The 54,818-nt window shown below is 71.6% G+C and carries 55 protein-coding genes, 1 tRNA gene and 1 pseudogene (1 of these 57 running past the window's edge); 22 read left to right on the top strand and 35 right to left on the bottom strand.

The window, feature by feature from the left end; all coding sequences use genetic code 11:
* The 4 genes from ACWC9R_RS24515 to ACWC9R_RS24500 all read right to left on the bottom strand — a co-directional run.
* Window positions 1-525, bottom strand: partial view of a PadR family transcriptional regulator gene (locus ACWC9R_RS24515; protein WP_450734521.1) — the 5' portion only. The gene continues 168 nt to the left of window position 1, outside the view; only the first 525 of its 693 coding nucleotides appear in the window; it begins with the start codon at window positions 523-525; its stop codon lies off the left edge, out of view.
* A 64-nt stretch (window positions 526-589) separates the two neighbouring features.
* The gene (locus ACWC9R_RS24510) at window positions 590-1,135 is read right to left on the bottom strand and encodes a DinB family protein (protein WP_450734519.1); all 546 of its coding nucleotides are present in this window, start codon (window positions 1,133-1,135) and stop codon (window positions 590-592) included.
* A 146-nt stretch (window positions 1,136-1,281) separates the two neighbouring features.
* On the bottom strand, window positions 1,282-2,739 hold the full coding sequence (locus ACWC9R_RS24505) for an aldehyde dehydrogenase family protein (protein ID WP_450734517.1): 1,458 nt from the start codon (window positions 2,737-2,739) through the stop codon (window positions 1,282-1,284).
* Window positions 2,740-2,823: 84 nt separating this feature from the next.
* Window positions 2,824-3,687: a helix-turn-helix domain-containing protein gene (locus ACWC9R_RS24500; protein WP_362611109.1), complete on the bottom strand. Its 864-nt coding sequence runs from the start codon at window positions 3,685-3,687 to the stop codon at window positions 2,824-2,826.
* Window positions 3,688-4,000: 313 nt separating this feature from the next.
* Here ACWC9R_RS24500 and ACWC9R_RS24495 point away from each other — a divergent pair, with 313 nt between their 5' ends.
* Window positions 4,001-4,483 (top strand): ATP-binding protein, encoded by a 483-nt coding sequence (locus tag ACWC9R_RS24495; RefSeq protein ID WP_362611107.1) that lies wholly within the window; start codon window positions 4,001-4,003, stop codon window positions 4,481-4,483.
* A 113-nt stretch (window positions 4,484-4,596) separates the two neighbouring features.
* On the opposite strand, the gene ACWC9R_RS24490 is transcribed toward ACWC9R_RS24495, so the two are convergent.
* The 5 genes from ACWC9R_RS24490 to rpmG all read right to left on the bottom strand — a co-directional run bounded on the left by ACWC9R_RS24490 (window position 4,597) and on the right by rpmG (window position 7,082).
* Window positions 4,597-4,836: a DUF397 domain-containing protein gene (locus ACWC9R_RS24490; protein WP_362611105.1), complete on the bottom strand. Its 240-nt coding sequence runs from the start codon at window positions 4,834-4,836 to the stop codon at window positions 4,597-4,599.
* Window positions 4,837-5,213: 377 nt separating this feature from the next.
* On the bottom strand, window positions 5,214-5,450 hold the full coding sequence (gene rpsR, locus ACWC9R_RS24485; protein WP_362611102.1) for a 30S ribosomal protein S18: 237 nt from the start codon (window positions 5,448-5,450) through the stop codon (window positions 5,214-5,216).
* A gap of 59 nt (window positions 5,451-5,509) precedes the next feature.
* Complete coding sequence (locus ACWC9R_RS24480) at window positions 5,510-6,658, bottom strand: CobW family GTP-binding protein (protein ID WP_450734515.1); 1,149 nt, start codon at window positions 6,656-6,658, stop codon at window positions 5,510-5,512.
* A complete protein-coding gene (locus tag ACWC9R_RS24475) occupies window positions 6,658-6,912 on the bottom strand; it encodes a type B 50S ribosomal protein L31 (RefSeq protein WP_450734514.1) in 255 nt (84 codons plus the stop codon). Before ACWC9R_RS24475 ends, ACWC9R_RS24480 begins: the two co-directional genes overlap by 1 nt.
* Window positions 6,913-6,917: 5 nt before the next feature.
* On the bottom strand, window positions 6,918-7,082 hold the full coding sequence (rpmG, locus tag ACWC9R_RS24470; protein WP_006604069.1) for a 50S ribosomal protein L33: 165 nt from the start codon (window positions 7,080-7,082) through the stop codon (window positions 6,918-6,920).
* Between the two features lie 73 nt (window positions 7,083-7,155).
* Between rpmG and rpmB the strand changes: the two genes are divergently transcribed.
* The 3 genes from rpmB to tatA all read left to right on the top strand — a co-directional run bounded on the left by rpmB (window position 7,156) and on the right by tatA (window position 8,017).
* The gene (gene rpmB, locus ACWC9R_RS24465) at window positions 7,156-7,392 is read left to right on the top strand and encodes a 50S ribosomal protein L28 (RefSeq protein ID WP_450734512.1); all 237 of its coding nucleotides are present in this window, start codon (window positions 7,156-7,158) and stop codon (window positions 7,390-7,392) included.
* Window positions 7,392-7,697, top strand: a complete 306-nt coding sequence (rpsN, locus tag ACWC9R_RS24460; RefSeq protein WP_030077087.1) for a 30S ribosomal protein S14 — start codon at window positions 7,392-7,394, stop codon at window positions 7,695-7,697. Before rpmB ends, rpsN begins: the two co-directional genes overlap by 1 nt.
* A 110-nt stretch (window positions 7,698-7,807) precedes the next feature.
* Window positions 7,808-8,017, top strand: a complete 210-nt coding sequence (gene tatA, locus ACWC9R_RS24455; RefSeq protein WP_450734510.1) for a Sec-independent protein translocase subunit TatA — start codon at window positions 7,808-7,810, stop codon at window positions 8,015-8,017.
* Between the two features lie 21 nt (window positions 8,018-8,038).
* Here tatA and ACWC9R_RS24450 read toward each other — a convergent pair whose 3' ends face one another.
* The 8 genes from ACWC9R_RS24450 to ACWC9R_RS24415 form a co-directional block, all read right to left on the bottom strand.
* Window positions 8,039-8,884, bottom strand: coding sequence for a nitrilase-related carbon-nitrogen hydrolase (locus ACWC9R_RS24450; RefSeq protein WP_362611089.1), 846 nt, complete (start codon window positions 8,882-8,884; stop codon window positions 8,039-8,041).
* A gap of 375 nt (window positions 8,885-9,259) precedes the next feature.
* On the bottom strand, window positions 9,260-9,898 hold the full coding sequence (locus ACWC9R_RS24445) for a chaplin family protein (protein WP_450734509.1): 639 nt from the start codon (window positions 9,896-9,898) through the stop codon (window positions 9,260-9,262).
* A 140-nt stretch (window positions 9,899-10,038) separates the two neighbouring features.
* The gene (locus ACWC9R_RS24440) at window positions 10,039-10,422 is read right to left on the bottom strand and encodes a rodlin (protein WP_450734507.1); all 384 of its coding nucleotides are present in this window, start codon (window positions 10,420-10,422) and stop codon (window positions 10,039-10,041) included.
* Window positions 10,423-10,895: 473 nt separating this feature from the next.
* Window positions 10,896-11,282 (bottom strand): rodlin, encoded by a 387-nt coding sequence (locus ACWC9R_RS24435; RefSeq protein WP_450734505.1) that lies wholly within the window; start codon window positions 11,280-11,282, stop codon window positions 10,896-10,898.
* A gap of 300 nt (window positions 11,283-11,582) precedes the next feature.
* Window positions 11,583-11,987 carry a hypothetical protein gene (locus ACWC9R_RS24430; protein WP_450734503.1) on the bottom strand — a complete coding sequence of 135 codons (405 nt, stop codon included), beginning with the start codon at window positions 11,985-11,987 and terminating at the stop codon, window positions 11,583-11,585.
* 153 nt (window positions 11,988-12,140) lie between these two features.
* Window positions 12,141-12,374, bottom strand: coding sequence for a chaplin (locus ACWC9R_RS24425; protein WP_159744056.1), 234 nt, complete (start codon window positions 12,372-12,374; stop codon window positions 12,141-12,143).
* Between the two features lie 365 nt (window positions 12,375-12,739).
* Window positions 12,740-13,126, bottom strand: coding sequence for a rodlin (locus ACWC9R_RS24420; protein ID WP_450734501.1), 387 nt, complete (start codon window positions 13,124-13,126; stop codon window positions 12,740-12,742).
* Between the two features lie 243 nt (window positions 13,127-13,369).
* Window positions 13,370-13,615, bottom strand: a complete 246-nt coding sequence (locus tag ACWC9R_RS24415; protein ID WP_362611073.1) for a chaplin — start codon at window positions 13,613-13,615, stop codon at window positions 13,370-13,372.
* 501 nt (window positions 13,616-14,116) lie between these two features.
* On the opposite strand from ACWC9R_RS24415, the gene ACWC9R_RS24410 reads away from it, so the two are divergent.
* Both ACWC9R_RS24410 and ACWC9R_RS24405 read left to right on the top strand, forming a co-directional pair.
* Window positions 14,117-15,790: a bifunctional 3'-5' exonuclease/DNA polymerase gene (locus ACWC9R_RS24410; RefSeq protein WP_450734499.1), complete on the top strand. Its 1,674-nt coding sequence runs from the start codon at window positions 14,117-14,119 to the stop codon at window positions 15,788-15,790.
* A 165-nt stretch (window positions 15,791-15,955) separates the two neighbouring features.
* Window positions 15,956-17,017 carry an alpha/beta hydrolase gene (locus ACWC9R_RS24405; protein WP_450734497.1) on the top strand — a complete coding sequence of 354 codons (1,062 nt, stop codon included), beginning with the start codon at window positions 15,956-15,958 and terminating at the stop codon, window positions 17,015-17,017.
* Between the two features lie 42 nt (window positions 17,018-17,059).
* Here ACWC9R_RS24405 and ACWC9R_RS24400 read toward each other — a convergent pair whose 3' ends face one another.
* Window positions 17,060-17,689 carry a TetR/AcrR family transcriptional regulator gene (locus ACWC9R_RS24400; RefSeq protein WP_450734496.1) on the bottom strand — a complete coding sequence of 210 codons (630 nt, stop codon included), beginning with the start codon at window positions 17,687-17,689 and terminating at the stop codon, window positions 17,060-17,062.
* Between the two features lie 133 nt (window positions 17,690-17,822).
* On the opposite strand from ACWC9R_RS24400, the gene ACWC9R_RS24395 reads away from it, so the two are divergent.
* On the top strand, window positions 17,823-18,521 hold the full coding sequence (locus tag ACWC9R_RS24395; RefSeq protein WP_450734494.1) for a spheroidene monooxygenase: 699 nt from the start codon (window positions 17,823-17,825) through the stop codon (window positions 18,519-18,521).
* 987 nt (window positions 18,522-19,508) lie between these two features.
* Complete coding sequence (locus ACWC9R_RS24390; protein WP_450734557.1) at window positions 19,509-19,943, top strand: RidA family protein; 435 nt, start codon at window positions 19,509-19,511, stop codon at window positions 19,941-19,943.
* Window positions 19,944-20,555: 612 nt separating this feature from the next.
* Here the strand turns inward: ACWC9R_RS24390 and ACWC9R_RS24385 are convergent.
* Both ACWC9R_RS24385 and ACWC9R_RS24380 read right to left on the bottom strand, forming a co-directional pair.
* On the bottom strand, window positions 20,556-21,872 hold the full coding sequence (locus ACWC9R_RS24385) for an acyltransferase family protein (RefSeq protein ID WP_450734492.1): 1,317 nt from the start codon (window positions 21,870-21,872) through the stop codon (window positions 20,556-20,558).
* Window positions 21,873-22,174: 302 nt separating this feature from the next.
* Window positions 22,175-23,059 carry a glycerophosphodiester phosphodiesterase gene (locus ACWC9R_RS24380; protein ID WP_450734490.1) on the bottom strand — a complete coding sequence of 295 codons (885 nt, stop codon included), beginning with the start codon at window positions 23,057-23,059 and terminating at the stop codon, window positions 22,175-22,177.
* Between the two features lie 1,082 nt (window positions 23,060-24,141).
* Between ACWC9R_RS24380 and ACWC9R_RS24375 the strand changes: the two genes are divergently transcribed.
* From ACWC9R_RS24375 to ACWC9R_RS24355, 5 genes are all read left to right on the top strand, one after another.
* Entirely contained in the window at window positions 24,142-24,633 is a 492-nt protein-coding gene (locus ACWC9R_RS24375) for a hypothetical protein (RefSeq protein ID WP_450734488.1), read from the top strand.
* A gap of 15 nt (window positions 24,634-24,648) precedes the next feature.
* A complete protein-coding gene (locus ACWC9R_RS24370; RefSeq protein WP_450734486.1) occupies window positions 24,649-25,095 on the top strand; it encodes a hypothetical protein in 447 nt (148 codons plus the stop codon).
* 9 nt (window positions 25,096-25,104) lie between these two features.
* Window positions 25,105-25,782, top strand: coding sequence for a response regulator transcription factor (locus ACWC9R_RS24365; RefSeq protein WP_450734484.1), 678 nt, complete (start codon window positions 25,105-25,107; stop codon window positions 25,780-25,782).
* Between the two features lie 5 nt (window positions 25,783-25,787).
* The gene (locus ACWC9R_RS24360; protein ID WP_450734482.1) at window positions 25,788-26,990 is read left to right on the top strand and encodes an ATP-binding protein; all 1,203 of its coding nucleotides are present in this window, start codon (window positions 25,788-25,790) and stop codon (window positions 26,988-26,990) included.
* A 161-nt stretch (window positions 26,991-27,151) separates the two neighbouring features.
* On the top strand, window positions 27,152-27,730 hold the full coding sequence (locus ACWC9R_RS24355) for an NUDIX domain-containing protein (protein ID WP_450734480.1): 579 nt from the start codon (window positions 27,152-27,154) through the stop codon (window positions 27,728-27,730).
* 69 nt (window positions 27,731-27,799) lie between these two features.
* On the opposite strand, the gene ACWC9R_RS24350 is transcribed toward ACWC9R_RS24355, so the two are convergent.
* The 4 genes from ACWC9R_RS24350 to ACWC9R_RS24335 form a co-directional block, all read right to left on the bottom strand.
* Window positions 27,800-28,504, bottom strand: a complete 705-nt coding sequence (locus tag ACWC9R_RS24350; RefSeq protein WP_450734478.1) for a class I SAM-dependent methyltransferase — start codon at window positions 28,502-28,504, stop codon at window positions 27,800-27,802.
* Between the two features lie 97 nt (window positions 28,505-28,601).
* Window positions 28,602-29,894: an acyltransferase family protein gene (locus ACWC9R_RS24345; RefSeq protein ID WP_450734476.1), complete on the bottom strand. Its 1,293-nt coding sequence runs from the start codon at window positions 29,892-29,894 to the stop codon at window positions 28,602-28,604.
* A complete protein-coding gene (locus ACWC9R_RS24340; RefSeq protein WP_450734474.1) occupies window positions 29,887-30,879 on the bottom strand; it encodes an alpha/beta hydrolase in 993 nt (330 codons plus the stop codon). Before ACWC9R_RS24340 ends, ACWC9R_RS24345 begins: the two co-directional genes overlap by 8 nt.
* 416 nt (window positions 30,880-31,295) lie before the next feature.
* On the bottom strand, window positions 31,296-32,075 hold the full coding sequence (locus ACWC9R_RS24335) for a thioesterase II family protein (RefSeq protein ID WP_450734472.1): 780 nt from the start codon (window positions 32,073-32,075) through the stop codon (window positions 31,296-31,298).
* Between the two features lie 522 nt (window positions 32,076-32,597).
* Here ACWC9R_RS24335 and ACWC9R_RS24330 point away from each other — a divergent pair.
* The 4 genes from ACWC9R_RS24330 to ACWC9R_RS24315 are packed head-to-tail and all read left to right on the top strand — an operon-like array spanning window position 32,598 to window position 35,272.
* A complete protein-coding gene (locus tag ACWC9R_RS24330; protein WP_127152326.1) occupies window positions 32,598-32,732 on the top strand; it encodes a lasso RiPP family leader peptide-containing protein in 135 nt (44 codons plus the stop codon).
* 38 nt (window positions 32,733-32,770) lie between these two features.
* Window positions 32,771-34,609: a lasso peptide isopeptide bond-forming cyclase gene (locus tag ACWC9R_RS24325; RefSeq protein ID WP_450734470.1), complete on the top strand. Its 1,839-nt coding sequence runs from the start codon at window positions 32,771-32,773 to the stop codon at window positions 34,607-34,609.
* Window positions 34,587-34,844, top strand: coding sequence for a lasso peptide biosynthesis PqqD family chaperone (locus tag ACWC9R_RS24320; RefSeq protein WP_450734468.1), 258 nt, complete (start codon window positions 34,587-34,589; stop codon window positions 34,842-34,844). Before ACWC9R_RS24325 ends, ACWC9R_RS24320 begins: the two co-directional genes overlap by 23 nt.
* Window positions 34,841-35,272, top strand: a complete 432-nt coding sequence (locus ACWC9R_RS24315) for a lasso peptide biosynthesis B2 protein (protein ID WP_450734466.1) — start codon at window positions 34,841-34,843, stop codon at window positions 35,270-35,272. The genes ACWC9R_RS24320 and ACWC9R_RS24315 overlap by 4 nt, the downstream gene beginning before the upstream one ends.
* Before the next feature lie 90 nt (window positions 35,273-35,362).
* Here the strand turns inward: ACWC9R_RS24315 and ACWC9R_RS24310 are convergent, their stop codons facing one another.
* From ACWC9R_RS24310 to ACWC9R_RS24300, 3 genes are all read right to left on the bottom strand, one after another.
* Window positions 35,363-36,079 (bottom strand): TioE family transcriptional regulator, encoded by a 717-nt coding sequence (locus ACWC9R_RS24310; RefSeq protein ID WP_450734464.1) that lies wholly within the window; start codon window positions 36,077-36,079, stop codon window positions 35,363-35,365.
* A 12-nt stretch (window positions 36,080-36,091) separates the two neighbouring features.
* Window positions 36,092-37,342, bottom strand: a complete 1,251-nt coding sequence (gene ilvA, locus ACWC9R_RS24305) for a threonine ammonia-lyase IlvA (RefSeq protein WP_450734463.1) — start codon at window positions 37,340-37,342, stop codon at window positions 36,092-36,094.
* A gap of 242 nt (window positions 37,343-37,584) precedes the next feature.
* The gene (locus ACWC9R_RS24300) at window positions 37,585-38,643 is read right to left on the bottom strand and encodes a Dam family site-specific DNA-(adenine-N6)-methyltransferase (RefSeq protein ID WP_450734555.1); all 1,059 of its coding nucleotides are present in this window, start codon (window positions 38,641-38,643) and stop codon (window positions 37,585-37,587) included.
* Between the two features lie 30 nt (window positions 38,644-38,673).
* Here ACWC9R_RS24300 and ACWC9R_RS24295 point away from each other — a divergent pair, with 30 nt between their 5' ends.
* The 3 genes and pseudogenes from ACWC9R_RS24295 to ACWC9R_RS24285 all read left to right on the top strand — a co-directional run.
* A complete protein-coding gene (locus ACWC9R_RS24295; RefSeq protein ID WP_450734461.1) occupies window positions 38,674-38,907 on the top strand; it encodes a helix-turn-helix domain-containing protein in 234 nt (77 codons plus the stop codon).
* Window positions 38,904-39,764, top strand: coding sequence for a DUF7687 domain-containing protein (locus ACWC9R_RS24290; protein WP_450734459.1), 861 nt, complete (start codon window positions 38,904-38,906; stop codon window positions 39,762-39,764). The genes ACWC9R_RS24295 and ACWC9R_RS24290 overlap by 4 nt, the downstream gene beginning before the upstream one ends.
* Window positions 39,765-40,394: 630 nt before the next feature.
* A pseudogene (locus tag ACWC9R_RS24285) lies at window positions 40,395-40,517 on the top strand (NUDIX hydrolase); the annotation flags it as partial.
* 200 nt (window positions 40,518-40,717) lie between these two features.
* On the opposite strand, the gene ACWC9R_RS24280 reads toward ACWC9R_RS24285, so the two are convergent.
* The 5 genes from ACWC9R_RS24280 to topA form a co-directional block, all read right to left on the bottom strand.
* Window positions 40,718-40,791 (bottom strand) — tRNA-Thr (locus tag ACWC9R_RS24280).
* A gap of 102 nt (window positions 40,792-40,893) precedes the next feature.
* On the bottom strand, window positions 40,894-42,483 hold the full coding sequence (locus ACWC9R_RS24275) for an alpha/beta hydrolase (protein ID WP_450734457.1): 1,590 nt from the start codon (window positions 42,481-42,483) through the stop codon (window positions 40,894-40,896).
* Window positions 42,484-42,748: 265 nt separating this feature from the next.
* The gene (locus tag ACWC9R_RS24270) at window positions 42,749-43,984 is read right to left on the bottom strand and encodes a DNA polymerase III subunit delta' (protein WP_450734455.1); all 1,236 of its coding nucleotides are present in this window, start codon (window positions 43,982-43,984) and stop codon (window positions 42,749-42,751) included.
* Window positions 43,985-44,222: 238 nt separating this feature from the next.
* The gene (gene tmk / locus ACWC9R_RS24265; RefSeq protein ID WP_450734454.1) at window positions 44,223-47,516 is read right to left on the bottom strand and encodes a dTMP kinase; all 3,294 of its coding nucleotides are present in this window, start codon (window positions 47,514-47,516) and stop codon (window positions 44,223-44,225) included.
* Window positions 47,517-47,638: 122 nt separating this feature from the next.
* Window positions 47,639-50,479: a type I DNA topoisomerase gene (gene topA / locus ACWC9R_RS24260; protein ID WP_450734452.1), complete on the bottom strand. Its 2,841-nt coding sequence runs from the start codon at window positions 50,477-50,479 to the stop codon at window positions 47,639-47,641.
* Window positions 50,480-50,987: 508 nt separating this feature from the next.
* Between topA and ACWC9R_RS24255 the strand changes: the two genes are divergently transcribed.
* Together ACWC9R_RS24255 and ACWC9R_RS24250 are read left to right on the top strand one after the other, a co-directional pair.
* On the top strand, window positions 50,988-51,617 hold the full coding sequence (locus ACWC9R_RS24255) for a hypothetical protein (RefSeq protein ID WP_450734450.1): 630 nt from the start codon (window positions 50,988-50,990) through the stop codon (window positions 51,615-51,617).
* The gene (locus ACWC9R_RS24250; RefSeq protein ID WP_450734449.1) at window positions 51,614-52,054 is read left to right on the top strand and encodes a DUF2752 domain-containing protein; all 441 of its coding nucleotides are present in this window, start codon (window positions 51,614-51,616) and stop codon (window positions 52,052-52,054) included. Before ACWC9R_RS24255 ends, ACWC9R_RS24250 begins: the two co-directional genes overlap by 4 nt.
* Before the next feature lie 45 nt (window positions 52,055-52,099).
* On the opposite strand, the gene ACWC9R_RS24245 is transcribed toward ACWC9R_RS24250, so the two are convergent.
* The 3 genes from ACWC9R_RS24245 to ACWC9R_RS24235 all read right to left on the bottom strand — a co-directional run bounded on the left by ACWC9R_RS24245 (window position 52,100) and on the right by ACWC9R_RS24235 (window position 54,581).
* Window positions 52,100-52,504 (bottom strand): hypothetical protein, encoded by a 405-nt coding sequence (locus ACWC9R_RS24245; protein ID WP_450734447.1) that lies wholly within the window; start codon window positions 52,502-52,504, stop codon window positions 52,100-52,102.
* Window positions 52,505-52,736: 232 nt separating this feature from the next.
* Window positions 52,737-52,934 (bottom strand): hypothetical protein, encoded by a 198-nt coding sequence (locus ACWC9R_RS24240; RefSeq protein WP_362603607.1) that lies wholly within the window; start codon window positions 52,932-52,934, stop codon window positions 52,737-52,739.
* 99 nt (window positions 52,935-53,033) lie between these two features.
* Window positions 53,034-54,581 carry a DUF7059 domain-containing protein gene (locus ACWC9R_RS24235; RefSeq protein ID WP_450734553.1) on the bottom strand — a complete coding sequence of 516 codons (1,548 nt, stop codon included), beginning with the start codon at window positions 54,579-54,581 and terminating at the stop codon, window positions 53,034-53,036.
* Window positions 54,582-54,818 lie beyond the last annotated feature (237 nt).

The raw sequence follows: 54,818 nt of genomic DNA, 5'->3' as shown, positions 1-54,818 counted from the left end.
CCGCTCGATCAGCCCCTGGGCCCACTCGGCACCGCTGTCCGCGGAGTGCACCCACATGTTCATGATCTCGCCGATGTGGCCGAGCTGTCCGGTGCCGCCCTCGGGGGTGTAGTAGCCGGTGACCGTGCCGCGCCACTCCCGCAGCGCCCGCACCCGCTCCCTGAGCAGCGCCACCGCCTCGGCCCGCGGCAGATCGACGACGAAGCCGATGCCCGCGCTGAGCATGTCGGGCTTCTGGTCGTGCTGGGAGAGCGCGGCCCGCAGCAGCGCGAAGTACTCCGCCTCGCCCGCCGCGGTCAGCTCGTACTCGGTCCGCGGCGGGCCGCCGGCGGTGCTGGGCGCGATGTCGTGGGCGCGCAGCAGCCCCTGCTTGGCCATCTGCTTGAGCGCGTGGTAGATCGAGCCGGGTTTGGCGTTGGACCACTCGTGGGCGCCCCAGTACTCCAGGTCGTTGCGCACCTGGTAGCCGTGCGCACGGCCGTGCTGCCGCACGGCGCCCAGTACCAACAGCCGGATCGCCGACACCGTCTTCTCCGTCCCTCACGCGCCCTTCCCGCCACCCTACGGGCGCCCGGGCACGGGTCAGGACCTACCCCTGGGCCGCGCGCTCCTCGTCCACCAGCTCGAAAGCGGTCTTGCCGTCGAGGGACTCCCGGAGGATGTCGGCGTGGCCCGCGTGCCGGGCGGTCTCCTCGATCAGGTGCAGCAGCAGCCAGCGCATCGACTGCCGGGCCCCGGCCGGGAACCACGGCGCCGGGGGCAGCGGGAAGGTGTCGTTCAGGCTGGGCACGGAACGGATGAACTCCTCCGTCCGCTTGGCCACCCGGTCCCAGAACGCCAGCACCTCGGCCAGCGTCTCCCCGTCGGCCAGCTGGAAGCTCAGATGCCAGGTGTCCTGGGTGCGCTCGATGGAGTGCGGCAGCTCCTGCGCGGTCTCGACCCAGCCCTGCTCGGTCTCCGCGACATGCTTGACCAGTCCGGCCAGCGACAGCTCACTGGCGGCCGGCCGCTGGTTCGCCCGGTCGTCGGTCAGCCCCAGGACCGCCCGGCGCAGCCCGCCGCGCTGGGCCTCCAGGAAGGCCAGCAGCGCGCCGGTCTCGTCGCCGTGGGCCTCGGCGAGAACATGAGTGGGCATGGGGTCCACCTTTCGTGACGTCTCCCGGCGTCCGGCCCGTCGCCGTCCGCCTTCCGACAGCACTCAACGTAGAAGCCCATGCGGTCAGCTTCTGTCCGCAACGCGCCACGGACCGCTCCGGTGCGTCCGGAACGGGGAGCCAGGCCTCAGAACGGGAACCGCGACCGCCCGTGCTGGATGGAGATCCACTTGGTGGTGGTGAAGGCCTCCACCATCGCGTCGCCGTTCAGCCGCCCCACGCCGGAGCTCTTCTCGCCGCCGAACGGCACGATCGGCTCGTCGTGCACCGTGGCGTCGTTGACGTGGAACATCCCGGTGTCGACGCGCTTGGCGAACCGCACCCCGCGCTCGATGTCGCCGGTGTGCACGGCCCCGCTGAGCCCGAAGGAGGTCGCGTTGGTCAGCCGCACCGCCTCCTCGTCACCGTCGAACGGCACCAGCAGCACGACGGGCCCGAAGATCTCCTGCCGCAGCAGCGGGGAGTCCTCCGGCAGACCGTTCAGCACGCTCGGCGCGACCAGCGTGCCCCGGGTCTCGCCGTGCAGCAGCGCCGTGGCGCCGTCCTCGACCGCGCGGTCCACCAGTGCGGAGATCGCCTCGGCCTGGCCCTCGTTGATCAGCGGACCGATATGGGTCCGCGGGTCGGTGGGGTCGCCCACCTTCAGCGAGGCGACCTTGGCGACGAACTTCTCGGTGAACTCCCGCTCCACGGCGCGGTCCACGAGCACCCGGTTGGCGGCCATACAGACCTGGCCCTGGTGGACGAAGCGGCTGAAGACGGCGGCGTCCACGGCGTAGTCGACGTCGGCGTCGTCGAGGACGACCAGGGCGCTGTTGCCGCCCAGTTCCAGCACGGTGTGCTTGAAGTGCGCGGCGGCGACGGTCGCGACGTGCCGGCCGACCTTCTCGGAGCCGGTGAAGGAGATGGTCTTGGGCACCGGGTGCTCGATCAGCGCATCGCCGATCTCGGCGATGTCCGTGACGACGACGTTCAGCACGCCCGCCGGCAGCCCGGCCTCCTCGAAGAGCCTGGCGACCAGACCGCCACCGCAGACGGGGGTGTTCTGGTGCGGCTTGAGGACGACGGCGTTGCCGAGCGCGAGGGCCGGTGCGACCGACTTGAGCGACAGCAGGAAGGGGAAGTTGAAGGGGCTGATGACACCGACGACACCGACCGGCAGCCGGTAGAGGCGGTTCTCCTTGCCGTCGATGGGCGAGGGCAGGATGCGGCCCTCGGCGCGCAGCGCCAGCTGAATGGCCTCGCGCAGGAACTCCCTGGCCAGATGGAGTTCGAAGCCCACCTTCGCGAGCGTGCCACCGACCTCGGCGGCGATCGCCTCGCCCAGCTCGGCCTCTCGGTCGTCGATGATCCGCAGCACCCGCTCGAAGACCAGCCGCCGGGTGTACGGATTGGTGGCGCCCCACTCCCGCTGTGCGCGCTCGGCGGCACGGTAGGCCTGATCGATCTCCTCTACCGTAGCGACGGGTATGGAGGTCAGTTTCTCGCCGTTGTACGGATTGAAATCGACGATGTCCCACGAGCCGCTACCGGAGCGCCACTCACCGTCGATGAACTGATACGCCAACTCGTCGAAGTAGGACATGCCATCCCGATCTGGAGAACAGGGCGCTCAGGGCGCCGCATTGGGGGGTGCTGACTCCTGATGGTGCGCCATCCTACCGACGCGTCACATGAGTTGGAGCAGGCCGCGCAAGAGGTCCCTGGTCTCGGCCGGATTCGGCCCCTCCTCCTGGAGGCGGTCCATCACCCGTGCGTACTGGGCGACTTCCTCGGGCTTGTCCACATACAGCGCGCTCGTCAGCTGCTCCAGATAGACGACGTCCGGCAGACCCGACTCCTGGAAGCCGAGCATGGTGAACGCCCCGCTCTCCCCCGCGTGCCCGCCCAGGCTGAACGGCATCACCTGGAGCCGCACGTTGGGCCGCTCGGACACCTCGATCAGATGCTTCAGCTGCTCGCGCATCACCGCGCGGTCGCCGTACGGGCGCCGCAGCGCGGCCTCGTCCAGCACACAGTGGACCTGCGCCGACCGCTCGGCCACCAGGAGCTTCTGACGCTCCATGCGCAGCGCGACCCGTCTCTCGATCTCCGCGGGCCCGGCGTCGGGCATGCCCCGCCGGACGACGGCCTGCGCATAGCCCTCCGTCTGCAACAGCCCGTGGACGAACTGGACTTCATAGACCCGGAGGAGAGATGTGGCGCCTTCCAGGCCCACATACGTCTGGAACCACCCGGGCAGCACATCGCTGTAACTGTGCCACCAGCCGGCGACGTTCGCCTCCCGCGCCAGGGAGAGCAGCGCCTCGCGCTCCTGGGCGTCACCGACCCCGTACAGGGTGAGCAGGTCCTCCACATCCCGTGCCTTGAAGCTCACGCGGCCCAACTCCATGCGGCTGATCTTCGATTCGGACGCACGGATCGAGTAGCCGGCCGCCTCGCGGGTTATCCCGCGCGATTCACGCAGCCGACGGAGCTGCGACCCGAGCAGGATTCGCCGCACCACCGACCCGCTCGACTCACTTGCGGACACCTCTCAGACCCTCCTGTGACCCCACCCCGTCCAACAGTGGGCCGCAGTCTGCCACGTTCGGGCTTCGTTGAGTGCTCATCCGGTTACGGATACGTGCGGCCCCCGCAACCCCTCCACAAGATGGCGCAGGAAGAATCACCGTCAAACCAGTGCACACAGGGGCAATCACGTCAGGTGCACGTGCATCTGCCCTTGCATCTGTCTCGCGCATTGGGAACCATAGGCGTCGCACGCATGCACGCTCGTGAAAGATCCGCCTGATCCGGCTGCCCGGCCCGGGTCATGACGTCCGCGAACGCCAGGAGTGCCTCGCATGGGGACCAAGGTTTTGACCATGCTCGAGCCGTTATGGCAGGGCTTTCCTCCCGTCGACCCCCTGGCCGTCTCCGGATCTGCGTCGCACACACTCCCACCGCGCTATGAATCAGTGCGCTGTGCACGGGCGTTCACCCGCGAGACTCTTCAGGGCTGGGACCTGGACGAGCTGTTCGACTCGGTCGCCCTGGTGGTCTCCGAACTCGTCACCAACGCCCTGCGGCACGCGATCCTCGCCGCCCCGGAGCACGGTGACGCCACCCCGCCCGCCCGGCTCCACCTGATGCGCTGGTCCTCCCGGCTGGTCTGCGCCGTACGGGACCCGAGCGACGACTCACCGGTCGCCGGCGAGGCGGACTCCGCGGCGGAATCGGGGCGCGGGCTGTACCTCGTGGACTCCTTCAGCGACAGCTGGGGCTGGCATCCGCTGGCCGGCGCCGCGCACGGCAAGATCGTGTGGGCGCTGTTCCGGCTGCCGTAGCCGTGCCGCACACCGGGCGCACCGCGATCCGCGGGCGCCCGGTTTCCGTGTGCGGACGCCGCACCGCCTACGGGCGCGCGCTCCCCTCCGGCCGCCCGGCCGTGTCGAGGGGCTCAGTCCCGGACGAGGTGGTCGAACTCGCCGTCCTTGATGCCGAGCAGCATCGCCCGCACCTCGGCCGGGGTGTAGACGAGCGCCGGACCGTCCGGGAAACGGGAGTTGCGCACCGCGATGTCACCCCCGGGCAGCTTGGCGAACTCCACACAGGAGCCCTGCGAGTTGCTGTGCCGGCTCTTCTGCCATGCCACATCACGGAGATCTGTGGCGGCCATGCCGTTGTATGCGTGGGGCACAGGGGTCTCCCGGTGATAAATGGTGTCAACTGCCCGGGATCATAGCTGCGTTCACATGCGGATGCATGCGCAGATGCACGTGCACGACAGCCGGTGCCGGGGTCGTCACCGCTCGTCGAGCACGGTCACCGGCCCCTCACACACGGTCGTCGCCGGCCGCCTCCCCCGAAGCGATACGCCGTCACCTGGTACGGACCGGCGGGGCCTCCGCCCTCATGGCACCTGAGAGACGTGTGCCACGCCCTCCGGGTTCCGGGTCCGGGTCCCCCGTCCGCCCCGGACGAGGGACCTGCCCCTGCGCACGCCCCCGGACAAACGCAGGAGGCCCCCTACGCGTCGGGCGTAGGGGGCCTCTGCCCGTCACGGGACGGCGTGCGTCACCGGGAGCCGTAGGGCAGCAGCGCCATCTCCCGCGCGTTCTTGATCGCACGGGCCAGCTGCCGCTGCTGCTGCGCGCTGACCCGGGTCACGCGACGGCTGCGGATCTTGCCGCGGTCCGAGATGAACTTCCGCAGCAGATCGGTGTCCTTGTAGTCGATGTAGGTGATGCCGGCCGCGTCCAGCGGATTGCGGCGGGGCGGGGGTGTCCGGCGCGGGTCGTGCCGTCGGGGCATGGGGAGCTTCCTTGTACGTGCGGGGGGGGACGGTCCGGTGCGGACGGACGCGGCCCGGTTTACGAAACGGGGTCGAGGAGCGCGTCGAAGGCGGGCGGCAGGCTCTTCCAGGCCGGCGGGCCGCCCGCGTACTCGGCGTCGGTGAGCAGACAGGAGTCCAGCAGGGACCGCAGCCCCTCGCGGTCCAGGCCCGGCGAGGTGAAGACCAGATGCTGGGTGCGGTCACCGTGCTCGGGATGCCAGTCCAGCGCGGCGGCGGCCCGGCGCGCCGGCGGCACCATCTCCCAGGCGGCGTCCGGCAGCGCGGCCAGCCACGGCCCGGCACTCTCCACACAGAGCGCGCCGCCGGCCGCGTCCCAGGACAGCAGCGTGTCCGGGCGGTCGGCCAGCCAGAACCGGCCCCGGCTGCGCGCGGCCGCACAGGTCAGGTCCTCCAGCGCGGCGTAGAGCCGCTCCGGATGGAAGGGCCGGTCCCGCCGCCAGACGAGCGTGCCGACGCCCTCCGCGTCGGCCTCCTGCGGCAGCAGCGCACAGGCCGGGTGCTGGCGGTCCGCGGCGGCGGCCACATCGAACCCGGCCGTCGCGACGGCCGCCAACTCCCCTGATTCCACGGAGACCTGCCGCGCCATCGGGTGCAGCTGGCCGAGCAGCGCCAGGTCGGCCGGTTCCGCCGGCTCCTCCCCCGTCGCGAGCGCCAGCACCGGCGCGTACTCCAGCTGCCGCGCCCAGGTGTCGGCGACCGTGCGCTGGTCGGAGGCCGCGGCGGCGAGGCCCGCCTCCGCGAGGTCGTCGCCGCAGCCGAGGTAGGGCAGCAGCAGCGCCGGGTCGACGGCGGTGAGCACACCGGTCAGCGCGAGGTTCTCGCTGCCGCAGGCGGTGACCACCTCGGCCATCGCCTTCGGCTCGACCGAGTCCCACAGTTCGACGACCGCCAGCCGGCAGGTCCGGCCGGCGGCCAGCCGCTCCAGCTCGGGCACCAGGTCCTCGCGCAGCGCACAGCAGGCGCAGTCGTTGACCAGCGGTGCGTCCCCGGTGTCGAGCGTGCCGCCCGCGTCTCGGACGGTGCGCCGCACGGTGCCGTCGGCGGCCGAGGCGAGGTCGTGGTGGAGGGCGACACTGCCCGGGACGGTCCGCAGCAGCCGCTCGACGGCGGCCCGCCGCGCGTCCGCGTGCAGGCCGCCCACGAGGACGACGTCGAGCCGCTCCATCAGCGGGCCCCGCGGTTGCCGTAGCGGCGCTCGAAGCGCTCGACGCGGCCCGCGGTGTCCAGCACGCGCGCGGTGCCCGTGTAGAAGGGGTGGCTCGCCGAGGAGATCTCGACGTCGATGACGGGATAGGTGTGCCCGTCCTCCCACTCCACGGTCTTCTCACTCGTGGCGGTGGAACGGGTCAGGAAGGCGAAGTCGGCGGCCCGGTCGCGGAAGACGACCGGCCCGTAGGCGGGGTGGATTCCAGGCTTCACGGTGCTCAGCGCTCCTCTCGGAAAGCGACGTGCCGTCCGGCCACCGGGTCGTACTTGCGCAGTTCCAGGCGGTCGGGGTCGTTACGGCGGTTCTTGCGGGTCACGTAGGTGTAGCCGGTGCCGGCGGTGGACCGGAGCTTGACGACCGGGCGTAGTTCGTTGCGGGCCATGGGGTTAGTATACGGAAATGGTTTCCATTTTCAATAGGCTCTCACCGGAGCCGACGACCGAAGGGATCGCACCGTGTCCGCCCACTGCCAGCTGACCGGCCGCTCGCCGGGATTCGGCAAGTCCGTCTCCCACTCGCACCGCCGCACCCCCCGCCGCTTCGACCCGAACATCCAGCGCAAGCGCTACTGGCTGGAGAGCGAGGGCCGGCACGTCCGGCTCACGCTGAGCGCCAAGGGCATCAGGACCGTGGACACGATCGGGATCGAGGCGGCCGTCGCCCGCATCCGCGCACGAGGAGGAAAGGTCTGATGGCGAAGCAGAGCAAGATCGCCAAGAACGAGAAGCGCCGCGCGACGGTCGCCCGCTACGCGGCCCGGCGCGCCGTCCTCAAGGCCGTCATCCGCAGCCCGCACACCCCGGAGGAGGAGCGCACCGCCGCCCGGCGCGAGCTGTCCCGCCAGCCGCGGGACGCCAGCGCCACCCGGGTGCGCAACCGTGACAGCGTCGACGGCCGCCCGCGCGGCTACTTCCGCGCCTTCGGCCTGTCCCGCGTACGACTGCGCGAGCAGGCCCACGCGGGGTATCTGCCGGGCGTCCGCAAGTCCAGCTGGTAGGCCGCGCCACCGGCCGTCCGGCCCCGGGCACCCCCTGGACCGGACGGCCGGACCGTTCGGGTCATACTGGACAGAACGTCCGTCGTCCCCCGACGAAAGCGAGCGCCCCCATGCTCCGCAACGCCTTCGAGCCCTGGCATCTGATCCTGATCATCGCGGTCCTGGTACTGCTCTTCGGCTCGAAGAAGCTGCCCGACATGGCGCGCGGCCTGGGCCGCTCGATGCGCATCCTGAAGTCCGAGGCCCAGGCCCTCAAGGACGAGAAGCCGTCCGAAGCGCCGTCGGAGGCGCCCCGCCAGGAGTCCGCCGCCCGGCACTGACACCGGGGCGCCCGGCGCCCCTCAGTGGTCGCCGCCCTCGTCGATCAGCCGCCGCACCTCGCGGTCGATCAGCCCCAGCCGGGCCTCGGCGACCAGCGGCACCGCACGGCGCTGCCGCCGCGCCTCGGCGAGATCGATCTCCACCGCGACCAGCGCGGGCTCCCACTTCGGAGCCTGTGCCACCACGGCGCCCCGCGGGTCCACCACCCGCGAGCCGCCCCAGAACGCCGCCCCGTGCTCATTGCCCACCCGGTTCACGAAGACCACCCAGCACTGGAGCATCTTCGCCGTATAGGACAGCAGGGTGTCCCAGTACAGGCCGGTGTCCATGGCCTCCGGGTCCAGGCTCGCCGCGCTGTTCGTCGGCACGAACAGCACCTCGGCGCCGTCCTGCACCGCCAGCCACGGCAGCGCCGGCTGCCAGGCGTCGTTGCACACCAGCGTGGCGCCCCGGCCGCCGCTCCTGGCCCGCTTCAGCTCGTACGCCCGCAGCGACTGCCCCGGACTGACGTGCTTCCGCTCCTCCCAGGCCAGGTAGTTGGGGAGATACAGCTTGCGGTGTGCGTGCACCAGCTCCCCGGCCGCGTAGTGGGCCGCGGTGTTGTACGCCCGCAGACTGGTGTGCTCGTGAAAGCCGACCAGCACATCGGGGCCCCGGGTGCTGAGCTCCAGCAGCCGCGGGTCGTTCGCCTCCAGGGAGGCATCGCGCCGGAGCGCGCCCAAGTGATAGCCGTGCAGGCTGAGTTCGGGGAAGACGACGAGATCCGCGCCCTGCGCCGCCGCCTGCTCGATCTGCTCGCGGGCGGTACCGAGGTTCTCCTCCACGTCACCCAGCACACAGTCGGTCTGCGCCAGCGCAATGAGCATGTCCCCACCTCACCGACTCATCACTTTTGCGGCTTTCACCCCAATTTTGCCAGAGGCGGCAGAAGGCGGCACGATCCCGCGGAACATCCTGTTCCGCCCCGCTTCAAACCCCCCGGAGCCCGGTCCCCACCAATGAGCGAAAGAACGATCCTTCCCGTACCGGACAAGGGGTTCAGCCGTTGATCCGCACGACGTCGTACACCCCGCAGGGACGCTTCCAGCCGCAGCTCCGCCCGGCGAACGCGGTACGACGGTCCACGGTCGGGCCGTCCGGCGATGCCGACGGCCGGCCCGACCGGGCGGCACCGGCCGAGCGGCCCGCCGGACCCGCTCGGCCGGCCGCCGGCCCCTGGGGACCGCCCGGTGCCCGCCCGCTCACCTGCGGCGCGTACGGGACCGGCGCAACAACAGCGCCCCGCCCACCAGCAGCCCGCCGCCGGTCGCGGCCAGCGCGACCAGCTCCTCCGCACCGGTGGCCGCCAGCAGCTCCGACCCCGCCGACGCCCCCGCACGCGCCACGGCGTCCACCCGCGGCTGCTGCGCCTCCTGCGCGGGCCGCGGGGCGGGCCGGGCGTGCCTGGGGGCGGTGCGCCCGGTGGTGTGCTCCACCTGCGCCGGGGCCGGCCGCCCGGCCCGCTCCGGGACCGGCCGCCGCACCGGCTCCGCGCGGTGCTCCGGCCGCGGGGCCGTCCAGTGCACCCCCGGCGCCTGCTCCGCGCCCGGCGGCCGCTGCGCCACCGGCGGGTGCGGACCGGGCTGCTGCCGCACGGCCGGCCCGCCGTTCCCGCACGACGTCCCCATGGCCGGGTTCAACGCCGCGCCCCCGTCCACCGAATTGCCACACACATTGACCGGGGCGTCCACGGTCACCTGGATGTTGTTCCCGGACAGCACCCCGGGAGAGTTCGTCGCGCTCCCCCCGGCGCCGGCGTCCGCGTACGCCGCGCCGCCGCTCCCGAGCACACCCGACGCCGCCGCTGCCACGAACACACAGGTCTTCAGGCTCTGTCGCATCTCTCATCCCTCCTCTGCGGTCCCGGGGTCCGGGCCGCGCCCGCACCCCGTTCCGCTCACACGGCCGGGCGGCCGGCAGCGCGAACGCGGCGCCGACCGCCCGGAGACGCAAGCGGTGATACGGCCGAGGCCGTTGGCCGTCAGCGGTTGGCGACTCCGTTGCCGGACAGCACCGCGATGTCGTCCAGAATGTGCGACAGCGCCTCGTCGCCCTTGGCCTGGCTCGAGTTCTCGACGCACTGCTGGTTCTGCGGCGACGACAGCACGTTGATGTCCTGGGCGAACGCAGCAAGGTTGACCTTCGGAAGGCCCAGGCAGAGGTCGTTCAGGGAGCCCTGCACGAGCCCGAGCTGGGTGCTCAGATTGCCGCGCGTGGTGGAGTTTCCGTAAATCGACTTGGAGCCATTGCCGTTGACCGTGGACGTGCCGTGATCGTCACCGATCGCCATGGCCTGCGGCGCGGCCGCCGCGGTCATTCCCACGAGCGACGCCGCAATCGCCGCGCCCGCCATCATCTTCTTCATCGCGCAAACCCTTCAGGAGAAGGAACTCCCGGCACGGGAGCCCTGTTTGAATAACCCGCCACGCCCGCACGAGTTCCGCATCATCACCCGAACAGCGGGCGACGATTTCCCCGAAGGCTGCCTCTGCGCTGCCGGGCCTCACATCTCCCGCACGACTTCCAGAAATCTCCGGGCGGACGATACGACAAAGGGCCTACGCCACCGGCAAACGGGGTAGCAGGCCCTGTCCTGTGCTTCCGTCCGGCGCGCCAATGCCCCCGGCAACCCCATCAATCACACAGGGGCACTGGCACGCTTCCCTCCACACATCATTCTCAACGATCCGGCGCACCGCATATCAGTCACGGGCAAATAACAATTGTGGGCACGTGAGACCGGACTCACGGACACCCCGGCTCAGCACTGCGACGGCAGCAAAAACCCGGGCCGCCCAGAAGGAGGAGGACTGGGCGACCCGGGTCTTACTCAGCGCCTCAGCGGTTGCCGGCGCCGTTCGCGGAGAGAACCGCGATGTCGTCGAGAATGTGCGACAGCGGCTCATCGCCCTTGGCCTGGGTCGAGTTCTCGGTGCACTGCTGGTTCTGCGGCGACGACAGCACGTTGATGTCCTGGAGGCCCGCCAAGCCGTTGATCTTGGGCAGGGCGAGGCACGGCTTGTTGAGCGAGCCCTGGATCAAGCCGATCTGCGGGCTCATGTAGCCGTACGTGGTGGAGTTGCCGTAAATCTGCCGGGCACCGTTGCCGTTGACGGTGGAGGTGCCGTGGTCGTTGCCGGTGGCCATCGCCTGCGGGGCGGCAGCGGCGGCAATACCGACAATGGACACAGCTGCAGCTGCGGTCGCCAGTGTCTTCTTGATCATTGCTAGTCCTTCGTTTTTCGGGTAGCCCTTGGGACGGGCACGCTGCCCAACTCGAAAGAATTGAGTTGGGTTGTGTTGATTCACTCAGATGAGCTTGACCCCTGGTCAGTCGCACCAAAAAGGGGAACCACCGGGAGATTCGGTCGGGGCGCTTTTGCCGGGCCGCCGGGTGCCGTACCGCGATTCCCGCCGGGCCCGCGAAGCATTCGGGTGACCGCCGCGGCGCAGAACGATGAACTGCGAATAGCACGCCGTACAGCTGCTGCCCACCGCCCGGCCGGCGAGCCCGTGGGCCGGGAATTACTTACCGAGCGGCAGGCCACCGAGCAGCGGAGCGTTCTTGGTCGCTCCGGTGACATTCCCGAGAAGCTTCTTGGTGCTGGTCGACTTGACCTTGTCCTTCGTGGTCTTGACCATCTTGATCAGCGGTGCGATCTGGTGGCCGTCCAGCTGCTTGCTGTGCAGCGCGTCCGTCAGGCCGCCATTGAGGCTCATGGTCGGAGCGCCGGGCTGGGCGGCGAAAGCGGGCACGGCCGCACTCAGCGCCATGACGGAACCAGCAGCAATTGCGGCAGACTTCGCGTACTTCACTTTCAACTGTCCCTTCTCGGGCGGTGCTTGAAGGTCCTGCGACACCAGCGCCGCGTGAGCACTCACTTCACTGCTCGGATCACCGCATTCACCCTGACTAACGAGTGCCGCCACACGGAGAAACTCTGAAGTTTCGCCTTCTTGAAACACCGCTCAAAGGAACGGGCTTTGTGACGGAAATCCGGGGCCGAACACCGACCGGCCCCGGTGCGGGGGCGTCCGCGCACCGGGGCCGGATCAAATGACACGGCTCGAATCTTCTTCGAGTCAGTGGTTCAGGCAGGTGTTGCCGAACGCCGGGTTCAGCAGAGCAACGATGTTGATGGTGTTGCCGCACAGGTTGACCGGGATGTGCACCGGAACCTGGATGGCGTTACCGGAGAGGACACCGGGGGAGTTCTTGGCGCCACCTGCGGCACCCGCGTCGGCGAACGCCGGCGCTGCCGAGCCCACCGCCATGAGCGTTCCGGCAGTGATCGCTGCGACCTTTGCGTACTTCACTTTCAGCCCTTCCTTGCAGCGGGTCCGTAGCGAACACGACCGTCGTGTCGCTCGGGCGTTGAGCTGCTCGCCCGTAACGCCGCTGACGATATTGGTAACGATTGCTCCTCGTGGACGAAACTCTTCCCGGGAAGTTTTCGGAGGAATCGCCCAAATGATGCAAGACCGTTTCAGGAGATTGCCACCGCGCATACGACGCGGAAAAAACACCGGAGTTCGAACGTACGAGGTACCCGCCGAATACGAATTCCCTCCGCACGGGCCACAAATGTCTTGGGCCCCACGGTTCTCAGGAGGGTGGTGTCGCGGGCCCGGACCGCTCAAGTAGGGAGAGCCCGCGGCCGGGCCTGCGATCGATGGCTGGTTCAGCGGTTGCCGACGCCGTTGGCGGCGAGCACCGCGATGTCGTCCAGGATGTGCGACAGCGGCTCGTCGCCCTTGGCCTGGCTCGAGTTCTCGACGCACTGCTGGTTCTGCGGCGACGACAGGATGTTGATGTCCTGGGCGACTGCCGCAAGGTTGACCTTGGGCAGGGCCAGGCACAGCTTGTTCAACGAGCCCTGGACGAGCTCCAGCTGCGGGCTCATGCTGCCGCGGGTGGTGGAGTTACCGAACGCCGACGTGGCGCCATTGCCGTTGACCGTGGAGGTGCCCTTGTCGTTGCCGGTAGCCATCGCCTGGGGGGCGGCTGCCGCCGAGATTCCTACGACGGACGCGGCTACGGCCGTCGTGGCCAGGACCTTCTTGATCACGATTTACCCTTCTCGAAGCGGAGTGCCCGTATCCGGAGCGCACTGGTCAACTCGCTTCTGGGGGCGCGGTTTCGCCGTTTCACCCGAATGCCACGAAACCATAGATACATATCACTGCGGACGGCCAACATTGCGTCCCACAACGGGATTTGCACGGCAAAGGCCGGTACGAATTCTTCGTACCGGCCTTTGCCGTGAGAGCCGACCGCCCCAGGGCGGACCGCCTCAAGAGCTCTGCGGTGTTCAGACGTTGAGGCAGGTGTTGCCGAACGCCGGGTTCAGCAGGCCGACGATGTTGATGGTGTTGCCGCAGACATTGACCGGCACGTCGACCGGAACCTGGATGAGGTTGCCGGAGACCACACCGGGAGAGTTCTGGGCAACTCCCGCCGCGCCGGCCCCGCCGTGCGCACTGGCCACACCGGCTCCGCCAACAACGGCGAGCCCCGCGACGGCGGACAGGACGGCGGCCTTGGAAACAAACTTCACGGTGAACCTCTTCACTGAGCAGCAAGCAGAAATCCGAACGCGTCGCTTAGAGCGACAAGCTGCTCAACTCATCAACCGTGCCGAAGGTAGCGGTTCAATCGGGTGAATGCGCGAGCGCAAGTCCGGGAGAAGTGGGCGGCATTGGCGAGGGGGATATTGCCGTGCCCGGCGGCATCCCAACAGGGCGCCGGACAAAGCAGATTGTCGGCCGGGGTGTGTGTATGGGCGGCGGGGCGGTGGCCTGTGGGGCGGTAATGGGGGCGGCGAATGCGGGGGTGGGGCGCGGAGGATGTCTGGTCTCGCCCGCGGCGTGGGGCGCGGGCGGGCATCCGGCGGGTGGGCGGGGTGGCCGGGTTCGGTCGTGGCTCCGTCGGGGTGGGGTGCCGTCGTCGGGGCGGGTTCCACTGTCGGGGCGGGGTGCCGTCGTCGGGGCAGGTGCCTCTGTCGGGGTGTTCGTGCTGGTCAGGGCGATTGTCAGTGGGTGGTGCAAGACTCAAAGGCATGAGGTGGGCGGTGGTGGAGACGGGCGACGGGGGTGCTCGTCTCTGCCCGCTCGGGGCGGACGGACGGGCCGCGGGGCCGGTGGTGCGGGAGCGTTCGCTCGCGGCGGCGGTGCGGGGTCGGCCGGAGGTCGAGCGGTGGGTGTGGCGGTCCACCGGGGAGATCTACCGGCGGCTGTGGGCGGCGGGGGTGCGGGTCGAGCGCTGCTATGACGTGGAGGCCGCGGAGGCGCTGCTGATCGGCCACGAGGAGGGTCAGTCGGGCCAGCCGCGTTCGCTGGCCGCCGCCTGGGCGCGGCTGCACGGTCTGCCCGTCCCCGAGGACGCGCCGGTGCGTACGGCCGAGACCCAGCCGTCGCTGTTCGAGCCGGGCCCGGTGCCGCTGCCTCCCGGGACGGACGAGCTGACGGCGCTCCTGGAGGTCTACGCCGGCCATGTGGCGCGTACGGAGCGGGCCGAACATCCGGACCGGATGCGGCTGCTGCTGGCCTCGGAGTCCGCGGGCATGCTGGTCGCCACGGAGATGGGGCGGGCCGGGGTACCCTGGCGGGCCGATGTGCACCGCGCGCTGCTCGACGGGCTGCTGGGCGAGCGCTATCCGGGCGGGCTGGAGCCGCGCCGGATGGTGGAGCTGGCCGACGAGGTGTCGCGGGCCTTCGGGGGTGCGCGGGTGCGCCCGGACCTGCCGAACGAGATCATCAAGGCCTTTGCCCGGGTGGGGATTTCCCTCACCTCGACCCGCAAGTGGGAGCTTCAGCAGATCGATCACCCGGCGGTGGCGCCGCTGCTGGAGTACAAGAAGCTCTACCGTCTGCACACCGCCCATGGGTGGTCCTGGCTGCAGCAGTGGGTGCACGACGGCCGGTTCCGCCCCGAGTACCTGCCCGGTGGCACGGTCTCCGGCCGCTGGACGGCCAACGGCGGCGGCGCGCTGCAGATCCCCAAGGTGATCCGGCAGGCCGTGCGCGCCGATCCGGGGTGGCGCCTGGTGGTGGCCGACGCCGACCAGATGGAGCCGCGGGTGCTGGCGGCCGTCTCCCGGGACCGGGGGTTGATGGAGGTGGCCGGCAGCGGCGAGGACCTGTACGCGGACCTGGCGGCCCGTGCGTTCGGCGGGGACCGCGCCCGCGCCAAGCTCGGGCTGCTGGGCGCCATTTACGGGCAGACGTCCGGTGACGCCCTCAAGCACATGGCCGATCTGCGCCGCCGCTATCCGGCCGCGGTGGCGTATGTGGACGAGGCGGCGCGGGCGGGTGAGGAGGGCCGGCTGGTGCGCACCTGGATGGGCCGTACCTGCCCGCCCGCTTCCGTGGCGCCGCCCGACGAGGCGGGCCTCCCCCAGGAGGAGCCCACGGGGTACGGCGGCAATACGGCGGCCGCCCGGGCCCGCGGCCGGTTCACCCGCAACTTCGTCGTACAGGGCAGCGCGGCCGACTGGGCGTTGCTGATGCTGGCCGCGCTGCGCCACTCGCTGTGGGCGGGCGGACTCCGCGCCGAGCTGGTCTTCTTCCAGCACGACGAGGTGATCGTGCACTGCCCCGCCGAGGAGGCCGCGGCAGTCTCCGAGGCGGTCACGGCGGCGGCCGGGACGGCCGGGCGGATCGCGTTCGGGGAGACTCCGGTCCGCTTCCCGTTCACCACGGCGGTGGTGGAGTGCTACGCGGACGCGAAGTGAGGGCGGGGCGGAGGCGGATGGGGTGGAGGCGGATGGGATGGCTGATGGATAGCTGGCTGCGGCACGTCGGCGGGCAGGGGCGGAGACGGCGGCGGCACGGGGGTGCAGAGTGAAGATCGTGAGCAGAAGCCGCAGCACGTCCGATCTGAACGAGGAGTGTCCCGTATGAGCGCTCAGCCCGAATCACAGCTCCCGAGGGCGATGCGGGTGCATCCCGAACTCGTCCCGGCATTCGAGGCGTTGCCGCAGTCGGCCTTCGATCCGTACGAGGACATCGAGGGCACCCGCGCGCGGTTCCACAAGATGCTGGCCGCGTTACCGGCCGACCGTACGGGGGTGCACAGCGAGCGGTTCGAGGTCCCACGGGCGGACGGCGGTGCCCTGACGGTCGAGGTCTACCGGCCGGAGGGCGGGGCGGGTGCCGGCTCCGGAGCGGACACCGCCCCGGGGCGGGGTGGTCGGGCAGCCGGCTCCGAGGGGGCCGGTCGCGGCCTGCCCGCCGTGCTGCACTTCCACGGTGGCGGGTTCGCCATCGGCCGGTCGCTTCCGGGGCAGGACCACACGGCGATCGCGCTCTGCCGTGAGCTGCCCGCCGTAGTCGTCACCGTCGAATACCGCCTCGCCCCGGAACACCGTTATCCGGCCGGGGTGGAGGACTGTTATCGCGCCCTGGAATGGACGGCGGAGCGGGCCGCCGAGCTGGGCATCGATCCCGCGCGGATCGCCCTCGCCGGCAAGTCCGCGGGCAGTGGGCTCAGCGCCGCGGTCGCCCTGATGACCCGGGACCGCGGCGGCCCGGCGGTCGTCCACCAGTCGCTGTGCATCCCGGATCTGGACGACCGGGTCGGGGCGGAGGAGCGCGCTGCGGAGGCCGACGGGGCCGAGGACGCGCGGGTGACCACCCGGCGGAGCGTGCAGCGGACGTGGCGGCACTATCTGCCGGCGGGGACGGCCGTGGCGGACGCCTATGCCGCGGCCGCGCGCGCCACCGACCTGTCCGGGCTGCCGCCGGCCTCTGTGCTGGTCTGCGATCTCGATCCGATGCGCGATGCGGGCCTGGCCTACGCCCGGCGGCTGATGGACGCCGGGGTGCCGGTCACGGTCCGCAATGTGCCCGGCGCCTGGCACGGGTTCGAGCTGGTCGCGCCGGACAGCCGGGTGGCGAGGGAGATGTCGGCGTACTGGACGGGGCAGTTGAGGGCGGCGCTGTATCCGGTGGCGGCCTGAACCGGAGGCCGGTTCTCCCCCGCCTGAGCGGGGCGCCGGGGCTCAGTCCGGGGCGCCCGGCGTCTCCGTGGCCGGGTCCCCGACGGTGGAGATCAGGCCACGGGTGATCCGCGTCATCGTCCCGACCAGCAGCTCGCGAGGCTGGTCGGGGCGCTCCAGCCACCACAGCGCGAGGCCGTACAGCGCGCTGCGGATCGCCTCCCCCAGGGGCTCCAGCTCGGCCTCGGGGATACCGGGCACGAACGCGCGCAGCAGCTCCACGTCCGTTTCGCGCTGCCGGCGCTGCAGTTCGCGGTGGAAGGCCTGCACCTGGGCGTCCCCGGTGGTGTCCCGGAACATCATCCGCCAGGTGTACGGGTGGCTCTCCACATACCCGAACCAGGCGTCGTACATCGCCGTCATCCGGGTGTCCAGATCGCCCTCGCCGTGCAGGAGTTCGCGGACCGGGGCGGCGGCCAGCGCGTCGCGGTGCCGCTCCAGCAGGGCGAGGTGCAGCTCCTGTTTGGAGTCGAAGTGGCGGTAGAGCATCGGCTTGCTCAGGCCCGCCTCGGCGGCGATCTCCCCGATGGTGGTGCCCGCGAAGCCGCGCTCGGCGAACAGCCGGGCCGCGACCTCCTCGATACGTGTCCTGGCTTCCGCGCGCGCGGCGCGGCTCCGGTCGATCTCGCTCATCCGGGCCCCTCCCTGCGATCTGGCTCAAATCCGGTGGTGAATTCGGATCGCCATGGCCGGTGCGATCGAGCATACTGGATCGTGTACCACTTGGTATACGCACGAGTAACTCTGGGATGCGGGGGCTCATATCGTGATCGTTTCCGTGCATATCGCCGACGTCGGCGTCCGTGCCGTGCGCAGTGTCCTGCGTGCGCGCCCACGGCCCGGGGCGACCCCCGGCCTGCGGTACGCCGAGACCATGCTCACCGGCGCCATCGCGGCCGGACCGCCCAAGGTGCGCCCCGGCCGCGCCGCACTGCTCGCCTCGTGGGACGACGATGCCGCGCTCGACCGCTTTCTCGCCGAGGACCCGCTGGCGCGGCTGCTGGCCGGCGGCTGGCAGGTGCGGTTGCGGCCGCTGCGGTTCTCCGGTTCCTGGGGCCCGATGCCGGTCGAGATCGGGCCAGGCACCGCGCAGGACGAGCAGGACGGGCCGGTCGCCGTGCTCACCCTCGGGCAACTGCGGCTGCGGCGCGCCCTGCCGTTCCTGCGCGCCAACTCCCGCGCCGCCGGCCGGGCCGCCGCCGACCCCTCGATGACCGCTTCGGTCGCCCTGGCCCGGCCACCCCGCTTCGTCGGCACCTTCTCCCTGTGGCAGAGCGCGTCGGCGATGCAGCGCTACGCCTATGGCTCCGCACAGCCCGAGCACAAGGAGGTGATCAGGGACCACCAGGAGAAGCCGTTCCACCACGAGGCCGGATTCCTCCGATGCCGCCCCTACGGCGCACAGGGCCGTCTGGACGGCCGCGAACCGGTCACCGAGGCGGGCCTGGCACCGCGCATACCGTGAGGTCCGGCGGGTCGGCGCATCCGCACGGGCGAGCGGGGCGAGGCGAGGCGAGGCGAGGCACCCGCGCGGGCGAGCGGGGCGGGTGGGCGACGCGGCCGGTGTGGGTGACGGGGATGGTGTGGGTGACGGGGACGCATGGCGCGTGCGGGGTCAACTGGCGGTGGCTGTGCGGGCAGGCGGCACGGGCGCGCACCGGTGGTGACGGGCGGAAGAGAGGCGGGGCCCAACGGGTAGCGACGGGCGGGCGAGCGGCACGGGCCCGCAGGTGGCGCTGGGTTGTGGTCGGTGGCGCGGGTCCCACGGGGGTGGGCCCGCATGGCCACAGGCCAGAGCCGGGCAGGCCCGGCGGTTGTTCGGCGGCGTGGGCTCAACGGGGGTGAGTCCGCGTTGCCGCCGGCAGAGGCCGGACGGGTCCCGGCAGCTGTTCGGTGACGCGGGCCCCCGGAGGTGAGCCTGCGTCACCACAGGCAGCGGCGGGCGGGCCCGGCGGTTGTGGGGCGTCGTGCCGTCGCGGGTTTGCGGCGTCATGGTGGTGGTTCTGTCCGGTGCGTACAGTGCGACGCCGTCCGTCGCGACCGTCCCACACCGCCGGGCAGCGGTCCCGACCCCCTTGCCGTGCGATGCCGTGGCGCCCTGGGGATCTGTCCGGTACGTCCTAGACTCGCCGAGGGGTGCCCGGTGGTGAGTGGTGGGTGCCTTCGGGGGTCGGTGAGTGGTGGTGCGGTTTTCGTGTCGGAAGGCTGCGAGGGCTGTGAGAGACGTGGTGTCCGGGTGGTGCAGCCTCACTGGTTCAGGTCTTCCCCAAGGGGAGCGGAGCGGCTTCAATCGCTGGACGGATGAGATGAGTTGGCGGCGGAGGGAGTCGGCTGGATGGGTGCCGGGAGCGGGATGAACGCTGGGGCGGACGGATCTGCCGGGCACGGCGCGAACGCGGGCGCGGGTGCGGACGCCGGAGCGGGTGCAGGTGCGAGTGCCGGTTTGGGTGCGGTGGTGGGGGCCGGCGCGGCGGCGGGTGGGAGTGGGGGTGAGCTGGAGCGGGTGAATCCGGGGCATCTCGCGCCGCCGACCGGGTTCAGTCATGCCGTGCGCGCGGCTCCGGGCACCCTGGTGTTCCTCGCCGGCCAGACCGCGCTCGACGGTGCGGGCCGGATCGTCGGTGACGGGGTCGTCAAGCAGTTCGAGCGGGCGCTGAGGAACCTTCTGGACGTCGCGGCGGCGTCCGGTGCCGGTCCGTCCGATCTCGCCAAGCTCACCGTCTTCGCCGTCGATGTCGCGGACTACCGACGGCATGCGCGCGAGATCGGGCGGGTGTGGAAACGGCTGGTCGGCGGCGACTATCCGGCGATGGCCGTGATCGGTGCCACCCGCCTGTGGGACGAGGCCGCGCTGGTCGAGATCGAGGGCATCGCCGTCGTCCGCTAGGGCATGTCCGCCAAGTCCCCTCGTCCGCCCGGAGGGCGGGGCTCGCGGCGTCTGGTGCACTTCGCTCGTGTACTCGCTTCGTCTCTCTCGGCTCCTCGGAGGAGCCACGGGATGTCGGGCGCGCTCGCGAGGTGGAGGGGCGTCCTCGTAGTGGGCCCACGTGGACGATCCCGACAGCGCAGCATGGGGGTCCGGTCTTCCGCGCGCATAAGGCGTGTGGGCGGAGTGCGTGCGGGGGGGGGCGCCTCCCAACGGTAGCTGGGGGAACGTCGCGAGCCGGACGGGACTTGCGGACACGCCCTGACTGACGGACCGGCCGGTCCGGCGGCCCTGGCCGGTTCCCGGTCCCCAGCCGGTTCCCGCCGCCCCGGCCCGCTCCCGGTTCGCCAGCCCGTTCCCCGCGCCCCAGCCCGTTCCCGGCGCCCCGGCCGCCGTTCCGCGCGGCCGCCCAACCCCGTTCCGTACCAGCCAGGGGCCCCGTTCCGTACACACCAGGGGCGCCCGTCCCGCCGGTCTTCCGGCGGGGCGGGCGCCCCTGGTGGTGTTCTTGGACGTACGCCCCGTGCTGTACCACGCTGATGCGTCACCCCGTTCGGTGGGGAGTGCGGCCGGTCAGTTGCGGCTGCGTGCCATCCCCACCGGGTCCTTCTTGAACGCCCAGGTCATCTTGGGTTCCATCGCCCAGCGGAAGGCCCGCTGCACGGGTGGTGTGCACAGCAGCGTGACCACGGTGCCCGCGATCAGCGTGAGCACGACCGCGCCCCACGGCGTGTGCATCCACGGGTTGTCGTACCAGTCCCAGAAGCGCGAGCCCTTGGCGAGGAAGCCGTGCAGCAGGTAGCCGTAGAGGGTGCCCGCGCCCAGCGCCGTGCACCACATCGTGCGGCCCGGAATCCAGGCGAAGAAGCAGGCCACCAGTACCAGCGAGCAGCCGAACATGGCCAGCGTCATCACCGCGCCGCTCCACCACGGGGCGGCGAGTTCCTGGGCGGCGTCACGGTGGTAGAACCAGGCGGCGTTCATCCGCGGGGCCGCCCAGTAGGCGAAGACCAGCGCCGCGGCGAAGACCGGTACGGCCAGGATGCGCGCCTTCTTGCGGCGGACCAGCTTGAAGTGCTCCGGCCGCAGCGACAGCCCGATCACGAAGAACGGCAGGAACTGCAGCACCCGCTGGAGGTCCATGTCGTCGCCGATGTCCGGGGACAGCGACGCCAGCACGGCGATGGTCAGCGCCAGCGGGACCGGCCAGCGCACGATCTTCCACAGCGGAGTGGTCAGCCGCCACACGAACAGGGCCAGCAGGAACCAGGTCAGATACCAGGGGTCCGTCAGGCTCACCGGGTAACCCGGGTCGTCGTCCGCCCACCTCTTGAAGAGCGTGTAGGCGACTTCGAAGAGGATGTACGGGACGGCGACGCCGGTAATCAGCCGCTGGAGCCGGTCCTTGCGCATATCGAAACTGCGCGAGAAATAGCCGGAGATGATGATGAACGCCGGCATATGGAAGGCGTACACGGTGATGTAGAGCGCGGCGGCGGAGCGGCTGCCGTCGCGCAGCGGCTCCCAGGAGTGCCCCATCGCCACCAGCACGATGGCCAGATACTTCGCGTTGTCGAAGAAGGCATCGCGCGGCTTCGCCGTGGCACCGGCCTTGGCATCGTTCTTCGCCTGGTCCGTGCCGCGGCCCTTGGCATGGCTTCTGGGCGCGGCGTGCGCGCTGCCGCCCGCCGCGGGCCGGTCGGCCGTCGCCGTCCCGGAGGCGGCCGCCGGTGCTCTCGTCGCCGTGGCCGTACGCGTGGCCGTGCCCGTGGTTCCGCCGGTCTCCGGCGGTGCCGGTGTGCCGGTCCGACTCAGCGTGTCATGCGACATCTGCCGCGACGGGGGAAGCGGCACCCGCCGTTCGCCGTACGCCGGATATTCGTTCTTCAAGGAGCCTCCCGAAAGGTTCCCAGGGGAGGAGCTGGACGCTGGCCCGCGCCGGGCCGTATATCGGAACCCAAAAGCCAAATCCTGCGTCTTAGTTCTTTTACGGGGAGTGTGGCGGCGTCGAACATCCCAGGCACCTTAGCCCCGCGGCGGGAATCACGTAAATCCCCGCCGGTCACGGCCACACACGGCGCATCTGCCCTCCACAGCACCTTCACGCACGGTGGACGGCAGGCCGGGCCGCGAGTGCGGGCCGGCACCCTGAGAGATCTGGACAATGCTGCCTTAATCTACGGCTGTTGCCCCTATTGAATAACACCTTCGACGCCTCTGGCTCGCACGGACCGCGCGGTGGTGTTCTTCGCCACGTCCCACGCATAGACCTCCAACCGGCGGCCGTGCGGGCCGCGCAGCCGGTGCACGGCGGCCAGCCAGTGTGAACTCAGCGCGGACACACGGGGGTTGATCTGGTCCGCGAACCGCGCATAGCGCGCCAGGTCGCGCACATCGGGCGCTCCGAGAATGCCGGTACGCACCTGCGGTACAAGTTCGTGCACGGTTTTCACGCACCGCACGCAGAAGCTCTGGACCACCAGCCTGCTACGGACATGGTCGCGATCCAGCCACCCTCGTGCCCGTAGTTCACGGATGACCTGTGCCTCGATTCCGGGATACTTCTCGGGGGCCTTGATCTCCAGCAAAAGGCGCTGCCCGTTATGGTCCAGACGGCGCAGGTAGGCGGCGAGTGTGGGCACCCGCTCCCCTCGGAAGCGCTTGCCGAACCAGCTCCCGGCGTCCAGCCGCGCGATCTCGGCGGCGGTGAAATCCCCCACCCGCCACGGCGCCCGCCCGGGAAACACCCGGGCCGCGTCCGTCGTCCGCCGCAGCGTGGTGTCGTGCAGCACCACCAGGCGGCCGTCCCTGCTCCGCTGCACATCGTTCTCGACCCAGACGAACCCGCGGCGGTGGGCGGCGTCGACGGCGGCGAGGGTGTTCTCGGGTGCGTAGCGGGAGGCGCCGCGGTGGGCGATCACCCGGGTCGCCGCGGTGCCGGGTCCGGCCCGCGTCCCGCTGCTCACGGCGACGTCCGCGAACTCGTCCGGTCCGGTCGCCATCGCGGACGCCGACACCGCGGCCAGCGTCAGGTAGGCGAGGCCGGCGGCGGGGACGCGCAGTGATCTCCGAAGCATGCGGCGGCCTCCTGCGTCCGCTCACCCGACGGCGCCGGCCGCGTCGGGCGTGCCCCCACAGGCTCTTCCTCCCGTCCAGGAATGCCGCTGTCTCCTCAACATGCCCGCATCCCGCGCCACCCGCCACGCGAGGACCGGCCGCCACCACTCCGCCGCGCCCGCCCCGGCGGCCTCCTTCTCGCAGGTCAGGTGGGTGGGGGTGAGGTGCGGAGGGGGTGGGCGGGGCGGTGCCGGACGGCCCGCCATCCGTGCGGCGGGGGCCGGGCCGTACGTCGGCGACGGGCGGGCGGAGAGGGGCCGTGTGGGCGCGGCGGGACGGAGGTCGCGGCGGGCCGGAGGGACCCCCGCCCCGTACGGCCGGTGGCATGCCGACGGCCCCCGGCACGGACGGGCACGGCTTCCCGTACGGCCCGTACCGGGGGCCGCCGGCCCGGCACCGGGCCGGGCGCCACGGCGGCGGCGCCGGTCTCGCGGGGCTCACCGAGCGGGTCGGCGCCGTCGGCGGTGCCCTGGAGGCGGGCCCGCACGGGCAGGGGTGGCGGGTCGGTTGCCGGCTGCCGGTGCCCGCCGTCCGCTGCCCCCTCCCTGCCGGGCCGTCCGCCGACCCGGTCTCCGCCGCTCGGGCCGCCGGCGCGGCGTACGGATTCCCGGCGGGACCGTCGGGTACGGCCCGGCCGGGCTCACGAGGGTCGCCGCCGAACCGGTCGCGGCGCCCTGGGCATTGGCGCCGGGTGCGGCGGAATCGCCTTCTGTGGCGTCGAGTTGGGAGTCGCGGTGCCGCGCGGCGTCAGGGTGGGTCCGGGACGGCAGGGCGACCGGTCCGCCGGGGGTCACGGGGCGGGACGGCCGTCGCTGGACACGGGCCGGGGCGCGGCATCGGGCCCGGTGCGGACTGGCGTCCGTCACCAACGCCCTGACCTGGTCTTTCTCTTGGCGGGGAGAGCGCTGCCGACGGCGCTCTCCCGTATGTCGATCACGTTACAGAGGTCGATGAGCGGCTGTTACCCAGCTGTCAGGCCGCCGAGAAACGCCCCTCATAGCTTCTGTTACGCCCCAATGGTCAACACGATGGAGCGAGAACCATGAAGCGCACCACGAGCATCGCCCGGCGCCACAAGACGGCCCTCGGCACGGCACTGGCCTGTGTCGCCGTCCTCGGCACGGTCGCCACCGCCACCGGGGCGCAGGCCGCCACGGCCTCGGAGCACACCGCGAGCGCCGCCCGCACCAACAGCACCCCCTACGTCATGAACCACATCGGCGAGGAGCACGCCGACAAGGGCAAGGCCGAGCGCAGCCCCGAGGCGCTGGTGCTCTCCGAGTTCACCTCGATGGACAACCTCGACTGGAAGGAGTGGGGCACGAAGAAGGCCGTCGCCACCGGCGAGGTCACCGGCATGTGGTGCCTCGAAACCTGCCAGGACAAGCCGCTGAAGGGCACCCTCACGCTCTCCGACCCCAAGACCGTGAACGGCAAGAAGGTCTTCTCGTCCTTCACCCTGAAGCTGGCCGGCGGCAACGGTGCGTACGATTCCGAGGACCTCAAGGGCAAGCAGCACCTCGCCACCACCTGACGGAGAAGACTCCCGATGAACAAGCCCACGGCCCTGCTCACCGTCTGCGTACTGGTGCTGGCGGCCGTGGGCTGCTCGGGGTGCGGCCCTTCCGAGCAGCCTCATGTCGAGGGCCCCGCCCCGAGCCCCAGCCAGGTCAGCGGCCCGGTCTATGTCTCCGACACCCTGGGCCATCCGCTGACCCGCCCCACCGGGTTCGGGCTCACCGAGTTCTCCTCGGTCTCGCAGCTGAGCTGGCGCTCCTGGGGGCAGGGGAAGGCCGTGGCCACCGGCAGGCTGCGCGGCATGTGGTGCATCCCCCACTGCCCCCGCAACGGCTATCCGGCCACCATCGAACTCAGCCGTCTGCAGCGCCGTGAGAACGTCTCGTACTACACCTTCGCCACCGTACGGTCCGCCCACCTCCCGCCCCCCGACACGGACGACCTCAGCGCGGTGCGGCTGCCTCTCCCCGAGCCCTAGGAACCACCCATGACCGACGTGCTGCTCGTGGAGGACGACTCCCTGTTGCGGGAGGCCACCCAACTGTCCCTGGAACGCTACGGATACCGGGTGCGCGCGGTTTGCGACGGGCTGGCCGGGCTGGCGGCGTTCCGTGAGCGGGTGCCCGATGTCGCCGTGCTGGACGTGATGCTGCCGCGCCTCGACGGGGTCGGGCTGGTACGTCTCCTCCGGGCGGAGAGCCCGCTGCCGGTGCTGATGGTGTCGGCGCGCACCGACCCGGTGGACGTCGTCCTCGGCCTGGAGGCGGGCGCCGACGACTACCTCACCAAGCCGTACGACATCCCGGTGCTGGTCGCCCGGATACGGTCGGCGCTGCGGCGCGCCGCGGACGCCGCCCGGCGCGCGCCGCGCGCGGACGACCCGGTGCTGCGCTTCGGCGACCTCACGGTGGACACCGCCTCCCTGAAGGTCCGCCGGGCGGGCCGGCTGATCGGGCTCACGCCCACCGAGCGGCGGCTGCTGCTGGAGTTCGCGGCCGAGCCCGGGGTGGTGCTGTCGCGGGTCACCCTGCTGGAGCGGGTGTGGGACTACACCTGCGGTGGCGACACCCGGGTCGTCGACGTCCATGTACTCCGCCTGCGCACCAAGATCGGCCACGACCGCATCGTGACCGTCCGCGGGTTCGGCTACAAGCTCGCGCCCTGACCGCCATGGGACTCCGTACCAAGACCGCCCTGGTCATCGCCGCGACCGCGGCCATCGTCGCCACCCTCATCGGGCTGCTGGTGCACCAGCTCACCGCCGAGGACCAGCGGAAGAACGCGGCGCACGCGCTCGACGCCCGGCTCGTCGAGGCGGTGAGCGCCTACGCCTCCGGGGTCGACAACGGCGCCCTGGTGAATCCGCGGGGGCTGCCCGGCGCGCTCCGCCGGACCGTCACCGACCGCCCCGTGCGGGCCACCTTCCTCCAGCACGCCGACGGCTCCGCCCCGGTGCTGTGGGCGGCCACCCGCAGCGGCCGGGAGGTCATCGCGGTCCGGCGCTCCTACGCACCACAGGTCCGGGCCCTCGCCGACCTCGACCGGGTGCTGCTCGGCTCCGGGGCGGCCGTCACCGCGCTGGGCTGTGTGCTGGGCGTGGTCGCCGCGGCGGGAGCGGGGCGGCGGATCACCGCGTCCGCGCGCACCGCGCAGCGCATCGCGGACGGCGATCTGACGGACCGGGTGCGGCCCCGGGGCAAGGACGAGATCGCCCGGCTCGGCGCCGCCGTGAACACCATGGCCGACGCGCTCAGCGCCCGCCTGGAGGCCGAGCGCCGGGTCACCGCCGACATCGCCCATGAACTCCGCACCCCGGTGGCCGGACTGGTGACCGCCGTCGGACTGCTGCCGCCCGGCCGCCCGGCCGAGCTGGTCAGCGGCGGGGTGGACACCCTGCGCAGCGTGGTGGAGAACGTCCTGGAGGTGGCCCGGCTCGATGTGCCGGGCGTCGAGCAGGCGCAGTGCGAGGAGGTGCTGCCGAGCGCCCTGGCGCGGCGGGCGGCCGCGCTGGCGGGCGGGGACGTCGAGGTGCGGGTGGACGGCGAGTCGGTGGTGACGACCGACCACCGCCGGGTCGAGCGGATTCTGGCCAACCTGGTCGCCAACGCCCGGCTGCACGGCGCCCCGCCGGTGACCCTGGAGGTGACGGGGACCGCGGTGCGGGTACGCGACCACGGCCCCGGCTTCCCCGGCGAGCTGCTGACGCACGGCCCCCAGCGCTTCCGTACCGGCGCCCGGGAGCGGGGTGCCGGGGTCGGTCTGGGCCTGACCATCGTCGACGGGCAGGCGCGGGTGCTGGGTGCCCGGGTGACGTATGAGAACCCGCCGGACGGGGGCGCCCTGGCCGTCCTGGAGCTCGCGCCGGACGCCTGACGGAGAGCTCACGGGGTGCCGGATGCCGGGCGGCCCGGCGCCCCGGGACTGCGTGCCCCTGTGGGCCGAACGGCCGTACCCGACGCCCTACCGCGGTACGGGTGCGGGGACACCGCAGGGGAGCGACGCGGGCAGGCACGGCGCGAACCTACGGTCCCGGCATGACGAACCGATCCCCCGCCGGCGTGCGGCGTCCGGACAGCGTGTCGGGCCCCCCGCCCCGGCTGGCCGAGGCGGCCCGGCACGCCGGTCTCGCGGTGGCCCTGTTCCCCGCCGGTGCCCTCGCGGTCTGCTCCACCCTCGCCGGTCGCCGGGAGGCCGCCCGGCGGCGCTGGCTGCGCGCCGGGCCGCTGCCGCTCGGCGCCCCCGCGCCGGGCGCCGCCCGGCTGGTGTTCCACGGCGCGCTGACCATACTTCTCGGCGTCCTCGCCCTGCTGCCGGCCGGTGCGCTCGCCCTGGCGGTCGCCCGGGGGCCGCTGTACGGGTTCGTCGACCGGGCTCCGCACGACCACTCCTGGGGCGGCCCGTCCCTGGCCGGTGCCTGGCTGGCGCACTTCGCCGTCTCGCTGCCCTGTGTCGCCCTCGCGCTGGTCATACTGACCGGCGTCACCCGGCTCAACCGCCATACGACGGCCCCGCTGCGCGGTGAACGCCGCCCCGCCTGGGCGCTGCCCACCGCGGCCGTGGCCTGCGCCCTCGGCCTGCTCCTCGTCGTCGCCTTCGTGCGTCAGCTGCCGTAACCGGCGCCCGGAACACCGAAGTCCCCCGCCTCGGCCGAGACGGGGGACTCGCGGTGTGCCGCGACGGGGTCAGGCCTGGGGGAGGTTGAAGTAGATCATCGGGTTGTGGCGGCTCTCCCGGACCGGCTCGCTGAGGTTCAGTTCCTTCTTCACCTCGGCCAGTCGCGCCGTCACCTCGGGGGCCTTCGCCACGGACGGGGTGAAGTACTCGACGTTCTGGGCGGCCAGCCACTTGATGACCACCGAGCCCTCGCTCATGGGCTTGGGGCGGCGGCCGTGGAAGACGTCATGGACGCTGGTCGGGGTCCCGGGGCGGACCACCGGGAAGAGGTTGTCGATGTACCAGCGCGCGAAGCGGGCGCCGTGGTCGGCGTCGATGAAGAGGTAGTCGGTCTCCGCCGGGACCTTGGCGATGGTGTCCCGCAGATCGCCCTTGGTGAACGTCCAGCGGCCCTCGGAGAGTTCGGCCGGCACGTTCTTCACGACGTTGTCGACGATGTCGAAGGAGTAGAGGTGGCCGGTGCCGTTGTCCCGCAGCGCGCTCAGAATCCAGGTCGTGGACCAGCCGCGGAAGGTGCCCACCTCCACGACGACCTCGGGCCGGAGGTCACGCAGCAGCAGGTAGGTGATCTCCGCCTCGTAGTCGTCGAGCTGGGCCTTCACCGTCTCCTTGTTGTCCTGGAGGAACTTCCGCTGTGCGTCGCGCACCGCCCGCAGGTCATCCGCGTACTTCGCGTAGAGCGTGCTTATCGATTCGAGCGTGAGGGTGGACATCAATCCTCCGGAGGGGAGACGAGTGCGGGTACTGCGGACGTACGGACGAACATGGGCTGCTTCTACGGTCAGCGCGGCGGCGAACTACCTTCTCACATCACGTTATTGTTCGGTTATCGCTCCGTTGCGCACGGGTACCGTCCCGGTCCCGGACGGCCGTGGCCAGCACGGCGAGGACGAGGACGAACACCGGAATCCACCCGCACCGCGCCGCGGTCCACAGCGGGGCGCCGGGGCTGGTGTGCAGGCCCGGGAGGACCTGGCCGAGGCCCAGCGGGATGACGGTGGTGACGAGCATCGCGGTCTGGTGCCAGAGGAAGACCGTGAGGGCCGCGAGGTTGAGCAGGGCCACCGCCGCCCAGAGGAACTGCGCCGGGGTGGCGCGGAGTTGGTGCGCCACGGGGCCCGTGGGGGCCGGGGCGGTGACCGCGCGGCGCAGCGGGGCGCGCAGCAGCAGGGCCGCGCCCGACTGCGCGAGGCCGAAGGCGACCAGCGCGAGGCTGGGCGGGTGGAGGTTGGACAGGGCGACGCCGGGGGCGCCGGCCATGCCCGCGGGGTAGCCGCCCCAGAGGACCAGCGCCGCCATGGCACCGGCACCACCGAGCAGCAGCGCCACCGCCTGCCGTCCGCGGGCGAATCCGCCGGCCGCCCAGACCGCGCCGAGGCAGTACGGGACGAGCCAGCCCGCCGGGAGGTTCAGCAGGCGGAGGGCGTCGGCCCAGCCGCTGTCCGGGGACAGCGCGCGGCCGGCGTCCAGCGCGGCCACGACGAGGCAGGCCGCCACCGCGACGCGGGCCGGGGCCCGGTGCACCAGGGGAGTTGCCGCGATCAGCAGCGCGTAGACGCCGAGGAACCACAGGGGCGAGTACGCCAGCCACATCAGCGTGTGGATCGTCTCGTGGGCGGTGCCGGCGAGCACCAGGCCCAGCCAGACGAGCCCCCAGGTGAGGGCGAAGGCCGTCGCCGGGCGCAGGAGCCGGCCCAGCCGCCGGGTCAGCCAGGCCTGGTAGCCGATGCCGCGGGCCCGCGCCACGCGGTAGCCCTGGGCGCTGACCCGGCCGCCCACCAGGAAGAACACGGCCAGCGGCTGGAGCACCCAGGTCACCGGGGCGAGTCCGGGCCGGTCCCGCAGCGGGCTGTCGCCGGCCAGGTGGCCGCCGGCCTGGAGGACGACGCCGCTCACCAGCCAGTGGCCCAGGACCACGGCCACGAGGGCCAGCGCGCGCAGCACGTCCGCCGCCCGGTCCCGCTCCGCCGGGGTCGACGCGTCCAGGCGCAGCACCGCCGCGTGCAGGGCCTGCCAGGGGGTGCGCCGGGCGGGGCGGGGAGGCGGCGGGACGGGGAGCGGCGGCCGCCGGACGGGAGCCGGGCGCAGTTCCAGATCAGTCACCGGAGACCTCCGTGCCCCGGCCGAGCGCGATCAGGGATATGGCGCGCAGCGCCGGTCCGCCGGGGCGGAGGTAGTCGCTGTGGCTGCCGGGGCCCGCGGGGAAGATCCGCGCGCCGAACGCGGGGGTGACGGGGTCGGTGCCGAACCCGACCTGCTCGCCCAGCAGATCGAGGCTGACGTGCGGGACGCCCTCGATCCAGTCGGTGGCGCCGCGGCCCGCCCACACCGGGACGTGGGTGCGCAGTTCGGCCCGGGAGCGCACGCCCGTTCCCGGGCTGCCGAAGAGCACCACGTCCGCGAGGGCGGACTCGTCGCGCGCGTCCATGCGGCGCAGGGCGGTGGCGCACACCACGGAACCGTAGGAGTGGCAGAGCACCGCCACGGGGGCGGGGTTCACCGTCCGCAGGTCACCGAGCAGTCCGGCGAGGCGGCGGCCGCCGTCCAGCGCCCGGTCGGTGGACACGATGTCCCGGCTCATGGTGCGCGGCGCCGGGTAGCCGTACCAGGCCACCACGGCGGTCCTCCGGTCCGGCTGGAGCCTGCGCATCTCAGTGTGCAGCGCGCGGGCGCCGCCGTTCAACGACGCGTGGACGGTGCCCAGTTTGTCGAAGGTGTCGACGGTGGTGTCCGAGCCGGGCACCACGACCGCGATCCGGTCGGCGTGCGCGAGGTCGCCCAGGACCTCCACGGCCTGGCCGTCGCCGCGCGGGCTGAACGAGAGGAAGTGCCGGTCCTTCCGCGCCATGTGGGCGAGCACCCCGGCCCGGCCGTCGTCGCCCATGGCGCGGGCCGCGCGCGCGGACTCGGTGAGGAAACGGTGGTTCGCCGCGTACCGCGCGGCCAGTTGGTCCGCCCGTACGGCGGGCAGCATGGGCTGCGTCGGTGTGCCCGGCACCGTGGAGCGTGCCGCGGCGGCGACCGTCACCACGATGGAGCATGCGGTGAGGGCCATCGCCAGCCCACGCCTGAGACGTGCCGCGCGCATTCGCCGGCCTTCCTTCCTGTCCGTTCGGGGAACTGGAAGCCGAGGTTAATGACGCGGGCGGCGGGAGGAATCACACTGCGGAACGGACTTCGCGGTAGCTCTCAGGTAGGGGGTCGGCTACCCGCCGCGGGGCGCGCCGGCGGCCCGGAGGGCGGTGCGGACGGTCCCGTGGGACGGGCCGCGGAGGGTCAACCGGCCCGCTGTCACACCCAGTCCTGGTTTTCCCGGTGGTGCGCGGGAAACCCTGCGGTCCGTTACGCGGGCGGTATCGGGGAAGGCTGAGGTGTGGTGCTCGGCCGCACCGAGTTCCACCTGGTGTCCCGGGAGTTGACGGGGCGCTACGGCCCGGCCGGGAACCGGACGGTGGACGCGCTGCGCACCCTCGCCGTCCGGTTCCCGGCCGGTCCGCCGGCCCGTCAGCCGCTGGTGAGCAGCCTGCCCAGCTCGGTCACCAGAGAGGGCGCCTGTTCCAGCAGGTAGAAGTGGTCCCCGGGCAGCACCCGGAGCCCGAAGTCCCCCTCGGTCACCTCGGCCCAGGCCCGCATGTCCGCCTCCTCGACATGCGGGTCACGGTCGCCGAGCAGGGCGCTCACCGGCACCGCGATCCGGGGCGACGGCTCGGCCGGCCGGTAGTCGTCGATCAGCCGGTAGTCGGCGCGGATGGTGGGCAGCAGCAGCTCCCGCAGATCGGGGTGGTCGAGGGCGGCGGAGAACGTCCCGCCCAGCTCCCGCACATCGCGCACCAGCACCTCGTCGCTCGCCCGGGAGAGCCCGGAGGGCCGCAGCCGGGACGGGGCGCTGCGGCTGGAGACCACCAGCCGGCGCAGCACCCGCCCGTGGCGCCGCTCGATCCGCATCGCCACCTCGTGCGCGACCGAGGCGCCCATGCTGTGCCCGAAGAAGGCGAGCGGCCGGTCCAGGGCGGGCACCAGAGCCTCGGCGATCCGGTCGGCCAGCTCGTCCATCACCTCGACGGCGGGCAGCCCGATCCGGTCCTCCCGGCCGGGATAGCAGACCGCGGCCAGTTCGACGTCCGCCGGCAGCCACCGCGGCCAGTCACGGAAGAAGCTGGCCGCGCCGCCCGCGTGCGGAAAGCAGACCAGCCGCAGCCGGGGCTCGGGCACCGGCCGGGGCCGGCGGAACCACTCCGGGCCGAGGGCGCTGTGCGGCCCCCTCGCGGCGCGGGAAACAGTCATGTTCAACCCTTCGGGAGATACGGCACGGGGGAGGTACGACCGGGGCCGGACTCGGCCGGAGACGGTAGCGGACGCCCCCGTCGACGCCGTATCAGGACACCGCCGGCTCCCCGGAGCGGCCGGGAACAACGCCACCACAAGGACTCCATCACCGCGCGCGGCATCACCGACGCCTTCCGTCAGGCGCAGTTGCTGGTGGACTGCGTCGGCACCGGCCTGCGCGACCCGGAGGAACTGCTCGACGGGCTGGAGGAGTTCCTCACCCCCGAACCTCCACGCCCGCCAGGACCTCACGCCACCAGCGAGGACACCCATCCCCAACTCCCGTCCGGAGACCGCCCGTTCACCTCACCACGGGACTCAGCCACCCTGACGGTCGCTCACACGTCGCACCCCGCCCAAAGCGGGACACGCACGGACACCCGTACCGAGATCGATAAATAGTTTGATCAAGTGACCGGCGACGGTGTCCACTTGCCGCAGGTGGCCGGATGTCCACCTGCTTTACCGAAGGAGGCTGTGATGGAAGAGCAGAACGAGCTGTCCACCGTGGAGCCCTACGCACCCCCGATGCTGGTCGAGGTCGGCGAGTTCAACGAGGACACGCTGGGCTTCATCGGCTGGGGCAAGGACATCTTCGGCCACTACGGCGGCTGACCGTCCCTTTCCCTGACCACTCTCGGGAGTGTGCGTAGATGACCGGTGCCGGGTTCGTGGTGCTGCCGGACACGGCGGCCGCAGACGAGGCGCGCGCGGCGGCGCCCTGGGCGACGCCCCGGGTGCTTGAGCACGCCTCGGGGCGGCCGTGGCTGGTGGGCCGGTGGTCCCCCGGAGAGATCCGGGTGACCACGGCGGGCCCGGTGCGGGTGGCGGTGATCGGGGTCTGCCCGGTCACCGCCGCCCGGTGGTCCGAACTCACCGCGCGGGTACGGACGGTGGCCGACGTGGACGCGCTGGCCGCGTCCCTGCCGGGCGCCTGCCATGTGGTGGTCTCGGCCGGCGGACAGGTACGCGTCCAGGGCAGCCTGACCGGCCTGCGCCGGGTGTTCCACACCCGGCTGCACGGGGCCGACATCGCCGCGGACCGGGCCGATGTGCTCGCCGCGATGACCGGCGCCGGGGTCGACACCGAAGCCCTGGCCGTACGCGTCGCCTGCGGGGGACTCGTCCCGTCCCCGCTGGCCGACCGGCCCCTGTGGACCGGCATCACGCCACTGGAGCCGGACCACTGCCTGGTCTGGGACCGCGAACGGGCCCGCGCGCTGCCCTGGTGGCGGCCGCCCGCGCCCGAACAGCCGCTGACGGCCGGGGCGGAGGCCGTTCGGGCGGCGCTCACCGCGGCGCTGCACGACCGGGCGCCCGCCGAGGGCCGGCTGAGCAGCGACCTGTCCGGCGGCATGGACTCCACCTCCCTCTGCTTCCTCGCCGCCCGGAACACCCCGGAGCTGCTGACGTTCCGCTGGGGCGAGGCCGAGGCGGGCAACGACGACGCCGCCTTCGCCGCCCGGTCCATCGGCGCCCTCGACCGCGCCGAACACCTCGTCGTGCCGCCCGGCGAACTCCCGCCGCTGTACGCCGATCCGGACTCCCTCATGGACACCGAGGAGCCGTACCCGTTCGTCCGGACCGCGGCCCGCACCCGCCACACCGCCCGCCTGCTCGCGGACCGCGGCGCCCGCCGGCATCTGGCCGGCCACGGCGGGGACGAGCTGTTCACCCCGTTCCCCGGCTATCTGCACCCGCTGCTCCGCCGCCGCCCGCTGACCGCGCTGCGGCACGTCCGCGGCTACGCCGCCCTCAGGCGCTGGCCCGTGCTGCACACCCTGGCCGCGCTGACCCGCCCCGGAGACGAGGCGGCGTGGTGGCGCGCCCAGGCCGAGCACCTCACCGACCCGCCGCTGCGCAGGCGCCGGCCCAGCCTCGGCTGGGGCCTGTGGCCGCTGCGCGCACCGTCCTGGGCCACCGGCGCCGCCACCGACGCGGCCCGCGCGGCACTCCGGCAAGCGGCCGACCGGTCCCGGCCGCTCTCCACCGACCTGGGCCAGCACCAGTCCCTGGTCGCGCTGCGCACCAGCGCACCCTGGTACCGCCTGCTGGCCCGCCCGTTCGCCGGGGCGGGCGTACAGCTCGACTCGCCGTTCTACGACGACCGGGTCGTCGAAGCCGTCCTCGGCGTACGGGTGGACGCGCACGCCGGCCCGTGGCGCTACAAGCCGCTGCTGGCCGACGCGATGCGCGGCATCGTCCCCGCGCACGTGCTGGGCCGCTCCACCAAGGGCGAGTTCAGCGAGGAGGCCAGTACGGGCCTGCGCCGCAACCTCCCCGCGATCCTCGACCTGTTCACCGACTCCACCCTGGCCGCCCACGGCCTGATCGACCCCGGGAAGCTGCGCACCCAGCTGCTCTCCCCCCAGGCCGACAACGCCATGGGCATCGCCCTGGAGCCCCTGATCGGCTGCGAACTCTGGCTCCGCGCCGCCACCCGCCCCACCCCTGCCTGGAGGTCCGACGATGTCCGTACGTCTTCACCCTGACGTGGTCGCCACCGACACCGACGACGGCACCGTCCTGCTCAACGAACGCACCGGCCGCTACTGGCAGCTCAACACCACCGGCGGCCAGGTCCTGCGCCAACTTCTCGACGGCCACGACACCGCCCGCATCGCCGCCGACGTCGCGGACCGCCACCGGATCGACCCCCACCGGGCCGAGCTCGACGTGACCGCGGTGATCGAACAACTCCGCGCCGCCCGACTGGTGATCGCATGAGCCTGCCCGTCGCCCTGTCCGAGCGCCGCAGACTGCCGCTGCACCGCCGCCTCCTGCCCCTGCTGGCCGTCGGCATCGCCCGGCTGCTGGCCAAGGCCAAGCCCGCCCGGCTGCGCAAGGTCCTGGAGTTCACCCGCCGCGGCGCCCGCCCGGCCACCGCCGACCAGGCACTCGCCGCCCGCGAGGCCGTCGTCTCGGTCAGCCTGCGCTGCGCCGGCCAGGGCTGCCTGCAGCGCTCCATCGCCACCGCCCTCCTCTGCCGCGCCCGCGGCTCCTGGCCCACCTGGTGCACCGGCGTCCGCACCCACCCCTTCGCCGCCCACGCCTGGGTGGAAGCCGACAACCACCCCATCGGCGAACCCCACCCCAAGGGCCACTACAAACCCCTGATCTCCATACCGCCGGTGGGGCCGACGAAGAGCGGCTAGGACACCACCGGCACGGGGCTGTCGAGGGCACGGCCATGCCCTGGCGTCTCCACCGAAAACGGGCCGCGAGCAAGCCCCCTCCACCCCGCGCTACTCCGGCGCGACGGCCTCACTCAGCCGCAGATAGTGGCTGAGCTGGGCGGACGCGTCGAGCATGGCCAGGCCCCGCGCGGTGAGCCGGCGCCGCCAGTCGTCCAGGACCGCGGCCAGGATGCCGGTGCCGCCGGCCGTACGGATCTGCCGCACCACACCCGCGATGCGGTCCAGCGGATAGCCCCCGCGCCGGAGAAGGTGCGCGAGTTCGGCGTCCCGGATGTCGTCGGCGCCGAAGAGGCGGTATCCGGTGGCGGGGTCCCGCCCCGGGGTGACGATGCCGGCCTCCTCCCAGTTGCGCAGGGTCGCCGTGGTGACCTCAAGCCGCCGGGCAAGCCCCCCGACGGTCAGCGGCTCACGGTCCGCCGCGGGGGCCGGAGCGGCACCGGCCTCCCCCACCAGCCGCTCCACCGCGCTCCGCACCCCGTCGAAGGTCTCCCGCTCACGGAGCAGCCGCCCGTGCCCACGATCGATGAGCGCCAGCGCCTCCCCCACCTCGCCCGCGTGCACCGCGTTCATGATCCGCCCGCTCTCCGCGTGCCCGTACCCCGCAACCAGCGAGAGGTAGGCGCGAAGCGCCGCCGCATGCACCTCGGTGTAGATCCGGTATCCGCTACGGCTGCGCTCAGCGGCCGGCAGAAACCCGTCCCGCTCGTAGTCACGCACCGCCTGCGCCGAAACCCCGTACTCCCGCCCGAGATCCGCCGGCCGCATGCCCGCCCCCTCTCACAGCAAGAAGGAGAACCAGGGAGATCCCGGCGAAATGCGATCGATCAGCAAAGGGCTGTCCTGCATACGCCGCAACAGACTGTCGAGGTCCTGAGGACGCTCCAGTTCGATGCCCACAAGGGCCGGACCGGTTTCCCGGTTGTTCTTCTTGACGTACTCGAAGGCGACGATGTCCTCCCCCTTGGCCAGCACATCGTCGAGGAAATGCCGCAGCGCGCCCGGCTGTTGCGGGAACGTCACCAGGAAGTAGTGCCGCAGCCCCACATGCACCAGGGACCGCTCCACCACCTCGGCGTACCGGCTCACGTCATTGTTGCCACCGGAGACGATGCACACCGCGGTGCCCGGCCCCGTCCCCGGCAGAACCTGCCGGGCCGCCGCACTCGCCAGCGCGCCCGCAGGTTCGGCGATGATGCCGTCGGTCTGGTAGAGATCGAGCATCTCGGTGCACAGCGCCCCCTCGTCCACCGCGACGACCTCATCCACCAGCTCCTTGACCAGCGGAAACGCCGTCTCGCCCACCTTTCCCACGGCCGCCCCGTCGACAAAGGAATCAAGCTGGGGCAGCGCCACCGGCCCACCGTTCTCCAGCGCGGCCCGCATACTCGCGGCACCGGCCGGCTCGGCACCGACGATCCGGGTGCCCGGCGAGTGCTCCCGCAGCCACACCGCGATCCCGCTGATCAGGCCGCCGCCCCCGACCGGCACCACCACGGTGTCCAGGCCGCCGTCGGCCTGCTCCGTGATCTCCTGCGCGACCGTGCCCTGCCCCGCCATGGTCCGCACGTCGTCGAAGGGATGGACGTACACCGCGCCGGTGTCCTCACTGTCCCAGTGCGCGGCGGCACTCGCCTCGTCATACGTACTGCCGACGACGACCAGCTCGACGGCGTCACCACCGAACGCCGCGATGCGCTCCCGCTTCTGCCGCGGAGTATTGGACGGCACGAACACCCGGCCCCGTATACCCAGCCGGCTGCACGCGAAGGCGACCCCCTGGCCGTGGTTGCCCGCACTGGCGCAGACGACACCGCGCCGCCGCTCCTCATCCGTGAGCGAGGAAATCAGATTGAACGCGCCCCGCACCTTGTACGAACGGCACACCTGGCTGTCTTCCCGCTTCAGCAGAACCCGGCTCCCGACCAGCCCCGACAGCCGTGAGTTCTCCTCCAACGCGGTACGCCGCACCACCGCCCCCAGCCGCCGCGCCGCCTCCGCAATTCCCGCTGCTTCCAACCTGGCCGCCATCTCGGGATCGTAACGCGCAAAACGACCACCCCTTTCCGAGGACCACCATGCGGACAGTCGGCCCAACGGCTACTGCCCCGTCCCCTCGCGCAGGCTCCGGGCTGTCAGACACCCGGCTTCAGACGGTCTTGCAGCCTGCACGCCACTCCCGAAGCCGATCCTCTGCCGAGTCGACAGTCGCCTCGGTTTCACGCGAAGGTCGACGTAGAAGCCCTCACGGGGACAGGAATCAGCTTGAATGGCTACTGGGACGCCTCTTCGCCGGATTGGGCCTCACGCCACGCAGCGATAATTTCAGGGCGAATGCGTCCACGCGCAGAGACGTCCAGCCCTGCCCCGCGCGCCCAGGCCCGCACTTCTGCTGGCACAGGCCCGCCGACCGGCCCCTCCAGCCTGGGAAACAATGCCAGCTCGTCGCCCGAATCTTCCGACTTTGATTCGCGGGCTTGCTCGACCTTCTCCGGAAGCGCGCAGGAGTAGTTGGTAAACACCAAGTCCCAACTCCCCCGACTCTTGGACTGCAGATTGATATCCCTCCGGGTAGCCATTCGCACCACAGAGAAATCAGAAAAGATCTCACGCCCGAGCGGAGTGTCGCTGTTCGACATCGTCACATAGACGCCACGCTCACCAGCTTCGGACATGGCAGCCGCCAAGCGACGCTGATCCTCTTCTCCGAATTGATCCGGCGTATAACGCTTGAAATCGGAGAAACCACCCAGGGGGATATACGGAGGGTCAAGATAAACCCAGTCACCGGCTTTCGCCTCTTTGAGGGCTGCAGCAAAGTCACGGTACTGAATCTCAACATCTTGCAAGGCGGCAGAGGCCGCCAGAAGAGTCGCCCGGTTGTAGTACGGGCGATCGTATGCGCCATACGGAACGTTGAACCCGCCCTTTCGGTTAACTCTCCACAACCCACGAAACCCCGTCTTATTGAGATAAATCACGCGGGCCGCGCGCTCGAGATCCGAAAGGGATTCCACCTCCCTGGCGCGCTCTTGATTATAAAACTCGCGATTATTCGGCATGCCATCCAGGAGGGCCATTACCTTCTCAGGATTCTCGGCTACCTGCTGGAAGCAAATCACCAGTTCAAGGTTCGCGTCGGAGAGCGACGCACTCGATGGGCCCAGCTCGAAGAAGAGTGCGGCACTGCCCATGAATGGCTCGAAATACCGGCCATATGAGGACGGAGCGAGAGCAGCCAGCTGATCGGCATACCTGGTCTTGCCGCCGGCCCATTTGAGGAAGGACTTGCCCGCACCCAGCCGATTGCTACTCATAGTCTGTAGACCCATCGTCGTCACGACGGGCAGTGTACAGGTTTTGTGGATGATCGTGCAGTCTTGGTCAAGTTCGGCTTGCGGGTGAGGGAACTCCGCGAGACGAGAGGATTTTCACAGGAAAAGCTCGCTGAAATTGCTCACCTGCACCGTACCTATATCGGAAGCGTGGAGCGCGGTGAGCGAAATATTAGCCTCATCAACATCCACCGACTCGCGCACGCACTCGACGTATCTCCGGAAGAGCTACTGATGGACAGCGGGGGCACAAGTAAGTGAAACGCGAGCCGGGATTCGCTGCAGCACGCTGGGACGATCCATTCTGGCATGTCGTACGCATGCTCGCCGATCAGAAGGTAACTCAGCGCGGCAAATATGCGTCCACCATAGCCCCGCGTGAGATTATTTCTGTCTTGCAGTCAATCGGGACCCCCGTCGCGGATGGACTGGTCAGCTACCTGAAGGCCCATGAAAGCGTCCTGGACAGGCTTTCAGCGTACTGGAGCAAACGACGGGAAGTATCCGATGCCGCCCTTTCTCTCATGCGCACAGAGGAAGAGGCGGAATCTGACTACCGCAGCATATCCAATCAGGTTTCGCAGAGCTACGGAGTCAAGCTGGAGGGGTACCATCGCTCCTCCAAAGTCCTTGTGAATACCGTCGATGCAATCGTCTATCGCGAGTGCAAGAAAAGCGATATCTCAGTCAACACGAATCCCCAGAGCAGGGCCGCCTTGATCTCAGATCAAGGTATCTGGGTATCGCCCCGCCGTCTGGACGGAGCCATTCCCGATCTCCTCAACCCCGTCGCTATCTGGGAGATCAAGGAATACTGGGGGAAGACCGGCGGCGGATCTAAGATGTCGGACGCGATCTATGAACTCCATCTCGTTGGACTCGAACTTCGAATGTTCGAGAAAGAGTCCGGCCACCATGTCAATCATTATGCGATCATGGATGGCCGAGAACAGTGGAACAGCAGGAAGTCGGACATTCGCCGCGCAGTTGATCTACTCTATTCCGGGCTTCTGGACGAGCTCGTAGTCGGCCAGGAGGTCCTGACCGAATGGCCGCGAATTGCCGCAGAATGCTGCTCTCTGGTGAAGCCGAATAAGTCTGAGGACTCCCTTTTCTGAAGCCCCCTCACCCAGGCAGGCTGCGTTCCGCACCGCTAGTCAGCTACCCCGGGTGGGAAGGGGGGCGGCGTCGGTACGGCCGGTATGGCCCCCTTCCCACCTGCGAGAACTGATCGCTGCCCTGCGCCACGAGGCCACCACCGACACGCTCCTCACGTACCACCGGCTCCTCCGCGGGCGAACAGCCCGTCAGCCCCTCTGAAGGTGCTCCGCGATCTGCGTCGCCATCCTGCGTGCCGGTTTCGGTCTCGTCGGCCCGCCACATCACAGCATTGCCCGGTTGACGCCAGACAACCGCCCGATACCACTGAGGCTGCGCGACACCCGCCAACACAGCCGCACACTTGGTCCCGTTCCAGCCCTGACTTCCAATCTTCTGCAGCCTGCACCGCTCCATCCGTACCCACGTGCCCCGACTCGTACGAGCACCGAGCGACCGGCGCTTGCGCACCAGTGCCCCGGTCCAACTGCGTCCGGAGCCAGAGCTCGACCTCCTCGAGCACCTCGTCGATCGACTCAACTCGCAAGTCGAAGGGGACAGTAGTGGGCACGGAAGACGACACTGAACCTCCTTGGCGAGTGGCCGACGCCAACAAGAACTGGCTCTTCCGGCCTGTGGTGGGCGATGACATGACACGGCAGACGGCCGATGAGCCGTGCGAGGTCGACGCCGCCATCGTGGTGCACGAAGAACGGGTGCTGCTGGTGCGGCGCACGGTCAGCGAAGGGCAGCTCTCCTGGCAGTTCCCGGCGCGGCAAGGACGCCGCTCTGCGACGACATGCCTGACGAGCCAAGGGGCACACCGACGACCAATGTGTGCGTCACTCGCCATGAGCCGACGACGCCCGCGGCGCTCACGCAAGCCACCCCAAGCCCCCAGCCCCGTGGCGCCCCACCCCAAGCAACAGAAAACCCCAGGTCAACAACTACCTGACCTGGGGTTTCTCCTCTGAGCCGCCTTCGGGATTCGAACCCGAGACCTACGCATTACGAGTGCGTTGCTCTGGCCAACTGAGCTAAGGCGGCTTGGTGCGCGGCCCAGTCTACACATTGTGGAGGGGTGCTCTGTAACCGGTTGAGGGGCTGGTCAGGGGGCGGTGGGGCGGGAGGGGGTAGGTGTGGTGTGGGTCACTTGCAGTGGGTGCCCTTTGGGGGGACGGTGCCCTTGAGGAGGTAGTTGTTGATCGCTCGGTCGATGCAGGTGCTGCCGCGGCCGTAGGCGGTGTGGCCGTCGCCGTCGTAGGTCAGGAGGGTGGCGCTGGAGAGCTGGGCGGCGAGGGCCTTGGCCCAGGTGTACGGGGTGGCCGGGTCGCGGGTGGTGCCGACGACGAGGATCGGGGCGGCGCCCTTGGCCTCGATGCGGTGGGTCGTGCCGGTGGGCTTGACCGGCCAGTACGCGCAGTTCAGGGCGGCCCAGGCGAAGTTCTCGCCGAAGACCGGGGAGGCCTTGCGGAAGCTGGGCAGGGCGGCGCGGACCTGGCCGGGGCCGTTGAAGGCGGAGGCGAGGTCGAGGCAGTTGACGGCGGGGTTGGCGTACATCTGGTTGGCGTAGGTGCCGTTCGGGTCGCGCTCGTAGTAGCTGTCGGAGAGGGTGAGCAGCCCGCGGCCGTTGCCGGCCTCGGCCTGGCCGAGGTAGTCGCGCAGGACGGGCCAGGCGCGCTCGTCGTACATGGCGGCGATGACGCCCGTGGTGGCGAGGGATTCGGTGAGCTTCCGCTCCTCGCCGGTGGCCGCCGGATGGGCGTCCAGCTTCTTGAAGAGGGCGGAGAGCTGCCGGCCGGCGTCGTCGACGCTCTTGGTGCCGAGCGGGCAGTCCTTGTGCTTGATGCAGTCCGCGGCGAACGCCCGGAAGGCGGTGTTGAAGCCGGCGGTCTGGTCGACGTTGACGGTGCGGGAGTCGAGCACCGGGTTCATGGCGCCGTCCAGGACCATGCGGCCGACGCGGGAGGGGTAGAGGCCGGCGTAGGTCGCGCCGAGGAAGGTGCCGTAGGAGGCGCCCACGAAGTTGAGCTTGTCGTCGTCCAGGACGGCGCGCAGCACGTCCATGTCGCGGGCGGCCTCGATGGTGGAGACGTGCTGGAGCAGCTTGCCGGCGCGGGAGGCGCAGCCCTTGGCGAAGCTGCGGTAGGCGCTGATGAGCTTGTTGACCTCGGCCGGTGAGTCGGGGGTCACGTCGGTCTGGGTGTAGCGGTCCATCTGCTTGTCGGTGAGGCACTCGACCGGTGCGCTGCGGGCCACGCCGCGCGGGTCCATCGCCACCATGTCGTAGCGGGCGCGGACCGCGGCGGGCTGGGGCGCGTACTGCTGGAGGTAGTCGATCGCCGAACCGCCGGGACCGCCCGGATTGACCTGGAGGGAGCCGATCCTGCTGCCGGGGCCGGTGGCCTTCTTACGGGCCACCGCGAGCTTGAGGTCGGTGTCCGCGCTGGGCTTGGCGTAGTCGAGGGGTGCCTTCATCGTCGCGCACTCGAAATCCGCCACCCCACAGGGATGCCAGTTCAGCTTCTGGTCGTAATACGGCCGCAGACCGGACGGGGTGGCGGCCGGCAGGGGCGCGAGGGAGGCGTCCTCGGCGGGGCGCTGGGCGCCGGCCTCCGTTCTGGCGCTCGGGGACGCCTCACCGCCGGGGGACGAACTCCCCGAGGAGCAGCCGGAGATCAGCAGAGCGGTGGCCGCGAGGAGTGCGGCAGAGGTGCGGAGCAGGCGGCTGGTGGCCATGGGCGGTCCCTTGGTCTCGGTCCCTGGAGCGTGGAGTGCCGTGAAGGGGAGTGGAGTGGAGCGCGGTGTCGGTCCCTGGAGGTGGAGGGCGGGGTGGGCGGTGGCCTACCGGGGGGGCGAGCGTTGGCCCTGGAGGTGGAGAGCGGGGGGCGACGGGTGACGGCCCGCCCACGGAGAGTATCCAGGTAAGAGCGTGCTGTCTGCGGCTCCTGTGGATAACGGGCCGGTGCCGCGGAGAGCGGCGGGTCGCCCCGGGCGGGAGGGGTCAGCCGGCCCGGAGGGCCACCGTCATCGCCTCGACCGCGAGGAGGGGGGCCACGTTGCGGTCCAGGGCCTCGCGGCAGGCGATGACGGCTTCTATGCGGCGGAGGGTGCGCTCGGGGGTGGAGGCGGTGGCGATGCGCTGGACGCTGTCGCGTACCTCGTCGTTGGCGAGGGGGACGGACGCGCCCATCTGGAGGGCGAGGACGTCGCGGTAGAAGCCGGTGAGGTCGACCAGGGCCAGGTCGAGGCTGTCGCGCTGGGTACGGGTCGAGCGGCGCTTCTGCTTGTCCTGGAGTTCCTTCATGGCGCCGGCCGTGCCGCGTGGCAGGCGTCCGCCGGTGCCGGCCGCGGCGCCGAGCGCGGCGCGCAGTTCCTCGGTCTCCTTGGTGTCGACCTCCTCGGCGACCTGCTTGGCGTCCTCCCCCGCGGCGTCGATCAGCTCCTGGGCGGCCTTGAGGCAGCCGCCGATGTCGTCGACGCGGAGCGGGAGTTTGAGGACGGCCGCCCGGCGGGACCGGGCGCGCTCGTCGGTGGCGAGGCGGCGGGCCCGGTCGATGTGCCCCTGGGTGGCGCGGGCGGCCCTGGCGGCGGCCTCCGGCTCGATGCCGTCCCGCCGGACGAGGACGTCGGCGACCGCGTCGACCGGCGGCGTCCGCAGCGAGAGCAGGCGGCAGCGTGAGCGGATGGTGGGGAGGACGTCCTCCACGGAGGGGGTGCAGAGCAGCCAGACCGTACGGGGCGCGGGCTCCTCGACGGCCTTGAGGAGGACGTTGCCGGCGCCTTCGGTGAGGCGGTCGGCGTCCTCCAGGACGATCACCTGCCAGCGGCCGCCGGACGGGGAGAGCGAGGACCGGCGGACCAGGTCACGGGTCTCCTTGACGCCGATGGACAGCAGGTCCGTACGGACGATCTCGACGTCGGCGTGGGTGCCGATGAGGGCCGTGTGGCAGCCGTCGCAGAAGCCGCAGCCGGGGGCGCCGCCGAGGGCACGGTCCGGGCTGACGCACTGGAGGGCGGCGGCGAAGGCGCGGGCCGCGGTGGCCCGGCCGGAGCCGGGCGGACCCGTGAACAGCCAGGCGTGCGTCATCTGGGAGGTGCCGCCGTCGTCCGCGCGCTCGCCGGGCGCCGGCTCCTGCCCCGTCTGCTGCGCGGTGACGAGGGCGTCCGCATCGCGCGCGGCCGCGGCCAGCGTCGCCGTCACCCGCTCCTGGCCGACCACGTCGTCCCATACCGCCATCGCTGTCCGCCGTTCCTTCCGTGCCGTCCTGCCCGTGCCGCCGCGGAGGGCGGGTGCGTCCGGCCCTGCGCACCGCGCAGTGCTCCGCGCCCGACCCATTGTGGTGCAACCCACTGACAAACGAATCCGGAAGCCGGCGCGGGGCGGCCGGACGGCCCGCTCCGGGGGCGGAAAACGGCCGTGGCCGCAGCATGTCCGCTGCGGCCACGGCCGGTCGTACGAGGTGTCGCGGCCTGCGCTAGCGCCGTCCCCGGCCGCCGCGACGGCCGTTCCCGCCCCGGCCGCCGTCCGCGTCCTCGTCGTCGTGCGAACCGAGGAGTTCGTCGGCGAGCGTGGGCAGATCGTCCAGCGGGGTCTCCTCCGCCCATTCGGGGCGGCGGCGCTGCGGGGGCTCCACGGGGTGGCCGGTCACCGGGTCGATCTGCGGGAGTTCGCGGGTGCGCTCGGTGCGCGACTCCGCGGGCACGGACGCCGCGCCGTTCCTCCCGGAGGCCTCCGGCGTCTCCTTGCGGAACATCCACGGCGGCACCCGGTCGGCGGGATCGCCGCTCCGCTGGTCCCCACCGCGCGGGTCCTCGCCCCGTACGGGCGGCAGCACGGCGGTCTGCTCCGCGTCCGCGCCGGTGTCCAGGCCGCGCCAGGGGTCCTGCGTGTCCTGCACCGACGGCAGCACCGCGGTCTCGTCCGCCGCGCGGTCGCCGTTGTCCGGTGCCGTAGGCCGCGGCAGCGACTCCTCGGTCCGCTCGCTGTCCGAGCCGGAACCGGAGGACGGGGCGTCATCCTCGGGCGCGCTCTCGCCGAGCCGCTTCCGCAGGTCGGCGACGTAGGTCTCCGCCGTGGGCGCGTCGGCCGCCTCCGCCGCCTCGGCCGCGGCCTTGGCCTCCGCCGCAGCAGCCGCCTCGGCCGCCGCCTTCCGCGCCTCCTCGGCGCGCACCAGTGCCGCCTCGGCCTTGCGCTGCTTCTCCAGGCGGCGCTCCTCGGCCTCCTTACGGAGCCGCGCCTCCTCCTCGTGCTGCTGGCGCAGCCGCTCCTGCTCGGCCTGGCGGGCGCGTTCCTCCGCCTCGCGGCGGGCGCGCTCCGCCTCCGCGGCCAGCCGGGCCTCCTCGGCGCGCTTACGGGCCTCCTCGGCCTGCCGGGCCTCCTCGCGTGCCCGCGCCTCCTCTGCCTCGCGGCGCTTGCGCTCCTCCTCCTCGGCGCGCAGCTTGGCGAGCTGCTCCTGGCGCTCCTGCTCCAGGCGCTCCTCCTCCGCCTTGCGCGCGGCCTCCTCCTCGGCCTTGCGGCGGGCCTCCTCCTCGGCCGCCTTACGGGCCTCGGCCTGTGCCTGGAGTTCGGTCTCGGACAGCGGGAGCACCTGGTCGAGGCGGTGCCGTACGACGGTGGTGACGGCTTCCGGTTCCTGGCCGGCGTCAACGACCAGATAGCGCGCGGGGTCGGCGGCGGCCAGGGTGAGGAAGCCGGACCGTACCCGCTGGTGGAAGGCGGCGGGCTCGGACTCCAGCCGGTCCGGTGCCTCGGTGAAGCGCTCCCGTGCGGTCTCCGGGGAGACGTCGAGCAGCACCGTCAGATGCGGCACCAGGCCGTCGGTGGCCCAGCGCGAGATCCGGGCGATCTCCGTGGGGGCGAGGTTGCGCCCGGCGCCCTGGTACGCGACGGAGGAGTCGGTGTACCGGTCGGTGATGACGACCGCGCCGCGCTCCAGGGCGGGCCGGATGACGCTGTTGACGTGCTCGGCGCGGTCGGCGGCGAACATCAGCGCCTCGGCGCGGTCCGAGAGTCCGGACGTCGAGACGTCGAGGATGATCGATCGCAGCCGCTTGCCGATGGCGGTGGCGCCCGGCTCGCGGGTCACCACGACCTCGTGGCCCTTGCCGCGAATCCACTCCGCCAGCGCCTCGACCTGGGTGGACTTGCCGGCGCCGTCGCCGCCCTCCAGGGCGATGAAGAAGCCGGTGGGGGCGGGGGCCTGCACCGGGTCGCCGCCGCGCAGCGCCTCCCGCAGGTCACGCCGCAGCGGTACACCCTGCCGGTCATCGGCCTTGCCGAGCACCAGCGCGGCGACCGGCAGCAGCAGCGCACCGGTCAGCATCAGGGTGTAGGCGGCGCCGCCGTACGCGAAGTTGAAGGCCCCGTCGCCGAGGTGGTGCGGGCCGATGACGGCCGCGAGCAGCGGCGCGACGATGGCGGCCAGCGCGATGGAGAGCCGGACGACGGCCTGCAGATGCTCGGTCGTACGGGCGGTGCGGGACTCCTCGGACTCCTGGTCCAGCAGGACATGCCCCGTATTGGCCGCGACTCCGGCGCTGACACCGGCCAGCAGCCCGAGCACCAGCACCGTCGTCGGGTCCGGGACCAGGCCCATGGCCAGCAGCGCGAGGCCGGTGGCGGCCACCGCGAGGGCGAGCAGCCGGCGCCGGGAGAGCGTGGGCAGCACCCGCTGGGCGCCGCGGATGCCGACGGCCGTACCGCCGGTCAGCGCAAGGACCAGCAGCGCGAAGGTGGCCGGGCCGCCGGCCAGGTCGTAGCCGTGCAGGACGGCGAGGGAGACGGCCGCGGCGAGGGCTCCGGCCACCGCGGCGCAGGCCGCCACCAGCAGCGGGATCGCGCCCGTACGGCCCTTGTCGGCGGCCGGGCGGGCCGCGTCGTCCGCGTCCTTCCCGCCCTGGGGGCGACCGGACTTCGCTGCCGCGGACGGCCGGCGCAGCCCCTCCAGAGGGGAGCGCGGCCGCGGCGTCGGCACACCGGGGAACTCGATGAAGTAGAGGATCGACACGGAGGCGGCGAACAGCCCGGCGGCCACGTAGGAGCCGAGCGCGGCCTGGTGGAGGTGGAACCAGTCGATGCCGGTGCCCAGCAGCTTGCTGATGAGGGTGACGACCACCAGGGCGGCGGCCGCGATCGGCAGCGAGACGAAGGCGGTGCGCAGCGAGAGGCGGCGCAGGGCGTCCATGTTGTCGGGCAGCGGGCGGACCGCGGCGCCCTCGGGGGGCGGGGCGGGCAGCAGGCCGGGGGCGGCGCTCTCCCGTGCGACGGTCCAGAAGCGTTCGGCGACACCGGTGAGGAAGACCGTGACCAGCAGCCAGGCCAGTGCGTCACCGGGCGTCCAGTCGATCCAGAGGGGCGCGATGACCAGCAGCGCGAGCCGCAGCACATCCGCGCCGATCATCGTCCAGCGCCGGTCCAGCGGGCCGGCCGGCGCCGTCAGCGCGGACAGCGGGCCCAGCAGGACGGCTCCGAAGAGCAGCATCGCCAGCATCCGGGCCGCGAAGACCACGGTGACCGCGAGGGCGGCTCCCCGATAACCGCCGCCGAAGACGGCCTCGCCGCCCAGGGGGACGTACAACGCCGCCTGGAGGGCGAGCAGTACGAGGACAAGCATGGACAGGGCATCGCCGATGCCCCCGACGAATTGGGCGCTCCACAGTCGCTTCAGTGGGGGGAAGCGGAGCAGGGCGCGCACGGCGCGCTCGCGGGAATCCGCCGCTAGGGCGCCTGATGTGGGGGTCACGACCGTTGGCTGCTCGGCACGCGTCATCTCGCCAGCCTATCGATACGGCGCGGAGCGTCGAGCGCCTGCCCGAACAAAGGGGCGGGCCCGACGGAACATGTCCGTCGGGCCCGCCCCTTGACCTGCGGTTCCGCCGTGTGGCGCCGCCTTCAGTCCTCGGCCGGCGCCGCCGTCTTCTTCGCCGCCGCCTTCTTCGCGGTGGTCTTCTTGGCGGTCGTCTTCTTGGCCGTGGTCGTCTTCTTCGCCGCGGTCTTCTTGGCCGTGGTCGTCTTCTTCGCGGCCGTCTTCTTGGCCGGCGCCTTCTTGGCCGCCTTCTTCGCGGTCTTCTTCGCCGGCCCCTTGGCGCGCTTCTCCGCCAGCAGCTCGTAGCCCCGCTCGGCGGTGACGGTCTCGACGTCGTCGTCCCGCCGCAGCGTCGCGTTGGTCTCGCCGTCGGTCACGTACGCACCGAAGCGGCCGTCCTTGACCACCACCGGCTTGCCGCTGACCGGGTCCGTGCCCAGCTCCTTCAGCGGCGGCTTGGCGGCGGCCCGCCCGCGCTGCTTGGGCTGCGCGTAGATGGCCAGCGCCTCGTCGACGGTGATCGAGAAGAGCTGCTCCTCGGTCTCCAGGGAGCGCGAGTCGGTGCCCTTCTTCAGATACGGGCCGTAGCGGCCGTTCTGCGCGGTGATCTCGACGCCCTCGGGGTCCTTGCCGACGACCCGCGGCAGCGACATCAGCTTGAGCGCGTCCGCCAGCGTCACCGTGTCCAGGGACATCGACTTGAAGAGCGAGGCGGTGCGCGGCTTGACCGCGTTCTTGCCGGTCTTCGGGGTGCCCTCGGGCAGGATCTCGGTGACGTACGGACCGTAGCGGCCGTCCTTGGCGACGATCTGGTGACCGCTCTCCGGGTCCATGCCCAGCTCGAAGTCACCGCTCGGCTTGGCGAGCAGCTCCTCCGCGTACTCCAGGGTCAGCTCGTCGGGCGCGAGGTCGTCGGGGACGTCGGCGCGCTGGTGGCCCTCGGCGTCCTTCTCCCCGCGCTCCACATACGGGCCGTAGCGGCCGACCCGCAGCTTGATGTCCTCGCTGACCGGGAAGGACGAGATCTCCCGGGCGTCGATCGCGCCCAGGTCCTCGACCAGTTCCTTGAGCCCGCCGAGGTGGTCGCCGTCGCCGTTGCCGGCGTCCGCGGCACCGCCCTCGCCGTGCCCCTCGCCGAAGTAGAAGCGCCGCAGCCACGGCACGGACTGCGCCTCACCACGGGCGATGCGGTCGAGGTCGTCCTCCATCTTGGCGGTGAAGCTGTAGTCGACCAGCCGGCCGAAGTGCTTCTCCAGGAGGTTGACCACCGCGAACGACAGGAAGGACGGGACGAGCGCGGTGCCCTTCTTGAAGACGTAGCCGCGGTCGAGGATCGTGCCGATGATCGACGCGTAGGTCGACGGGCGGCCGATCTCGCGCTCCTCCAGCTCCTTGACCAGGGTGGCCTCGGTGTAGCGGGCGGGCGGCTTGGTGGCGTGCCCGTCGGCGGTGATCTCCCGCGCGGCCAGCGCGTCGCCCTCGGCGACCTGCGGCAGCCGGCGCTCGCGGTCGTCGAGCTCCGCGTTCGGGTCGTCGGCGCCCTCCACATAGGCCTTCAGGAAGCCGTGGAAGGTGATGGTCTTGCCGGACGCGCTGAACTCGGCGTCCCGGCCGTCGGCGGAGCGGCCGCCGATCTTGACCGTGACGGAGTTACCGGTCGCGTCCTTCATCTGGGAGGCGACGGTCCGCTTCCAGATCAGCTCGTAGAGCCTGAACTGGTCGCCGGTCAGGCCGGTCTCGGCCGGGGTGCGGAAGCGGTCGCCGGAGGGGCGGATCGCCTCGTGCGCCTCCTGGGCGTTCTTGACCTTGCCGGCGTAGGTGCGCGGCTTGTCCGGCAGGTAGTTCGCGCCGTACAGATGGGTCACCTGCGCCCGGGCCGCGGCGACCGCGGTGTCCGAGAGCGTGGTGGAGTCCGTACGCATATAGGTGATGTAGCCGTTCTCGTACAGCTTCTGCGCCACCTGCATGGTCGCCTTGGCGCCGAAGCCGAGCTTGCGGCTGGCCTCCTGCTGGAGGGTGGTCGTACGGAACGGGGCGTACGGGGAGCGACGGTAGGGCTTGGACTCGACCGAGCGCACCGCGAACTCGGTGTGCTCCAGGGCGGCGGCGAGCGCGCGGGCGTTCGCCTCGTCCAGATGGAGAACGTCGTTCTTGAGCTGCCCGTTGGAGCCGAAGTCCCGGCCCTGGGCGATACGGCGGCCGTCGACGGTGTTCAGCCGGGCGGTCAGCGTCGACGGGTCGCTCGCGTCCCCGGCCCGGCCGGTCGAGAAGGTGCCGGTGAGGTCCCAGTACTCGGCGGAGCGGAAGGCGATGCGCTCGCGCTCCCGCTCGACGACGAGACGGGTCGCCACGGACTGCACCCGGCCTGCCGACAGCCGCGGCATGACCTTCTTCCACAGGACCGGCGAGACCTCGTAGCCGTAGAGGCGGTCGAGGATACGGCGGGTCTCCTGGGCGTCGACCAGCTTCTGGTTCAGATCGCGCGGATTGGCGACGGCCTCACGGATCGCGTCCTTGGTGATCTCGTGGAAGACCATCCGGTGGACGGGGACCTTGGGCTTGAGGATCTCCTGGAGGTGCCAGGCGATGGCCTCGCCCTCGCGGTCCTCATCTGTGGCGAGATAGAGCTCGTCGGACTCGGCCAGCAGCTCCTTGAGCTTCTTGACCTGGTCCTTCTTGTCACTGTTGACGACGTAGATCGGCTGGAACTCGGCGTCGACATTCACGCCGAGCCGGGCCCAGGGCTCGCCCTTGTACTTCGCCGGGACCTCTGCGGCGCCGTTCGGCAGGTCGCGGATGTGTCCGACGCTGGCCTCGACCACGTAGCCAGGGCCGAGGTAGCCCTTGATCGTCTTCGCCTTGGCAGGCGACTCGACGATGACGAGTCGGCGGCGGCCGCCGTCTGTGGTCTCGCTGGTCGGGGACAACTTCGCTCTTCTCTCCGGTCGACGCTGGGATTGCTCCCCGGCCGGACGCCGGGGCGCACTGCGGTGACGCTTGACGCTGCGGAGTGTGACGGTACCTCCCGGCCCCGTGTCAAACGGAAAAACCCCGCAACGCCACTCGAACGGTAACCCGACTACATGCCTTCATGCCGCCCGGACCGCTTCAGGCGCCCGACACGGGCCCCGGGGACGGCCCCGTGGATCATGACGGGACCGTTCCACTCCCCGGTGTCCACGCCGGCCGTTCCGTGCGCGCCGTGGCCCCGGCACCTCCGGCGATCTCACACAGTGACGAATCCCTTGCACCACACCGCCCGCCCGGGTCCGGTCACCGCACCGTCCACCGGACCGGCGACTGTGACAAGGCGGCGCCGGATGCCGTCATTGCCTTGATACAGCACGTGAGCGGGCTGGCAGGATGGACACGGCACGGCTCGCCGTCGGAGCCGCATGTCGCCGTCGTCACGCACTCTCGGGGGGAACAGCACCCATGGCCCATCAGCACCCCGGACCGCCTCCGGAGCAGCCGCCCGGCCGGCCCAACCAGAATCCCTACGCCGCACCGGAGAGCGCCCCGCCCGCCGACGCCGGCTACGGCTACCCGCAGGGCGGCCGCCCCGGGGAGCCCGGATACGGCTATCCGCCCGCCGCACAGCCCCAGCCCGGATACGGCTATCCGCAGGACGCCGGACAGCCGACGCCGCCGCCCGGTTTCCCGCCGGGCCCGCCGGTGCAGCAGCCGGGGCCCGCCGGCTTCCCGCCCGGCGCCCAGCCCGGCGGGATGGCGCTGTCGCTCGGCGACATCGCGGTGACCGGCGACACGATCATGACGCCGGCCGGGCCGATGCCGCTCAAGGGCGCGGTGTGGACGGCGACCGACATGTCGCGGACGGAGGAGAGGATGCCGACGCACGCGGTCGTGCTGGCCATCGTCTTCTTCCTCTTCTGTCTGCTCGGTCTGCTCTTCCTGCTGATGAAGGAGCGGGTGACGACCGGGTTCGTGCAGGTCACGGTGAACAGCGGCGGCCGGCACCACGCCACGATGATCCCGGTGCAGTCCCGCGAGCAGGTGATGTTCGTGCTCAACCAGGTCAACTACGCCCGCTCGCTGAGCGTGTGAGCGCCGGGGAGCCCTGGGGTCCGGCCGAGCCCGCTGGCCCCACGGGGGCGTCGGTCCGGACGCGCACCCTCCGCCGGGCGGCGGTCATGCTCGGCGCCGGTGCGGCGGCGGCCGTCTATCTCTGGCACACCGATCCGCACCAGCCGGGGCAGCTGCTGATCCCCTGCCCCTTCAAATGGACCACCGGGCTGCTGTGCCCGCTGTGCGGCGGGACGCGGATGGCGTACGACCTGATGCACGGCGAGCTCGTGACGGCCTTCCACGACAACGCGGTGCTGCTCGTCCTGGGCGGGCCGGCCGTGGCGTACGCCGTGGGGCGCTGGCTGGTCGCCGGCCTCCGTGGGCGGGTGTACCGGCCCCGGCTGTCGGGCCGCGGCAATGCCGTGGTGCTCGGCATTGCCGCGGTGTGGATGCTCGCCCGCAATCTCGTCGGCTAGGACGGTCCGGCGACGGTCCGGACCGTCCGCCCTCGTTGCCCCGGCTCAGCGCACGGTGACGGTGACCACCGGGGAGACAGTGCTGCCGGTGGCCATGCGGAGCTGGTTGACGCCCTTGAGGCCGAGCTTGACCCGCACCGCGTACGCGCCGCTGGAGTTGACCGGGGTCTGCGCGGGCAGCGAGACCCACTTCGTGCCCTGCTTCTGCTGGACGGTCAGCTTGGTGCCGGCCTTGATGCCCTTGGCGACGCCGGTGATCCGGAACTGCTCCCAGGCCTTGACCGTCGTCGCACTGGCCTTGGCCGTCAGGGAGGCGGCGGCCGGTGCGGTGGCCACGACCGGCTTGGGCGAGTGGAGGTCCTGCGGGGCGGCGAAGGCCGCGGCCGAGCCGCCGGCCAGCAGGGAGACGGCGATGACGCCGACGGCGGCGGAGCGGAATGCACGGTTCATGGAGGTTCCTCACGGAAGGGGCCGGCCCGTTGGGCGACCGGACTGTTGGTGACCTTCACTGAGGAACATGCCCGTCGGCAGCGGAAAGTTCCCTCGTACCGGCACACACCGGCCATTTATGACAGAACTGGCCGGAAGTGAACGGAGCGCCCTTCGAGGGCAGTTGAGGACGGCGCCTCGCCAGGGGGTGGCGAACCGACGGGCGGCCGGAACAACGGGGCGACGCCCGCGGCTACAACGCCACCAGCAGCCAGCAGCCGGTCGCCAGGAACGCCACCCCGGCCAGCAGCGTCGTCACGGCGGCGACCGGACGGCTGACACCGTCGGCGACCGGCGCACCGGTCCGTGCGCAGACGCCCGTCCACACCAGCAGTCCGGCGCCGAACAGCGCGAACACCACACCGGCGAATGCCTCGGGTCCAGTCTCCATGCGGGCAGCGTGGCACCCCGGGGCGGCATTCCGGCGAACGCCGGATGAACGGCGCCGGTATGTCGCCCGCCCCGCCCCCGCCCCCGTCCGCCGTACGCGTCAGTCCTGCGCGGCCACCGGCTCCAGGAACCCCTGCTCGACCAGCATCCGGATCGAGGCCGGGGTGCGGTCCCGCAGCAGGACCGGGTCCTCGCCGACGAGTTGGGCGATGGCGTCCAGAATCCGTCCGGCGGGCAGGGTGCCGTCACACACCCCGGCGAAGCCCGCGCCGACCGTGTCCACCTTCGTGGCCCTCCGCATACCGCGGTTCTGACGCAGCACCACATGCTCCGGGTCCTCCGCCCCGGGCAGCCCGACCTGCTCCTGGACCACCTCGTCGGCGAGCCGGAAGTGACCGGAAAGCAGCGCCGCGTCGTCCGTGGCCCGCAGAAAGTCCTGGCGGTCGAAGTGCCGTACGACCGACTCCCCCAGGGGCTGCTCGACCGGATGCGGCCATTCCTCGACGGTGACGGAGGGGGTGTCGGAGCCGGACTTGCGCAGGGTGATCCAGCCGAAGCCGATGGCCTTGGTCTTGCGGGCCTCGAACTCGTCGAGCCAGGCGTCGTACCGCGCGGCGTACGCCTCCTCGTCCGCCCGGTGGTCGCCCGCGTCGCGCAGCCACAGCTCGGCGTACTGGGTGACGTCCTGCACCTCGCGCTGCACGATCCAGGCGTCACAGCCCCGCGGCACCCAGGACCGCAGCCGGTCCTGCCACTCCTCGCCCGCCACGTGCTGCCAGTTGGCCAGCAGCTGGCAGTATCCGCCGTCGTTGAGGTGTGCGGCGGCCTGCTGGACGAGCGTGCGGCACAGGTCGTCGCCGCCCATCCCGCCGTCCCGGTAGGTGAGCCGGGCGCCCGGGGAGATCACGAACGGCGGGTTGGACACGATCAGGTCGTACGTCTCGTCTCCGACGGGCTCGAACAGCGAGCCCTCCCGCAGGTCCGCCGTGCCCGCCCCGGAGAGCGCCAGGGTCAGCGCGGTGATCCGCAGCGCCCGGGGGTTGAGGTCGGTGGCCGTGACGCGGGAGGCGTGCTGCGCCGCGTGCAGCGCCTGGATGCCGGAGCCGGTGCCGAGGTCGAGCGCCCTGGCGACCGGCCGGCGCACGGTGATCCCGGCCAGCGTCGTGGACGCCCCGCCGACGCCGAGCACCAGCTCCGCGCGGTCCGCCTCCCCGCCGCCCCGGATACCGCCGGCCCCGCCGACCGCACAGCCCAGGTCGGAGACGATCCACCAGTCCTGCCCCTCGGGGCCGCCGTACGGACGCACGTCCACACTGGCGCGCACCTCGTCGCCGTCCTGCACCAGCCAGCCGTCGGCGAGGCAGTCCTCGACCGGCAGCGCGGCCCGCGCCCGCCGCAGCTCCACCGGGCGCTGGAGCAGGAACAGCCGCACCAGGGTCTCCAGCGGGCTGTCGCCGCGCGTCGCCCTCAGGGCGGGGACGGTCTCGCTGCGGGCGAGCGCGGCATAGGCCGGCGCGCCGAGCAGCTCCAGCAGCCCGTCGGCGGTGAAGGCGGCGGCCAGCAGCGCCTCGCGCAGCCTGGCCGTGCGGGCGTTGCTCTCGGGGTCCTGGACATCTGCGGTGGGGAGGTGCGTACTCACGCCCACCATTGTCGGCCCTGCCACCGACAAACGGCGACGGCCCGGCGGCACACCCTTCCCGGGCGCGTCGCCAGGCCGTCGGAGCCGTTGGCAGTGGTGCGGATCTCCCGGCTTCCGGGCGCGGCCCCGCGTGCGGCCGCGCCGGGAAGCTCGCTAGGACCTGTCGTCAAACTCCCGTCGTTCGCCCGAAGGGCGGCCCCGCGGCGTCTGGTGCGTGCGATCGCAAGGCGGAGGGTCGCCCCGATA

This window comes from Streptomyces sp. NPDC001219 (genome assembly GCF_053597915.1).
This window is presented reverse-complemented; position numbering and strand designations above follow the sequence as displayed.

What these genes read in the sequence shown, in the direction of transcription:
- ACWC9R_RS24270 (WP_450734455.1), bottom strand. Translation starts at nt 43,984, where the DNA reads ATGGCGGTATGGGACGACGTGGTCGGCCAGGAGCGGGTGACGGCGACG.
- ACWC9R_RS24440 (WP_450734507.1), bottom strand. Translation starts at nt 10,422, where the DNA reads ATGAAGAAGATGATGGCGGGCGCGGCGATTGCGGCGTCGCTCGTGGGA.
- ACWC9R_RS24405 (WP_450734497.1), top strand. Translation starts at nt 15,956, where the DNA reads ATGAGCGCTCAGCCCGAATCACAGCTCCCGAGGGCGATGCGGGTGCAT.
- ACWC9R_RS24300 (WP_450734555.1), bottom strand. Translation starts at nt 38,643, where the DNA reads ATGGGTCTACAGACTATGAGTAGCAATCGGCTGGGTGCGGGCAAGTCC.
- ACWC9R_RS24480 (WP_450734515.1), bottom strand. Translation starts at nt 6,658, where the DNA reads ATGGAGCGGCTCGACGTCGTCCTCGTGGGCGGCCTGCACGCGGACGCG.
- rpsN (WP_030077087.1), top strand. Translation starts at nt 7,392, where the DNA reads ATGGCGAAGCAGAGCAAGATCGCCAAGAACGAGAAGCGCCGCGCGACG.
- ACWC9R_RS24495 (WP_362611107.1), top strand. Translation starts at nt 4,001, where the DNA reads ATGGGGACCAAGGTTTTGACCATGCTCGAGCCGTTATGGCAGGGCTTT.
- ACWC9R_RS24240 (WP_362603607.1), bottom strand. Translation starts at nt 52,934, where the DNA reads ATGGAGACTGGACCCGAGGCATTCGCCGGTGTGGTGTTCGCGCTGTTC.
- ACWC9R_RS24360 (WP_450734482.1), top strand. Translation starts at nt 25,788, where the DNA reads ATGGGACTCCGTACCAAGACCGCCCTGGTCATCGCCGCGACCGCGGCC.
- ACWC9R_RS24410 (WP_450734499.1), top strand. Translation starts at nt 14,117, where the DNA reads ATGAGGTGGGCGGTGGTGGAGACGGGCGACGGGGGTGCTCGTCTCTGC.
- ACWC9R_RS24315 (WP_450734466.1), top strand. Translation starts at nt 34,841, where the DNA reads ATGAGCCTGCCCGTCGCCCTGTCCGAGCGCCGCAGACTGCCGCTGCAC.
- ACWC9R_RS24275 (WP_450734457.1), bottom strand. Translation starts at nt 42,483, where the DNA reads ATGGCCACCAGCCGCCTGCTCCGCACCTCTGCCGCACTCCTCGCGGCC.
- rpmG (WP_006604069.1), bottom strand. Translation starts at nt 7,082, where the DNA reads ATGGCCCGCAACGAACTACGCCCGGTCGTCAAGCTCCGGTCCACCGCC.
- tatA (WP_450734510.1), top strand. Translation starts at nt 7,808, where the DNA reads ATGCTCCGCAACGCCTTCGAGCCCTGGCATCTGATCCTGATCATCGCG.
- ACWC9R_RS24435 (WP_450734505.1), bottom strand. Translation starts at nt 11,282, where the DNA reads ATGATCAAGAAGACACTGGCGACCGCAGCTGCAGCTGTGTCCATTGTC.
- ACWC9R_RS24255 (WP_450734450.1), top strand. Translation starts at nt 50,988, where the DNA reads ATGGCCCATCAGCACCCCGGACCGCCTCCGGAGCAGCCGCCCGGCCGG.
- ACWC9R_RS24235 (WP_450734553.1), bottom strand. Translation starts at nt 54,581, where the DNA reads ATGGTGGGCGTGAGTACGCACCTCCCCACCGCAGATGTCCAGGACCCC.
- ACWC9R_RS24320 (WP_450734468.1), top strand. Translation starts at nt 34,587, where the DNA reads ATGTCCGTACGTCTTCACCCTGACGTGGTCGCCACCGACACCGACGAC.
- ACWC9R_RS24355 (WP_450734480.1), top strand. Translation starts at nt 27,152, where the DNA reads ATGACGAACCGATCCCCCGCCGGCGTGCGGCGTCCGGACAGCGTGTCG.
- rpsR (WP_362611102.1), bottom strand. Translation starts at nt 5,450, where the DNA reads ATGCCCCGACGGCACGACCCGCGCCGGACACCCCCGCCCCGCCGCAAT.
- ACWC9R_RS24510 (WP_450734519.1), bottom strand. Translation starts at nt 1,135, where the DNA reads ATGCCCACTCATGTTCTCGCCGAGGCCCACGGCGACGAGACCGGCGCG.
- ACWC9R_RS24400 (WP_450734496.1), bottom strand. Translation starts at nt 17,689, where the DNA reads ATGAGCGAGATCGACCGGAGCCGCGCCGCGCGCGCGGAAGCCAGGACA.
- ACWC9R_RS24450 (WP_362611089.1), bottom strand. Translation starts at nt 8,884, where the DNA reads ATGCTCATTGCGCTGGCGCAGACCGACTGTGTGCTGGGTGACGTGGAG.
- ACWC9R_RS24365 (WP_450734484.1), top strand. Translation starts at nt 25,105, where the DNA reads ATGACCGACGTGCTGCTCGTGGAGGACGACTCCCTGTTGCGGGAGGCC.
- ACWC9R_RS24330 (WP_127152326.1), top strand. Translation starts at nt 32,598, where the DNA reads ATGGAAGAGCAGAACGAGCTGTCCACCGTGGAGCCCTACGCACCCCCG.
- ACWC9R_RS24310 (WP_450734464.1), bottom strand. Translation starts at nt 36,079, where the DNA reads ATGCGGCCGGCGGATCTCGGGCGGGAGTACGGGGTTTCGGCGCAGGCG.
- ACWC9R_RS24370 (WP_450734486.1), top strand. Translation starts at nt 24,649, where the DNA reads ATGAACAAGCCCACGGCCCTGCTCACCGTCTGCGTACTGGTGCTGGCG.
- tmk (WP_450734454.1), bottom strand. Translation starts at nt 47,516, where the DNA reads ATGACGCGTGCCGAGCAGCCAACGGTCGTGACCCCCACATCAGGCGCC.
- ACWC9R_RS24245 (WP_450734447.1), bottom strand. Translation starts at nt 52,504, where the DNA reads ATGAACCGTGCATTCCGCTCCGCCGCCGTCGGCGTCATCGCCGTCTCC.
- ACWC9R_RS24375 (WP_450734488.1), top strand. Translation starts at nt 24,142, where the DNA reads ATGAAGCGCACCACGAGCATCGCCCGGCGCCACAAGACGGCCCTCGGC.
- ACWC9R_RS24380 (WP_450734490.1), bottom strand. Translation starts at nt 23,059, where the DNA reads ATGCTTCGGAGATCACTGCGCGTCCCCGCCGCCGGCCTCGCCTACCTG.
- ACWC9R_RS24445 (WP_450734509.1), bottom strand. Translation starts at nt 9,898, where the DNA reads ATGCGACAGAGCCTGAAGACCTGTGTGTTCGTGGCAGCGGCGGCGTCG.
- ACWC9R_RS24340 (WP_450734474.1), bottom strand. Translation starts at nt 30,879, where the DNA reads ATGCGCGCGGCACGTCTCAGGCGTGGGCTGGCGATGGCCCTCACCGCA.
- ACWC9R_RS24325 (WP_450734470.1), top strand. Translation starts at nt 32,771, where the DNA reads ATGACCGGTGCCGGGTTCGTGGTGCTGCCGGACACGGCGGCCGCAGAC.
- ACWC9R_RS24350 (WP_450734478.1), bottom strand. Translation starts at nt 28,504, where the DNA reads ATGTCCACCCTCACGCTCGAATCGATAAGCACGCTCTACGCGAAGTAC.
- ACWC9R_RS24505 (WP_450734517.1), bottom strand. Translation starts at nt 2,739, where the DNA reads ATGTCCTACTTCGACGAGTTGGCGTATCAGTTCATCGACGGTGAGTGG.
- ilvA (WP_450734463.1), bottom strand. Translation starts at nt 37,342, where the DNA reads ATGGCGGCCAGGTTGGAAGCAGCGGGAATTGCGGAGGCGGCGCGGCGG.
- ACWC9R_RS24335 (WP_450734472.1), bottom strand. Translation starts at nt 32,075, where the DNA reads ATGACTGTTTCCCGCGCCGCGAGGGGGCCGCACAGCGCCCTCGGCCCG.